At 55.4% G+C, this 57671-nt stretch carries 59 protein-coding genes and 1 tRNA gene (1 of these 60 running past the window's edge); 27 read left to right on the top strand and 33 right to left on the bottom strand.

Annotated features, from left to right (window positions below; genetic code table 11):
* The 6 genes from proC to R6U90_RS08860 all read left to right on the top strand — a co-directional run.
* On the top strand, window positions 1-187 hold the 3' portion of the coding sequence (gene proC, locus R6U90_RS08885; RefSeq protein ID WP_410352326.1) for a pyrroline-5-carboxylate reductase. 656 nt of this gene lie to the left of the window's left edge; the window shows 187 of its 843 coding nt (coding positions 657-843); the start codon falls outside the window, past its left edge; the stop codon is at window positions 185-187.
* Between the two features lie 2 nt (window positions 188-189).
* A complete protein-coding gene (locus R6U90_RS08880; protein ID WP_410352325.1) occupies window positions 190-798 on the top strand; it encodes a YggT family protein in 609 nt (202 codons plus the stop codon).
* A gap of 444 nt (window positions 799-1242) precedes the next feature.
* Entirely contained in the window at window positions 1243-3189 is a 1947-nt protein-coding gene (locus R6U90_RS08875) for a dynamin family protein (RefSeq protein WP_410352324.1), read from the top strand.
* A gap of 92 nt (window positions 3190-3281) precedes the next feature.
* A complete protein-coding gene (locus R6U90_RS08870) occupies window positions 3282-4430 on the top strand; it encodes a homoserine O-acetyltransferase (RefSeq protein ID WP_410352323.1) in 1149 nt (382 codons plus the stop codon).
* Complete coding sequence (gene metW / locus R6U90_RS08865; protein WP_410352322.1) at window positions 4427-5026, top strand: methionine biosynthesis protein MetW; 600 nt, start codon at window positions 4427-4429, stop codon at window positions 5024-5026. Before R6U90_RS08870 ends, metW begins: the two co-directional genes overlap by 4 nt.
* A gap of 137 nt (window positions 5027-5163) precedes the next feature.
* A complete protein-coding gene (locus tag R6U90_RS08860) occupies window positions 5164-5607 on the top strand; it encodes a DUF4426 domain-containing protein (RefSeq protein ID WP_410352321.1) in 444 nt (147 codons plus the stop codon).
* Window positions 5608-5673: 66 nt separating this feature from the next.
* On the opposite strand, the gene R6U90_RS08855 is transcribed toward R6U90_RS08860, so the two are convergent.
* Both R6U90_RS08855 and R6U90_RS08850 read right to left on the bottom strand, forming a co-directional pair.
* Entirely contained in the window at window positions 5674-6363 is a 690-nt protein-coding gene (locus R6U90_RS08855) for a sulfite exporter TauE/SafE family protein (protein ID WP_410352320.1), read from the bottom strand.
* 3 nt (window positions 6364-6366) lie between these two features.
* On the bottom strand, window positions 6367-7911 hold the full coding sequence (locus tag R6U90_RS08850) for an AmpG family muropeptide MFS transporter (protein ID WP_410352319.1): 1545 nt from the start codon (window positions 7909-7911) through the stop codon (window positions 6367-6369).
* Window positions 7912-8150: 239 nt separating this feature from the next.
* On the opposite strand from R6U90_RS08850, the gene R6U90_RS08845 reads away from it, so the two are divergent.
* Window positions 8151-8846, top strand: a complete 696-nt coding sequence (locus tag R6U90_RS08845) for a DUF2057 family protein (protein ID WP_410352318.1) — start codon at window positions 8151-8153, stop codon at window positions 8844-8846.
* A gap of 279 nt (window positions 8847-9125) precedes the next feature.
* Here the strand turns inward: R6U90_RS08845 and atzF are convergent, their stop codons facing one another.
* From atzF to R6U90_RS08795, 10 genes are all read right to left on the bottom strand, one after another.
* Window positions 9126-10928: an allophanate hydrolase gene (gene atzF, locus R6U90_RS08840; RefSeq protein WP_410352317.1), complete on the bottom strand. Its 1803-nt coding sequence runs from the start codon at window positions 10926-10928 to the stop codon at window positions 9126-9128.
* A gap of 2 nt (window positions 10929-10930) precedes the next feature.
* Window positions 10931-14521, bottom strand: coding sequence for an urea carboxylase (gene uca, locus R6U90_RS08835; protein ID WP_410352316.1), 3591 nt, complete (start codon window positions 14519-14521; stop codon window positions 10931-10933).
* An 82-nt stretch (window positions 14522-14603) separates the two neighbouring features.
* Window positions 14604-15242 carry an urea amidolyase associated protein UAAP2 gene (locus R6U90_RS08830; protein WP_410352315.1) on the bottom strand — a complete coding sequence of 213 codons (639 nt, stop codon included), beginning with the start codon at window positions 15240-15242 and terminating at the stop codon, window positions 14604-14606.
* Window positions 15239-15985 (bottom strand): urea amidolyase associated protein UAAP1, encoded by a 747-nt coding sequence (locus R6U90_RS08825; RefSeq protein WP_410352314.1) that lies wholly within the window; start codon window positions 15983-15985, stop codon window positions 15239-15241. The genes R6U90_RS08830 and R6U90_RS08825 overlap by 4 nt, the downstream gene beginning before the upstream one ends.
* Window positions 15986-16036: 51 nt before the next feature.
* A complete protein-coding gene (gene nikR, locus R6U90_RS08820) occupies window positions 16037-16486 on the bottom strand; it encodes a nickel-responsive transcriptional regulator NikR (RefSeq protein ID WP_410352312.1) in 450 nt (149 codons plus the stop codon).
* Between the two features lie 4 nt (window positions 16487-16490).
* The gene (glnT, locus tag R6U90_RS08815) at window positions 16491-17852 is read right to left on the bottom strand and encodes a type III glutamate--ammonia ligase (RefSeq protein WP_410352310.1); all 1362 of its coding nucleotides are present in this window, start codon (window positions 17850-17852) and stop codon (window positions 16491-16493) included.
* 21 nt (window positions 17853-17873) lie between these two features.
* Complete coding sequence (locus tag R6U90_RS08810; protein WP_410352308.1) at window positions 17874-18626, bottom strand: creatininase family protein; 753 nt, start codon at window positions 18624-18626, stop codon at window positions 17874-17876.
* 20 nt (window positions 18627-18646) lie between these two features.
* A complete protein-coding gene (locus R6U90_RS08805; RefSeq protein ID WP_410352307.1) occupies window positions 18647-19561 on the bottom strand; it encodes an ABC transporter ATP-binding protein in 915 nt (304 codons plus the stop codon).
* Window positions 19562-19571: 10 nt separating this feature from the next.
* Complete coding sequence (locus R6U90_RS08800; RefSeq protein ID WP_410352306.1) at window positions 19572-20516, bottom strand: ABC transporter permease; 945 nt, start codon at window positions 20514-20516, stop codon at window positions 19572-19574.
* Between the two features lie 54 nt (window positions 20517-20570).
* The gene (locus R6U90_RS08795) at window positions 20571-21548 is read right to left on the bottom strand and encodes an ABC transporter substrate-binding protein (RefSeq protein ID WP_410352305.1); all 978 of its coding nucleotides are present in this window, start codon (window positions 21546-21548) and stop codon (window positions 20571-20573) included.
* A gap of 357 nt (window positions 21549-21905) precedes the next feature.
* On the opposite strand from R6U90_RS08795, the gene R6U90_RS08790 reads away from it, so the two are divergent.
* Window positions 21906-22751, top strand: coding sequence for a sugar phosphate isomerase/epimerase family protein (locus R6U90_RS08790; protein ID WP_410352304.1), 846 nt, complete (start codon window positions 21906-21908; stop codon window positions 22749-22751).
* Between the two features lie 11 nt (window positions 22752-22762).
* Here R6U90_RS08790 and R6U90_RS08785 read toward each other — a convergent pair whose 3' ends face one another.
* Genes R6U90_RS08785 through R6U90_RS08765 form a run of 5 tightly spaced genes read right to left on the bottom strand, consistent with a single transcriptional unit; the run spans window position 22763 to window position 27091 of the window.
* Complete coding sequence (locus R6U90_RS08785) at window positions 22763-23650, bottom strand: DMT family transporter (RefSeq protein ID WP_410352303.1); 888 nt, start codon at window positions 23648-23650, stop codon at window positions 22763-22765.
* An 11-nt stretch (window positions 23651-23661) separates the two neighbouring features.
* Window positions 23662-24444, bottom strand: a complete 783-nt coding sequence (locus R6U90_RS08780; protein ID WP_410352302.1) for an N-acyl homoserine lactonase family protein — start codon at window positions 24442-24444, stop codon at window positions 23662-23664.
* Window positions 24441-25253, bottom strand: coding sequence for a creatininase (locus tag R6U90_RS08775; protein ID WP_410352301.1), 813 nt, complete (start codon window positions 25251-25253; stop codon window positions 24441-24443). The genes R6U90_RS08780 and R6U90_RS08775 overlap by 4 nt, the downstream gene beginning before the upstream one ends.
* Window positions 25254-25272: 19 nt before the next feature.
* Window positions 25273-26025, bottom strand: coding sequence for an SDR family NAD(P)-dependent oxidoreductase (locus R6U90_RS08770; RefSeq protein ID WP_410352300.1), 753 nt, complete (start codon window positions 26023-26025; stop codon window positions 25273-25275).
* Window positions 26026-26029: 4 nt separating this feature from the next.
* Window positions 26030-27091: a fatty acid desaturase family protein gene (locus tag R6U90_RS08765; RefSeq protein ID WP_410352299.1), complete on the bottom strand. Its 1062-nt coding sequence runs from the start codon at window positions 27089-27091 to the stop codon at window positions 26030-26032.
* Window positions 27092-27224: 133 nt separating this feature from the next.
* Between R6U90_RS08765 and R6U90_RS08760 the strand changes: the two genes are divergently transcribed.
* The gene (locus R6U90_RS08760; protein WP_410352298.1) at window positions 27225-27572 is read left to right on the top strand and encodes a MarR family transcriptional regulator; all 348 of its coding nucleotides are present in this window, start codon (window positions 27225-27227) and stop codon (window positions 27570-27572) included.
* Here R6U90_RS08760 and pyrE read toward each other — a convergent pair.
* Window positions 27569-28213: an orotate phosphoribosyltransferase gene (gene pyrE, locus R6U90_RS08755; protein ID WP_410352297.1), complete on the bottom strand. Its 645-nt coding sequence runs from the start codon at window positions 28211-28213 to the stop codon at window positions 27569-27571. The genes R6U90_RS08760 and pyrE overlap by 4 nt on opposite strands.
* An 81-nt stretch (window positions 28214-28294) precedes the next feature.
* Here pyrE and R6U90_RS08750 point away from each other — a divergent pair, with 81 nt between their 5' ends.
* From R6U90_RS08750 to R6U90_RS08735, 4 genes are all read left to right on the top strand, one after another.
* Window positions 28295-29074 carry an exodeoxyribonuclease III gene (locus tag R6U90_RS08750; RefSeq protein WP_410352296.1) on the top strand — a complete coding sequence of 260 codons (780 nt, stop codon included), beginning with the start codon at window positions 28295-28297 and terminating at the stop codon, window positions 29072-29074.
* Window positions 29075-29581: 507 nt separating this feature from the next.
* A complete protein-coding gene (aceA, locus tag R6U90_RS08745; protein ID WP_410352295.1) occupies window positions 29582-30898 on the top strand; it encodes an isocitrate lyase in 1317 nt (438 codons plus the stop codon).
* 19 nt (window positions 30899-30917) lie between these two features.
* Window positions 30918-32657 (top strand): bifunctional isocitrate dehydrogenase kinase/phosphatase, encoded by a 1740-nt coding sequence (gene aceK / locus R6U90_RS08740; protein ID WP_410352294.1) that lies wholly within the window; start codon window positions 30918-30920, stop codon window positions 32655-32657.
* 110 nt (window positions 32658-32767) lie between these two features.
* Window positions 32768-33040 carry a hypothetical protein gene (locus R6U90_RS08735; RefSeq protein WP_410352293.1) on the top strand — a complete coding sequence of 91 codons (273 nt, stop codon included), beginning with the start codon at window positions 32768-32770 and terminating at the stop codon, window positions 33038-33040.
* A gap of 24 nt (window positions 33041-33064) precedes the next feature.
* On the opposite strand, the gene R6U90_RS08730 is transcribed toward R6U90_RS08735, so the two are convergent.
* The gene (locus R6U90_RS08730) at window positions 33065-33814 is read right to left on the bottom strand and encodes a sulfite exporter TauE/SafE family protein (RefSeq protein WP_410352292.1); all 750 of its coding nucleotides are present in this window, start codon (window positions 33812-33814) and stop codon (window positions 33065-33067) included.
* Window positions 33815-33862: 48 nt separating this feature from the next.
* On the opposite strand from R6U90_RS08730, the gene R6U90_RS08725 reads away from it, so the two are divergent.
* Window positions 33863-34501, top strand: coding sequence for a hypothetical protein (locus R6U90_RS08725; RefSeq protein WP_410352291.1), 639 nt, complete (start codon window positions 33863-33865; stop codon window positions 34499-34501).
* 130 nt (window positions 34502-34631) lie between these two features.
* Here the strand turns inward: R6U90_RS08725 and slmA are convergent, their stop codons facing one another.
* From slmA to coaBC, 5 genes are all read right to left on the bottom strand, one after another.
* Window positions 34632-35246, bottom strand: a complete 615-nt coding sequence (gene slmA, locus R6U90_RS08720; protein ID WP_410352290.1) for a nucleoid occlusion factor SlmA — start codon at window positions 35244-35246, stop codon at window positions 34632-34634.
* 11 nt (window positions 35247-35257) lie between these two features.
* Window positions 35258-36154, bottom strand: coding sequence for an acetylglutamate kinase (argB, locus tag R6U90_RS08715; protein WP_410352289.1), 897 nt, complete (start codon window positions 36152-36154; stop codon window positions 35258-35260).
* 45 nt (window positions 36155-36199) lie between these two features.
* Window positions 36200-38806 carry a phosphomannomutase/phosphoglucomutase gene (locus R6U90_RS08710; protein ID WP_410352288.1) on the bottom strand — a complete coding sequence of 869 codons (2607 nt, stop codon included), beginning with the start codon at window positions 38804-38806 and terminating at the stop codon, window positions 36200-36202.
* A 33-nt stretch (window positions 38807-38839) separates the two neighbouring features.
* On the bottom strand, window positions 38840-39295 hold the full coding sequence (gene dut, locus R6U90_RS08705; RefSeq protein WP_410352287.1) for a dUTP diphosphatase: 456 nt from the start codon (window positions 39293-39295) through the stop codon (window positions 38840-38842).
* A gap of 75 nt (window positions 39296-39370) precedes the next feature.
* A complete protein-coding gene (coaBC, locus tag R6U90_RS08700) occupies window positions 39371-40630 on the bottom strand; it encodes a bifunctional phosphopantothenoylcysteine decarboxylase/phosphopantothenate--cysteine ligase CoaBC (protein WP_410352286.1) in 1260 nt (419 codons plus the stop codon).
* Between the two features lie 231 nt (window positions 40631-40861).
* Between coaBC and radC the strand changes: the two genes are divergently transcribed.
* From radC to R6U90_RS08650, 10 genes are all read left to right on the top strand, one after another.
* The gene (gene radC / locus R6U90_RS08695; protein WP_410352285.1) at window positions 40862-41536 is read left to right on the top strand and encodes a RadC family protein; all 675 of its coding nucleotides are present in this window, start codon (window positions 40862-40864) and stop codon (window positions 41534-41536) included.
* A gap of 130 nt (window positions 41537-41666) precedes the next feature.
* Entirely contained in the window at window positions 41667-41903 is a 237-nt protein-coding gene (gene rpmB / locus R6U90_RS08690; RefSeq protein WP_410352284.1) for a 50S ribosomal protein L28, read from the top strand.
* A gap of 11 nt (window positions 41904-41914) precedes the next feature.
* On the top strand, window positions 41915-42070 hold the full coding sequence (rpmG, locus tag R6U90_RS08685) for a 50S ribosomal protein L33 (protein WP_134080758.1): 156 nt from the start codon (window positions 41915-41917) through the stop codon (window positions 42068-42070).
* Window positions 42071-42183: 113 nt separating this feature from the next.
* Window positions 42184-43407 carry a multifunctional CCA addition/repair protein gene (locus R6U90_RS08680; protein ID WP_410352283.1) on the top strand — a complete coding sequence of 408 codons (1224 nt, stop codon included), beginning with the start codon at window positions 42184-42186 and terminating at the stop codon, window positions 43405-43407.
* A 2-nt stretch (window positions 43408-43409) separates the two neighbouring features.
* Window positions 43410-43631, top strand: coding sequence for a hypothetical protein (locus R6U90_RS08675; RefSeq protein ID WP_410352282.1), 222 nt, complete (start codon window positions 43410-43412; stop codon window positions 43629-43631).
* Window positions 43632-43643: 12 nt separating this feature from the next.
* Window positions 43644-43856, top strand: coding sequence for a class I SAM-dependent methyltransferase (locus tag R6U90_RS08670; protein WP_410352387.1), 213 nt, complete (start codon window positions 43644-43646; stop codon window positions 43854-43856).
* Window positions 43857-44105: 249 nt separating this feature from the next.
* Entirely contained in the window at window positions 44106-45446 is a 1341-nt protein-coding gene (gene rimO / locus R6U90_RS08665; RefSeq protein WP_410352281.1) for a 30S ribosomal protein S12 methylthiotransferase RimO, read from the top strand.
* A 170-nt stretch (window positions 45447-45616) separates the two neighbouring features.
* Window positions 45617-46660 (top strand): MBL fold metallo-hydrolase, encoded by a 1044-nt coding sequence (locus R6U90_RS08660; protein WP_410352280.1) that lies wholly within the window; start codon window positions 45617-45619, stop codon window positions 46658-46660.
* A gap of 160 nt (window positions 46661-46820) precedes the next feature.
* On the top strand, window positions 46821-47432 hold the full coding sequence (locus tag R6U90_RS08655) for a LysE family translocator (protein ID WP_410352279.1): 612 nt from the start codon (window positions 46821-46823) through the stop codon (window positions 47430-47432).
* A 75-nt stretch (window positions 47433-47507) separates the two neighbouring features.
* Window positions 47508-48437 carry an MBL fold metallo-hydrolase gene (locus R6U90_RS08650; RefSeq protein WP_410352278.1) on the top strand — a complete coding sequence of 310 codons (930 nt, stop codon included), beginning with the start codon at window positions 47508-47510 and terminating at the stop codon, window positions 48435-48437.
* Window positions 48438-48543: 106 nt separating this feature from the next.
* On the opposite strand, the gene R6U90_RS08645 is transcribed toward R6U90_RS08650, so the two are convergent.
* From R6U90_RS08645 to R6U90_RS08625, 5 genes are all read right to left on the bottom strand, one after another.
* Entirely contained in the window at window positions 48544-49134 is a 591-nt protein-coding gene (locus R6U90_RS08645; protein ID WP_410352277.1) for a cell wall hydrolase, read from the bottom strand.
* A 212-nt stretch (window positions 49135-49346) separates the two neighbouring features.
* Window positions 49347-50321, bottom strand: a complete 975-nt coding sequence (gene cmoB / locus R6U90_RS08640; protein ID WP_410352276.1) for a tRNA 5-methoxyuridine(34)/uridine 5-oxyacetic acid(34) synthase CmoB — start codon at window positions 50319-50321, stop codon at window positions 49347-49349.
* Window positions 50318-51052, bottom strand: coding sequence for a carboxy-S-adenosyl-L-methionine synthase CmoA (gene cmoA / locus R6U90_RS08635; protein WP_410352275.1), 735 nt, complete (start codon window positions 51050-51052; stop codon window positions 50318-50320). The genes cmoB and cmoA overlap by 4 nt, the downstream gene beginning before the upstream one ends.
* A gap of 6 nt (window positions 51053-51058) precedes the next feature.
* Window positions 51059-51853 (bottom strand): undecaprenyl-diphosphate phosphatase, encoded by a 795-nt coding sequence (locus R6U90_RS08630; protein WP_410352274.1) that lies wholly within the window; start codon window positions 51851-51853, stop codon window positions 51059-51061.
* Between the two features lie 12 nt (window positions 51854-51865).
* Window positions 51866-53107 carry a class I SAM-dependent methyltransferase gene (locus tag R6U90_RS08625; protein WP_410352273.1) on the bottom strand — a complete coding sequence of 414 codons (1242 nt, stop codon included), beginning with the start codon at window positions 53105-53107 and terminating at the stop codon, window positions 51866-51868.
* Between the two features lie 56 nt (window positions 53108-53163).
* Here R6U90_RS08625 and R6U90_RS08620 point away from each other — a divergent pair, with 56 nt between their 5' ends.
* Complete coding sequence (locus R6U90_RS08620; protein ID WP_410352272.1) at window positions 53164-53898, top strand: pteridine reductase; 735 nt, start codon at window positions 53164-53166, stop codon at window positions 53896-53898.
* A gap of 165 nt (window positions 53899-54063) precedes the next feature.
* Here the strand turns inward: R6U90_RS08620 and folK are convergent, their stop codons facing one another.
* The gene (folK, locus tag R6U90_RS08615) at window positions 54064-54555 is read right to left on the bottom strand and encodes a 2-amino-4-hydroxy-6-hydroxymethyldihydropteridine diphosphokinase (protein WP_410352271.1); all 492 of its coding nucleotides are present in this window, start codon (window positions 54553-54555) and stop codon (window positions 54064-54066) included.
* Between the two features lies 1 nt (window position 54556).
* Window positions 54557-54913: a dihydroneopterin aldolase gene (folB, locus tag R6U90_RS08610; protein WP_410352270.1), complete on the bottom strand. Its 357-nt coding sequence runs from the start codon at window positions 54911-54913 to the stop codon at window positions 54557-54559.
* A gap of 95 nt (window positions 54914-55008) precedes the next feature.
* On the opposite strand from folB, the gene plsY reads away from it, so the two are divergent.
* Window positions 55009-55605, top strand: a complete 597-nt coding sequence (gene plsY / locus R6U90_RS08605) for a glycerol-3-phosphate 1-O-acyltransferase PlsY (protein WP_410352269.1) — start codon at window positions 55009-55011, stop codon at window positions 55603-55605.
* Window positions 55606-55820: 215 nt separating this feature from the next.
* Here plsY and R6U90_RS08600 read toward each other — a convergent pair whose 3' ends face one another.
* Together R6U90_RS08600 and thiS are read right to left on the bottom strand one after the other, a co-directional pair.
* Window positions 55821-56615 carry a thiazole synthase gene (locus tag R6U90_RS08600; RefSeq protein ID WP_410352268.1) on the bottom strand — a complete coding sequence of 265 codons (795 nt, stop codon included), beginning with the start codon at window positions 56613-56615 and terminating at the stop codon, window positions 55821-55823.
* Window positions 56616-56676: 61 nt separating this feature from the next.
* Window positions 56677-56877, bottom strand: coding sequence for a sulfur carrier protein ThiS (thiS, locus tag R6U90_RS08595; protein WP_410352267.1), 201 nt, complete (start codon window positions 56875-56877; stop codon window positions 56677-56679).
* A gap of 651 nt (window positions 56878-57528) precedes the next feature.
* Here thiS and R6U90_RS08590 point away from each other — a divergent pair.
* A tRNA-Gly gene (locus R6U90_RS08590) sits at window positions 57529-57599 on the top strand.
* Window positions 57600-57671 lie beyond the last annotated feature (72 nt).

Here is a 57671-nt window from a genome sequence, read left to right as displayed (position 1 = left end):
CGCCAAACTGGCGCTGGAGATCGAGGAAGAGCCGGCGCAGCTGCGGCGCAATGTCACCTCGCCCGGCGGCACCACCGAACAGGCAATTCTGGCCCTGCAGGATCGCCAGCTGGAAGCTATCTTTGAACAGGCCTTGCAGGCCGCCCGCGACCGGGCCCGCGAGCTGGCTGACGAACTGGGACAGTAATCATGAACTACGTCAGTAACGCCGGAGTTTTCCTGATCCAGACGATTTTCGGGCTGTATGCTGTCGTAGTGATGCTGCGCCTGCTGCTGCAATGGGTACGGGCCGATTTTCACAATCCCATCTCCCAGTTTCTGGTCAAGGCCACCTCCGCTCCGCTGCGCCCTCTGCGCCGCTTCATCCCCGGCTATGCCGGTATCGACTTCGCCGCCGTGGTCTTGCTGCTGATTGTCAAACTGGTGGAAATCGGATTGATCAGCCTGTTTCCCGAATTCCCGCCGCTGGATATCACCGGCGTCATCGCGCTGGCCGTGGTCGAGCTGCTCAAGCTGCTGCTCAATGTCTTTATCTTCGGCATCATTATCATGGCGGTGCTCAGCTGGATCGCCCCGGGCACCTATAACCCGGTGGCCGCTCTGTTACACCAGCTCACCGAGCCCGTACTGCGCCCTTTCCGTCGCCTGCTGCCACCAATGGGCGGGCTGGACCTGACCCCGCTGATCGCCCTGGTGGCCCTGTGGCTGGTGATGCTGTTGATCATCGCCCCCCTGCAAGACGGTATCTGCAGCCTGAGCCTGTTCAACAATACCTATTGCCGTGCCCGGCTTTTATAGCGGCGGTCGCAGGAAACTGCACCTTCACGGCGATCCCTTCAAAATCCGCATTATCGCCACGCGGATGTAAGGTCCCGGCCAATTGCAAGTAGCAGGTGTTTGTGGCCGATCAGTTTGCTATGCCGCCGAACGAAGTCACTCCACAGGGCGGTCATGACCGTCGAATCAGGGCGGACCCCTCCTCCGTCCGCCGCGCTGGCCGATGCCAATCCCTCTCGGCGCAAACCGGACAAAATTCGGCATTTTCCCCGATTTCGCTATAGTTACGGGGAGTTGTTAAACTTATTCCTCGCCAGGCCGTTAAATCCTGACACGAGCTTGCCCGGCGGGGGCGACAAAGTGAGGCACAGGTCACAATTTGTCCATTGTGAGCGCGAAATGTGTCTCGCTATATTGCACAGTAAGTGACTTTTTTCTGACAGCAACCTGATAACCGGATTCAAGATGGCGACAGACCGTTTCACCGATCAGATGCAGGCCTACGGGCGCTGGCGCGGCGATCTCAATACCGCGATCGACAAATATCAGCAATGGCTGAACGCCAATAACATGAGCAACCCGGAGACCGAACTGCGGATCTTCGAGCTGCTTGAGGCGCTCAAGTCCGACCGGCTGACTATTGCCTTTGTGGCCGAATTCGCCCGCGGCAAGACCGAGCTGATCAATGCCATATTCTTCTCCGAATACGATCGGCGCCTGTTACCTTCCGAAGCCGGGCGCACCACTATGTGTCCCACCGAGCTGTTCTACGACTCGGGCGCTGACATGAGCTATATTCGCTTGCTGCCCATTGAGACCCGTCTGGAAGAAATGAGCATCCAGGAACACAAGAAAAACCCCATCAACTGGACCACCATCGAGCTGGACACCAACTCCTCGGAAAAAATGGCCGAGGCGTTCCGCGAAGTCATCCGCACCAAGCGCGTGCCGGCGCCGGTAGCCGAAAAACTGGGCCTGGTCGACCCGGACGTGCATGCCGAAACCGACATGGTGGAGATCCCCATGTGGCGCCATGGTCTGATCAGTTTCCCGCATCCACTGCTCAAGGAAGGTCTGACTATTCTGGACACACCGGGGCTCAATGCCATCGGCAATGAGCCGGAATTGACCATCAACATGCTGCCCAACTCCCAGGCAGTTGTCTTCGTTCTGGCCGCCGATACCGGTGTTACCAAGTCCGACATGCACATGTGGAATCATCACGTCAAACCGCTGGGCGGCGACGCCCGTCACGGGCGTATTATCGTGCTGAACAAGGTCGATACCCTGTGGGACGAACTCAAAAGCGATGAAGAAATCGATAACAGCGTTGCCCAGCAGTGCAAAAGCGCCGCCAAGATGCTGGAGATCGAGGCCATCAACGTCTTTCCGGTCTCGGCGCAAAAAGGGCTGCTGGCCAAGATCCGCACCGACGACGAACTGCTGCAGCGCAGCAACATCCTGGCCCTGGAATCGATCCTGGCCAGGGACATCCTGCCGCGCAAACAAGAACTGGTGCGCGAGAGCATTGTCGGGGAAATCGGTGGCATGGCGCAGCACTCCCGTGATCTGATTGCCTCGCGCCTGGCCGATACCAACAAACAACTGAACGAACTAAAAAGCCTCAGCGGCAAGAACGAAGATGTCATCATGCATCTGATGAAAAAGACCCGCGAGGAACAATCCACCTACCACAAGAGTGTGGAAAGCTTTCAGGCCAATCGCAAGACCTTTAACGACAAACACGCCGAGCTGCTCAACACCCTCAGCCTGACCCGGTTGGACAAACTGATGTCCAAAACTCGCAAGGAGATGACCGGCAGCAAGTTCACCATGACCCTGAAAGGTTCGATGAAAGAGTTTTTCGATATTATTCAGGAAACCATGGACACGGCTGGCAAGCAGACGGATCAGATCAACATGCTGCTGCAGACTATCTACCGCCAGTTCAACAAGGACCACGGTCTGACCGACGTCAAACCCCGGCTGATCAGCATGAGCAAATACAAACGCGAGCTGGACCGGCTGTATCACGAGGCAGAAGGGTATCGTAACAGTGCCAAACTGACCGTGACCGAACAGGCCTTCGTGGTGAAAAAGTTCTTTATTTCCATGGTCAGTCACGCCCGGAATATCCTTTTCCAGGCCCATCAGGATGTGGAAGCCTGGGGCAAAAATGCCATGGCCCCGCTGGTCGTGCGCATCAAAGAACATAAAAACCAGATGGAAAAACGGCTGGAAAGCCTGCGCAAGATCAACGAATCCCGTGATACCCTGCAAAACCGTATTCAGGAACTGGAAAAAACCGCCGAGTCGCTGAATGTCCAGCTGGCGGACATCAACCTGCTAATGGAAACCCTGAACCGCCCGCTGGAATCCTTTATGGAGCAGGACACCGCTCAGGTCGCCTGATAGCGGGCCTGTTCCGCCGCTTGCACCGATGGTGACCTGTCACTTAGACTTGCTGTCTTGTTGATCAATCAGGTCACGACGACAGTTAACCAATGCCCGAGACAATCCCCGCCGATTCCGTCGGCCTGGTCACCCCGCAAAAGCTGGTCTACGACGCCCGCATCGATCTCGATTGCGGTCGTTCGCTGCCGGGCTTTGAAATGGTGTATGAGACCTACGGGCAGCTCAACGCGCAGAAGAACAATGCCATTCTAATCTGCCATGCCCTGAGCGGCGATCACCATGCTGCCGGTTATCACAGCATGGAAGATCGCAAACCGGGCTGGTGGGACACCTGCATCGGCCCTGGCAAGCCCATCGATACCAATCGATTCTTCGTAGTCGCCCCCAACAACCTTGGCGGCTGCAAGGGCACCACCGGTCCCATGAACATCAATCCGGAAACCGGCAAGGCCTATGGTCCCGATTTTCCGATTGTGACCGTCAGCGACTGGGTCCGCAGCCAGGCCCTGCTGGCCGATCACCTAGGTATTCAGCAATGGGCGGCGGTGGCCGGCGGCAGTCTGGGCGGTATGCAGGCCCTGCAATGGGCCATCGACTTTCCCAATCGTCTGCGTCACAGTATTGTGATTGCCGGCGCGCCCAAGCTGTCGGCCCAGAATATCGGCTTTAACGAAATTGCCCGCCAGGCCATCATGTCCGATCCTGACTTTCATGAAGGACGATATTACGACTACAACACCATTCCGCGTCGCGGATTGATGATTGCGCGCATGCTCGGCCATATTACCTATTTGTCCGATCTGTCCATGCGCGCCAAGTTTGGCCGTGAGTTGCGCGAGGGGAATATCAACTTCGGTTTCGATGTCGAGTTTCAGGTGGAAAGCTACCTGCGTTATCAGGGTAAATCGTTTGTCGAGAAGTTCGACGCCAATACCTACCTGCTAATGACCAAGGTGCTCGATTATTTTGACCCGGCCAAGGATTATGGCGATGACCTGGCCACTGCACTGTCCGACAGCAAGGCGGAGTTTTTTATTGCTTCCTTTACCGGCGACTGGCGCTTCGCACCGGAGCGCTCGCGTGAAATCGTCAAGGCGCTGGTCAAGGGCCGTAAGAACGTCAGTTATTCGGAGATCACCGCTCATCACGGTCATGATGCCTTTTTGATGCCTATCGATGACTATATGGATGCTTTGCGCACCTATATGAACCGGGTGGAGCAGGGAAACGACCAATGACGCCTTTACGTTCCGAGCTTCGCATGATCGCCGACTGGATCCGTCCTGGTTCCCACGTACTGGATCTCGGTTGCGGCGACGGGACCCTGTTGCGTTATTTGCATGAACAACGCCAGGCGACCGGTTATGGCCTGGAAATCGCCCAGAACAAGATTGTCAAGGCCATCGCCAACAATATAAATGTTATACAGACCGACCTGGATGCAGGCCTTTCCGAGATCGAATCCGACTCCTTCGATTATGTTGTAATGAGCGAAACCCTGCAGGCGGTACGCTATCCGGACAAACTGATCGACGAGATGCTGCGCATCGGTTCCGAGGCCATCATCACTTTCCCCAACTTCGGACACTGGCGCTGCCGGATGGAGCTGTTCTATGGGCGCATGCCGGTTACACCTTCATTGCCGGATACCTGGTACAACACACCGAATATTCATATGTGCACCATTCATGATTTTGAACAGTTGTGCCAGGACATGAATCTACGGGTGGTCCAGCGAATCGTCGTCGACCGGGATCACGAGCCCAGCATCACTGCCAGACTCCTGCCCAACCTCATGGGCGAAGTGGCGCTTTATCGGTTACAAAATCGCTGATATCAGCCGCCCTTTGCGTAACAATTACCTCGTTCTGAATCTGTAACTGCTGAAAATAGCTTATCAAGACAGTGACAACCCGTTTTCTCGTCTATAGTTAGAGACAGAAAAACGATTCAACAATAAGGAGGTACACAATGGGAGCTTTGCTGAAATGGTCACTCACATCACTGCTGCTCGCATGCAGTTTTCACCCGGCAACGGCCAGTGCTGAACAGGCCAAACACTTCGGTGACTATGTCGTCCATTACAATACCCTGAGTACCGATATACTTGAACCCGGTGTAGCAAAGGAATATGACATCCAGCGCAGCCGCAGCCGGGCAATGATCACTATTACCGTCATCCATCAAGGTGATGGCAAAGCGGTTCCCGCCGAACTCAAAGTCACCAGTGGTATGTTAACCGGCCACAAGCAGAGTCTGGAAATGCACGAAATCCGGGAAGGTGATGCGATATACTATATCAGTGATTTTCCGGTCGCCCATCGCGATACGCTCAACTTTGCTGTCCGTGTCAAACCCGAAGGCAGCCAGCAAAGTCATACATTTGAATTCGAAAAACAGTTTTTCACCGAATAGTTCGAACGGGACGCCGATTAGCCACCTGGCTCATCACAGGGCGGTGATCATCAGACTGACAAATGCTCAGGCCGGTAGCGGCTGCCAGGCAAGGTACAGGTTCGTCAACCCAAACGCCATGACCAGTGCACCCGCCAGATAGCGGACCAGCGGATAGCGCACAAAACGTTGCAGGCTCGCCGCGAACATGCCCATTAGTAGCAGATTAGGCAGCGTGCCCAGACCAAAACTCAGCATCAGCAGTCCTCCCTCCACGGCACTGCCGGTCGAAATGGACCAGATCAGGACGCTGTAGACCAGCCCGCAGGGCAGCCAGCCCCACAACATTCCCAGCAGCAGGGCCTGACCGGGCCGGGTTACCGGCATCAGGCGCCGTCCCAGCGGCTCGATATAGCGCCATACCACCCGTCCACCGCTTTCAAGATAACGCAGTCCGGTCCACCAGCCTGCGATATACAGGCCCATTGCCAGCATGAACAGGCCGGCGACCACCTGCAGGATGGTCTGATACTGGTGAATCACCAGCAGATTATCAGCCAGCGCGCTGAGTCCGCCCAGCAGTGCGCCACCCAGGGTATAACTGGCAATGCGTCCGAGATTGTAGCTCAGCAAAAAGCCGAACAGCCGGCCGCGTGACTGGGGCTGTGGCAGGCCGAAAGTGAGCGCGCCGACAATACCGCCGCACATCCCGACGCAGTGCACGCCACCCATCAGTCCCACGATAAATGCCGCCACCAGGGAAAGTTCCGCGCCCATGCTCTAGCCATCCACCCGCGTGGCTTCACGCCGCATCAGGTATAGAATTAACAGTATCACTGGCACCCCTAGCAGGGCAGTGAACAGGAAGAAACCGGGATATCCCAACTGTTCCACCATGCCACCGGAGTAACCACCCAGTACCTTTGGGAACAGGGTCATCAGCGAACTGAAGATCGCATACTGGACAGCGGTAAAAGAGATACTGGTCAGGCTCGACAGATAGGCGATAAACGCCGCGCTGGCCAGCCCGGCACACAGATTGTCGGCCGCGATCACCAGCGCCAGCATCGGCACGTTCGGCTCCATGGTCGCCAGCAACATAAACAGCAGGTTGGTTCCGGCCGCCAGAATTGCGCCGCTCAGCAACATACGCATGATACCGAAACGAGTTGTGAGCAAGCCACCAACAAACCCTCCCAGCAGCGCCATAAGCAAACCCAGTACCTTGTTGATTGAGGCGATCTCTTCCTTGGAATATCCCATGTCGAAATAAAACACGTTTGAGATCACGCCCAGCACGATATCCGATATGCGGTAAAACCCGACCAGTAACAGGATCCACAATGCCAGCTTGGCGTAGCGCCGAAAAAAATCGACGACCGGTTCCACATAAGTCGAGCGAACCATCTCGCGATTCACCGCGCGCACCAGTACCAGTCCCCGGGCTGTGGCGACAGCCAACAGCAGCGCCACGGCTATCTGGACAGTCTGGCCGATGAATGCCGCCAGTACTCCGTTAAACCCGAGATTCGCGCGTAGCGCGATTTTTACCGTTTCCGCGACCCCGAGTTGCAAAAAAGCCAGAAGAAAGACGCCGGTAACCGCCATAAAAAGCACCACAAATCGGAAGTAATCGAAACTGCTATGCAGATAGGCCTCTCGTTGCCGGTTAGGGACCGGTTCACGGATCAGCAGCGTCGTCATAAGACCCACCAGCATCAGCATGGCCATGCACAGATAGGTCAGACGCCAGGCCTGATAACTGTATGTCTCATCGCTACCAAACCAGGTTGCCAGATACAACGCTCCGGCACCGGAGGCAAGCATGCCCACCCGGTAACCGGCGATATACATGGCAGCCAGCGCCGCCTGAAGCCTGTCACCGGCCGACTCGATACGATAGGCGTCGATAACGATATCCTGGGTAGCCGCCGACAGACCAAGCAGAACCGTGGCCAACGCCATCATCGACAGACTGTCCACGGGGTCGGTCATGCCCATCAGAATGATGGAGCTTATAATCATCAGCTGCGCCACCAGCAACCAGCTGCGTCGCCGACCCAGCAGCGTATACAGGCCGGGCAGCGGCAACTTGTCGATCAGCGGCGCCCAGACGAACTTGAACGAGTAGGCCAGCGCCGCCCAGCTGAAATAGGTCACCGCGCCGCGTTCCACTCCGGCCTCGCGCAACCATAGCGAAAGTGACGAAAAAATCAGCAACAGCGGCAACCCGGCGGAGAAGCCGAGAAACAGCATCGCAATCGCCTGAGGTTGGCGATACACCTCAAGTGCCTTGCGCCAGCTCGCCAGAAAAGGTAGGGACAAATCGTATTCCGTCTTGTGGTGGCCAGAATCAGACCCGGTTACTCTAGCATGATCAGCTCGTGCGCGGTGAACGCCGCCGGCGCATGCGCTTCTGATGCCGATCCGGCCTATCTGGTTAGACAAAACTGTCGGGCCGAGCTATCTGCAGTGTCGTAATTCTGTCAGAATTGGACGCTAGCGTATGCCGGGAGTGTGAGCCGTTGCCTCACACTGTCTGGATACAACCGATGAGGAACTTCATGAACTGGCGAACACGATTATCTTTGCTCCTGGCGGCCTCCCTGTTACTGACGGCCTGTGCGCCAACCGGGCCGGTCAAGTTTTATAATGGCCCCGAGAAACCCTTGAGTGAAATTGCGCTGGTCAAGGTCCCCGGCCCGATTACCACACTCGCTATCGACGGCCGCGATATCCGCGCTCCCTCCAGGGAAGAAGGCTTTTACGAACTGCACCTCTCCCCCGGCCAGCATACCCTGCACTTCAAGTACGAACTCTACTGGGGCTCGCCCGACGCCGGCATGCTGATCAAATCCCGTCCCACCGAGGTTCAGGCCCATTTCAAGGCCGGGCAGGTGTATGAATTGCGCTACGACGAGCCGGAGTCGGAAGACGAGGCCTTCACCATGGCCAGCGATTTTCAGGCCACGCTGGTGGAACGGGACAGTGGCAAGCGCATCGCCGCAACCCCATCGGATGAATACCCCTCGGGCATCACCAATACCCAACCGGTGGTTCCCGAAACACCGGCTCCCGCTCCGGTCCCGACCCGAAACCAGAACCTGACCAGCGGCGTGCTACCCGACGCCGACCAGGCCGTTAACGAAGATGCCGTCAAACGACTCAAGTTCTGGTGGCTGATGGCGGATGACGCCGAACGCGAGGCCTTCCGCAAGTGGATGCAACAGAACATGCCGAGCTTCAACTCAACAGAATAAAGACTCACCACCAAGACACAAAGACACCAGGAAAGATTATTTTTTGTAATACTGGCTCAAAATAACCGGGAGACCTGTGTGTTCAGTTCGGCAACACCCTATAAGAACTGCCACATAATCAGAAACTAACGCGACTTTGATTAATCAATAAATTATTCTTCGTGCCTTGGCGTCTTGGTGGTTGAGCTTTTTGACTATTTCACTCGATGCCGTACTGCGCGTGATTGGTCTTGACCGCTTCGAACCTGTCTTTTAGAGCCGAAGACTGGCCCGGCAGGTTCATTGACAACTTGCCAGATAGTGCCGCCAACTTCCATGTTCTGTGATGTCGGTGGCCCCTTCGGTGGCATAGCCTTCACAGATAAAGCCGGGTAGCCAGCGACCGTCCTCCAGCTCGACCTTGCCGATGCCCAGTGGCGCCGGAATCCCGGCCACAAAACCGCCGAATTCGGCTTTGGGTACTGACCAGACTTCCACATCAATACCCTGACCCGACTCTTCGTCGCGTATCAGACCGGGGCGGTATGGCGGTCCGCCCGGCAGGGCAAGCATGCGATAGGCTGCGGCGGTTCGTGTCTGTGTCTGCAATATCGCGCTACGTTCGGTCAATTGCCAGTTGAGAGGCAATCCTCGCAGGTGAGCCCCGCAGACCACAACCGGGATCGTCTCGTCCAGATTGACCGGCGTAGTGTTGGCCGCCGGAGCCTGTTGCATTGCCCCCGGGGGTAACTCTAGCGCCTGTTGCCAGCGGTTGGCATAGGACAACAATTTACGATCCCTCATGGCCGGTGCCACCAGCGTCATCCCCCAGGGCAGGCCGTTCTCCAGAAGGCCCACCGGCACAGCGACGGCACTGCAATCGAGCAGATTCATGTAATTGGTATAGTAACCCAGGTTGCTGTTGAGTTTGATCGGATCGGCCTGCACTTCATCGATGGTATAGATGGTTCCGGTCGTGGGGGTAAGCAGAAAATCGACCTGCTCCAGCAAAGGCATGCTCTGTTTGTAATAATGTTGCAGGCGATACCGGGCCTTGAAGGCTTCAACCGCGGTCTTGCCTTCAGCCCCGCCGATAATGGTCCTGATTACCGGTAACAACGCCTCGGGCTGTTCGTTCATCATCGCCTCGATGGCCGCATAGCGCTCCGCCACCCAGGGTCCTTCATACAATAACCGGGCCGCTTTGAGAAACGGGGTAAAATCGATCGTCTGTTTGCAACCACCCAGAGCCTCGAGTTTTTCCACTGCCTGATCAAACAGTTCTGCCGCCGACTCATCACCGAAAAACTCGAGTTGTTCACTCTGCGGTACAGCAAACATGAATTCGCCCTGCGGCAGACCATAATGGCGGTTGTTATTGGCAAACGGATTTGGCCTGGCATAATCATCATCGGCGTCATAGGCCGCAGCCTGTTCGAATACCGCATCGGCATCATCCGTGGTCAGTGTAAAGATACTCACGCAGTCCAGACTGCGGCAGGCCGGCACCACCCCGCTCATGCTCAACAATCCGCGCGAGGGTTTCAATCCGACCAGATTATTGAACGCTGCCGGGACCCGACCGGAACCGGCGGTATCCGTGCCAAGAGAAAAGCTCGCCAGTCCCAGCGCCACAGCCACGGCGGAACCGGCACTGGAGCCGCCGGAAATATAGTCGGGATCGAAGGCATTGCTGCAGGGACCCCATGGCTCGGGAGAACGGGTCCCTACCAGACCGGTGGCGAACTGGTCCATGTTGGTCTTGCCAATTGGAATGGCTCCGGCCTGGATCAATTGTTCAACCACAAATGCCGACCTGCCGGGCACGTAACTGAATTCGGCACACGCTGCCGTGGTAGGAATGCCGGCCAGATCGATGTTGTCCTTGATGGCAAATGGGATGCCGTATAGCGGCAACTCTTCGATCGATTTGTCTGCCAGGCTTGCCAGATAGGGAGCGATCTGTTCCCGGCTCAAGCGGTTGATCCAGATGCTCGATTCTCTATGTTTATCGCATGCTATCAAGATATGCTCGATGACCTGTTCGGGCGTCAGCTTTTTCTCACGATAGGCGGTTTGCAAACCGGCAATTGTCATATCCATGCTCAATCCTCCTGCAACACCAGCAGCGGCTGACCGGCGTTCACCTGGTTGCCTTCACTACGGATAATGGCGTAGACCGTGCCGGCGTGCGGGGCCGTCACCTCGATCTCCATTTTCATCGATTCGAGAATCATCAATGTCTGACCGGTTTCGACCCGATCGCCCTGATTGACCAGAACCTCCCAGACACTGCCGGCCACATTACTCTCGACTGCCACACAGTTTGCAGGCAGGGCTTCTTCCTCGCCGATGTCGCCGGCAAGATCCTGTTCGGATTCGAAGTTAATCTGTCCCGATTCATTCCAGCGCTGCAGCTCTTTGGCAAAAGCCTGCTGACGTTGCCGGGTGAATTCGGCGATACCTTCGGCATGTTGATCGACGAAGGCCTGGTATTCCCTGAGATTGAACGTTGTCTCCTCAATCTTCAGCGGATAACGGCCACGCGGGAAATCGCGCCGGATTTGCTTCAGCTCCGCGGCACTGACTTCATAGAAACGGATCTGATCGAAAAATCGCAGCAGCCATGGTTGGGTAAACTCCCGGGTATGGCGATAACGGTTCCACATCTGCAGCGTACGCCCGACAAACTGATAGCCGCCAGGACCTTCCATCCCGTAAACACATAAATAGGAACCGCCAATACCGACCGAGTTTTCCGCTGTCCAGGTTCGTGCCGGGTTGTACTTGGTCGTCACCAGTCGCTGACGGGGATCCAGCGGGGTCGCCACCGGTGCGCCGAGATAAACATCCCCCAGCCCCATGACCAGGTAAATCGCATCGAACACGATTTGCTTGACCTGTTCGACGCTCTCCAGCCCGTTGATGCGGCGAATGAATTCGATATTGCTCGGACACCAGGGTGCATCCTTGCGCACCGATTGCATGTATTTTTTGATCGCCAGTTGCGTGGCCTCATCATCCCAGCTCAATGGCAGATGCACGATACGCGCCGGCACTTCCGGTTCGCCCATCTTCTGCAAGGCCTTCTCGCCCTGCTCCAGCAAATCCAGCAGTTCCCCCAGGAACAGAATCTGACTCTCGTAATGGATCTGCAGGGAACGAATCCCCGGCGTCATCTCCAGGACCCCTGGCGGCAAATGGTCCTGTAACCACATCAGCAGGGCATGAACCCGAAAACGCAGCTCGATATCCAGTACCTGCGGACCGTATTCCACCAGCAGATACTTGTCACCGGAAGGCCGATAGACGACCTGTACGCCATGGTCTTCGGCATCGATCGTCCTGAGAACCGGGGTGGCGGGCAGATGCGGTTCGTACTCCTGTTCTATCAGCGTAAGATCCGCGATCGAGTCACACTGGGCCCGTTCGATAGTTACAGCATCGGGGATAGAGACCGGCACAAAGCGTATCTTGTCGCCGGCCTTGAGTTGACCCAGCTTCCAGAGATCGGCGGCGATCACCGTGGCCGGACAGACAAAGCCGCCCAGCGAGGGACCGTCGGGACCCAGGATAACCGGCATGTCACCAGTGAAGTCGACGGTTCCAATGGCATAGGCATTGTCATGAATATTGGACGGATGCATACCCGCTTCGCCGCCGTCGCTGCGCGCCCACTGCGGCCTGGGGCCGACCAGGCGAATCCCGGTACGGCTGGAGTTGTAATGCACTTCCCAGTCGGTCGCAAAGAAAGTCTCAATGTCCTGATCGGTAAAGAAATCCGGGGCACCATGCGGCCCGTAGATCACCCGCAGGTGCCAGTGATCGCTGATCCCGGGAAGCAGGGATTCGGGTAATTGTGCCTTACTGCCCGCCCCGCTTACGGCGCTGAAATGCAGCACATCGCCGGAGCGCAGGGCTCGTCCGGCATGGCCGCCGAATTGCCCCAGGGTAAAGGTTGCGCGCGAATCCAGATAGGCGGGACAGTCTATACCACCCTCGATACACAGATAGGCCCGCGCACCGGCGCCGTCGATCTTGCCCAGTTTCAGCGTTTGTCCGGCTGATACTTCAACCACCTGCCAGAAGGGCAGGCTCTGTTCATCCAGGCTGGCCTGCATTTCGGCTCCGGCCAGCACAATCCGAGAGGCATGGTTGAAGCGCAGTGTTGGGCCATTCAGTGTCAGCTCCAGCCCGGCGGCCGATTCGTCATTACCGAGCAGGCTGTTGGCCAGACGGAATGAATAACTGTCGAAGGGACCGGAAGGTGGCACGCCCACGTCCCAGTAACCGACACGTCCGGGATAGTCCTGAATCGTGGTCATGGTACCCGCACTTATCACATCAATCGTTAACGGTCGGGTAATAAAGTCATTCAGATAACGGGTATAGATATTCCCCTGTTGGAAAATATCGGTGACCAGTACTTCGCGCACATAGGGTATGTTGGTTTCGATGCCATAGATACGGGTCTCGGCCAGTGCCTGATCCAGCAGGCCGATCGCTACGTCACGGCTCTTTGCTGTGGCGATCACCTTGGCCAGCATGGGATCGAAATAGGGTGAAATATCGATACCGCTTTCGATCCAGTGATCGATACGCAGTCCGTCATGCTGCGGGAAACAGACTTCGCTTAACAAGCCTGCGGCAGGCTGGAAATTTTTGTTGGGATCCTCGGCATAGACTCTGGCCTGAATCGCATGGCCTCTGGGCGTAAAATTGTCCGCTAACGATGGCGGATCGCCCGCTGCCAGACTGATCATCCACTCGACCAGGTCGATACCGAACACCTGTTCTGTCACCCCGTGCTCGACCTGCAGGCGGGTATTGACCTCAAGAAAATAAAACTCCCCGGTTTTCTGATCGTAAACAAATTCGACGGTACCGGCGCTGCGGTAATTGACCGCCTGCATTAGCCGTACTGCAGTATCATGCAGTGCTGCGCGAACAGTATCATCGAGATTCGGGGCCGGGGTCTCTTCAATGACCTTCTGGTTGCGCCGCTGGCTGGAACAGTCCCGTTCGCCAATGGCCACAGCATTGCCAAAACCGTCGCCGAAGATCTGTACCTCGATGTGCCGGGCATACTCAATGAATTTTTCCAGAAAAACACCGCTGTTGGAAAAATTGTTTTCACCTAAACGCCGGACCGAATCGTAGGCTCCGGCCAGCTCCTCGCTCGTCCTGCACAGTTGCATGCCAATACCGCCCCCGCCTGCCGTACTCTTGAGCATCAGCGGATAACCGATCGAATCGGCAACTTCCAGTGCCTGTGTCAACGACTCCAGTAGACCGCTACCGGGCAGTAACGGTACGCCGCTGTCCTGTGCCAGTTGTCGCGCAGTATGTTTGAGCCCGAAGGACTGTAATTGCCCGGCGGTGGGGCCGATAAAGGCAATATCTGCCCGCTCACAACGCTCAACGAAATCCGCATTCTCACTCAGAAACCCGTAACCGGGATGCACGGCTTGCGCTCCGCTGCGTTCTATGATTTCGAACAGCTTGTCCTGATCGAGATAGGTCTCTGCGGCACGGCCTTGACCCAGCGACCAGGCCTCATCAGCCTGGATGACATGCAGAGAATCGGCATCCGCTTCGTTATAGACAGCGACCGACTGCACTCCCATCTGTTTCAGGGTACGTATAATCCGGGTGGCAATAGCACCTCGATTGGTAATAAGTACTTTGTTAAACATGGATAGTTTCTGCGTACCTGGGGCAGGCCGTCCTGCCATAAACATAATTCTGCCAGGTCGTCCCGGCAGTGCTAGTCATGGCTCAATCCCAGATGATGACTTCAACCGGCGTCGGGTTATAGCCGTTGCAGGGATTATTTAACTGTGGACAATTGGAGATTAAAACGATCACATCCATCGCCGCTTTCAACTCTACATATTTGCCTGGGGCCGAGATACCGTCCTGAAAGGTTAATCCACCATCTGCTGTAATGGGCACATTCATGAAAAAGTTTATGTTATGAGTAATATCTCGCTTACTCATACCAAACTCCTCATGCTCGGCCACGGCCAGCATCCAGCTGTCCCGGCAGGCGTGCATGCATTTTTTGTCCAGAGCATAACGGACCGTGTTGCTCTCGGTCGCACAGGCGCCTCCAAGGGTATCGTGTCGCCCGCAGGTATCCGCCACGATCTCGAGCATGACATTGCCTTCATTGGAGAGTAGCCTGCTACCCGCAGTCAGGTAGACATTTCCCTGCTCCCGAACTGTGTCCATTGCACTGTAACGCTCCGCGGGGTCGGCTGCGCTGTAGAACAGGGTATCGGCGGCCTGATTGCCTTGCATATCCAGGATCCGGAACGTCTGTCCGGCCTTGACCTCCTTCATAAAATACTCGCCGGCCGGTACCACCTCACGGTAGACCGCAGCCTCGGGTTGTAATTCGCTTGCCTTGATCATGACCCCCCTCCCAGACCCAGATGATAAAGCTCGGTATTTTTGAATCCTCGCTGATTCTCCGGTCGGTAGTTCCTGCAATAGTCATCTTCGCGAACCGGTTCAGCTTCACGGATCTGATAAGTCACAGGTTTTCTTGGATACTCTTCGGCCGGATTGAGTGGGTGCGGGCAAGTGTGCATGAGAACCAGTGCATCCATCTCGAAGCGCAACTCGATATAATCTCCGGCCTTGCTGTTATCGGCACCGTATTGAAGGTTTCCCTCATCATCCACTTCTACCCTGCTGAACAGGTTCAGGTTAGATGCCATATCTCTCTTGCCGAGACCGTACTTGGCCAATTCCACCAGGAAACTGTTATAACCGTTCTGGTTCCAGTCATTGAGGTAGTCCTGATAGCTGTGTTCGCCCCATTTTCGCCTGACAATTTCCCGCGTGGTGTTGCCGGAAACGGATTCGTGCCAGCCCACGCTGTCTTCCACAATGGAACAGAATATCCGCCCCATATCTGAGTACAGGCAGTTACCCCGGGTCAGCTTGAAAGTATGCTGGCACTTCAGTGTATCCGGAGCGTTGTATCTTTCCAGCAAGTTTTCAGGATTGTAAAACAGCATACCGACATTTGCCCCGCCTTCTGTATCGATTAAACGCAGAGACGTACCTTTACGCATACGCAATGACCAATGACAGGCAGGCGCCAGAGCGGCCTCGTATAGTATGTCTGTACTGGTAGCTTCACTTGACATATTAAACCTCGAATATTTTTTATCAAAAACCGAGAAACTTTCAGATTGCTATTATTCCGACAGAGGATGTATAGGTGGAATTATTGCCGTTGACATCAACAACCGCCCTGATAAAACACCCTTGCATGAAATCATTTTATCCGCAATCATCTTGAGCTTTCTCGCGGGCCCCTGAACAAGCACAACCTGTAGCGTTTGCATCTGCACAAGGTTGATATTCAGTGAACTGATAATTTCATCAATATAAATATGCTGAAGATGATTCAATCGGCTTTGCAGACCGGGCACTGAATGGTCATAGACCAGATTGATGGTCCCGGCCATGACTTTCTCGCCCATCTCCTGTTGATGGTCAGCCAGCTGATTATTTATCATTTCGGCCATGGCCTGAGAGCGACTTTCGAAACCCCGCTCGCAAACCATGTTATCGAATTGATCGAGAAGCGTCTCCGGTAATGAGATACTGATTCTGCTGACCTTGTTTCTGGTAACGATATTCATTTCTTCAGAAAAGGTGACTATATTTTTCGATTTCCCAGCTGGAGACTGTCTGATGATAGGCCTCCCATTCCTGCGATTTATAACGGATGAACTCATCACGTAGTTCCTCCCCCAATACCTGTTCTACAAACGGGTCTTCTGCAAATGCCTCTATAGCCTCGCTCAAGTTCTTGGGAAGAAACTCTATACCACGTTTGCTACGTTCCTCCTCGCCCAGTTCATACAGGTTGTCATCCTGGGGGCTACCTGGATCGATCTTTTCACGAATTCCCTCCAACCCCGCCGCCAGTGCCAGCGTCGCGGCCAGATAGGGATTGAGAGCACCGTCAGCGTTACGCGATTCGCAACGCCCGCCATTCATCGGCACACGAATCGAGTTGGTCCGGTTATTCGAACCGAAAGAATTGAAAACCGGCGCCCAGGAAAAATAGGCCATATCCCCCTGACGCACCAGACGTTTATAACTGTTTACCGTAGGAGAGAAAACAGCACATAGCGCACGTCCATGCTTTATCAGCCCCCCGATAAAGTAATATCCCAGCTCGGTCAGGCCAAGTCCGCGCGCATCCTCTTCCGGGTTGCATACGAACAGATTATCACCGCTGTCCAAATCGTACAGCGACATATTGAAATGCGCTCCGTTGCCCGTCTTGTCCGAGAAAGGTTTTGGCATAAATGTCGCCAACAGCCCCTCTTCTTTAGCGTAATGTTTAGTCATATAGCGAAAGAATATAAATCTATCACAGGTAGTCAGAGCATCGCTGTACATGAAATCGAATTCATACTGCCCGTTGGCATCCTCGTGATCGAATGAGTAGAGGTCCCAGCCCAGCTCATTTATGCAACTTGCCACCTTATCCAGCCAATCGAACTGATCCATAAACCCGCGTACGTCATAGCAGGGTTTAACCAACCGATCATCCGGGTTCGGCACCTGCAATGTACCATCTTCGTGCTGTTTCAAAACAAACAGTTCACCTTCGATACCGAGGTTGAATCCGAATCCCATATCTGCAGCCTGACCCAGGACTTTTTTCAATGCTACCCTGGTGCTTATCTCGTAGGGTTTCCCTTTATAGGTATTATCAGCAGGCATCCAGGCCACTTCCGGTTGCCAGGGCAACTGGATTATGTGACCCAAATCCGGGACAGATGCTATTTCATCATCGTTCGGCATCTGACCCAGACCATCGAGCGCATATCCAGTGTACAACTCCGAGCCTTCTGCCATATGTGTCAGATGATCGATTGGTACAAACTTTCCCTTGGGAATACCATGAATATCAACGTAAGCTCCAAGGCAGTATTTCACGCCCTTACTCTTCAAATCCTGCTGTATTGCCTTGATCTCTTCGCTATTTTTCACGCCAAATCCTTTAATAAACTTCTAAACAAATTCGATTTTTTCATCATACGAAAACGACAAAGGAGGCCGCTCTTGCATTCCGCGTCTGACAATTTCACTCAGGTCTTCCACCATCCACTGAAACAACTCCTCGCCCTGTTCGACACTGGCCAGACTTGGCTTTCCAGTAACCCCGTTTTTGCTGGTACGGTTCACCGGATGCGAGAAAACGCACTGTTTCGTGCGATCCTCATCGTCACTTTGTGCAACATTCTCTTCTCTGACCATTTGCGGGCTCACAGCCAGCATCAAAGCTGTTTCCGCCTCATTGGCGTGCCAGTCATCAGCATCGCTGAAATGTCTCTGCCTGACTCTTTCACTCAGCGATCCACTATTGATGACCGCAAGCATCATGTCATCATAATCCGCACGTAGCATTTCAAGCGCACAGCGTAGCGGAGCGTAATTTGTTACATGGCTATTGACGATAAAAAGCCGCCTGATCCCTGAGGCGTATGCCCAGTCGCCAAGTTCTTTCACGACGTCGATCATTGTCTTGGGCTGTAACGACAGCGTTCCCGGCCAGCGTCTGGAATGACCAACTGAACAGCCGAAGGGCATTAATGGCATCAACAGCGCCCCGGTTATCTCGCTGACTGCATGGCACAGCCTGTCGGCAATTTCTGCGTCCATACCACAACCCAGATGCGGTCCATGCTGTTCCGTTGCGCCAATCGGGAAAATAGCACTGTCCATCCCACTATTAATCAGTTTCCCGATTTCTTCCCAGGTCATTTGATGCCAATCATTCATTATCAAAACACGCTCTCTACTTCGTCATCTACAGGCACCATACGTACCATATTCAGATGGTCGCTGTTGATAGTCTGCTCTTCTTTGACCGGATGAATCAGTTCCTCGAGACGTTTCTTGGTCGCAAGAAATTCTGGACTGAGGAACTGATCATCGGAACGCGGCTGCGGAACAGGCACCTCGATCACCTCCTGCACTTCCCCGGGATGAGCCTTGAGAACCAGAATGCGGTCAGCCAGATAAATCGCCTCCTCAAGGTCATGGGTAATAAACAATATAGTTACATCAATATTCTTCCAGATCTCCATCAAATAGGCCTGCATTTTGGCGCGGGTCTGGGCATCGAGTGCGCCGAACGGCTCATCCATTAGAAGTATTCGAGGCTGATTAGCCAACGCTCTTGCAATTGCAACGCGCTGCTTCATGCCTCCGGATAACTGATGAGGATAACTATTGACGAATTTAGACAGTCCTATAAGCTCGATCCACTGCAGAGCTTCTCCCTCTGCAGCGACGTTTCCCGCTCCTGTCATTTGTAATCCAAACATGACATTCTCTTTCACTGTCAACCATGGGAACAGGGTATACCCCTGAAACACCATGCCACGATCATGTCCTGGTCCACTTACCGCCCTGTCATCTAATAGCACCTTTCCACTGCTGGCGCTCTCCAGGCCTGCCAGAATTCTTATCAACGTTGACTTTCCGCAACCTGAAGGACCGATAACGCAGACAAATTCACGCTTGTGCACCTTGAAATTGATATCTTTTAACGCAGTTACCTTTCCTTGAGATGTCTCAAAGACTTTACCTAGATTCTTGATTTCAAGAGTTACAGGCCGTTGCTTAATACGTCTGAAACGATCCCTGACCACGTCGGATTGTTCAAGATAACTCGGCAAATTCAAATTTGTCATTTTTTCTCACTCATCCAGTCGATGATTGCTGCCAACGAAACATTCTTTTACCCAACCTGGCGAGGATCATATCCGTCGCCAGACCGATAATTCCTATCATTAGGATAGCTGCATACACATTTTCAAAGTTCTTGTAACGTGCCTGCTGGGTAATAAACCAGGTAATACCAGAGCTCGATCCGATCAGTTCTGCCACAATAAGATATGTCCATGCCCATCCAAGAAGAATACGCAAATCACGATAGACATTAGGCAAGATACCGGGAATAACAACTCTGTATAGCAACCTGGAGCCTTTTCCACCTAACGTCTGCGCTGCTTCCACCAAAGAGTGATCGAGTTTGCGTGTGGTATTGGAGATAATCAGCACCTGCTGGAAGAAAGTGCCGATAAATATAATGGCTATCTTGGGTGCCGCGTGGATTCCCAGTATCGCCACTGCCAGTGCTCCGAAAGCCGGTGCCGGCAGGTAACGGAAAAACTCGACAAACGGCTCTGTTAATCGGGATATCGTACTGTAGGTGCCTGCCAGTATTCCCAGTGGTACACCTATAAGCGAGGAAATGAAAAACCCCCAGAAAATAACCTGGATACTGTCCCACAGGCTTTCATGTAACCACTTCTCATTACGGCGCTTGGGCTCAGTGGTAAACGCGGTATAAAATGCCATCGCCACTTCATGCGGCGCCGGCAAATAAATTGGATTGGCCGGCTCCCCTCTGGGAACAGCCTTTTCTTCCTCTTTTGCTGACTTCAGTTCTCTATCAAAGATTTCCCGATCCAGCAGCATGCCCTGCTTGAGATATGACACGCTGCCCGGATCGGTAATCTCGACTTTCGGGTGCCAGATAAAAGGCACATAACTTACCAGGCTCCACAGCAGAAGCGGAATCAGGAAACTCATTACCGCAAACGTTATACGTTTCTGATACTGCAGATTTTGAAATACAGCCATTTCTGGTTCTACCTTCAGCTGACTTTATTGCATGAAGCCAATATAACGAAGTATTTACATTCCCAGAGTCATAGAGGTGTCGATATAATCATCAATATCCTGTGGTTCTTTGTAGACTTCGTTGTCAACATTAAACTCATCAGATATCTTCGAGGAACCATAAATCGAATCGAACCCGTCACCCTTGACCATGCGCTCCTTTGCTTCTTCAAGTGTCAGGATCCTGGTTCCATCGATAAACCCTTCATACTCTTCCGGTGAAATGCCAACACGGGAAGCCATTATCTCGACAGCATCGTCATGTGTTCCGGCGTTCTTGAGGTAATCCACAATTCGATACCATACTTTCATGACTTTTTTGTACTCGTCACGTCGGTTAGTCCAGCTTTGCGGTGAAGCGGCGAGAACGTCATAAATCAGTCCTGGCTTGTCCGCACTGGTATAGATTGCCTTCGAACCGGGAACCAGCTGCAATGCCTGACCTGAGCTCGGCTGCCATGCCACAATTGCGTCAACCTGACCTGAAGCCAACACCTGCGGTGTTTCATTAGTTGGCACATTGACCAGTTCCACGTCCGCTTCGGTCATGCCATGGTCTTCCAGTGCATTCAATAACAGAAGATGACCCACAAAACCGATTTCTACCCCGACCTTTTTGCCTTCCAGGTCTTTCACCGACTTGATGCCCGGTGCTCCGATGAGCATGTCATTACCGTTGCTGTAATCATTCAACAAAAACATGACACTCTTGGCACCGGTCGCACCGGTCACCAGCGCATCACCGTTAGTCATCCCAACTGCATCCAGTTTGCCCGCGGCGAAAGCATCCATTGAGGCGACATAGTCAAACCACTCAAACTCGACCTCTACGCCTTCTTCCTTGAACCAGCCTTTTTCAATCCCGACCTCCCAGGCTACCCAGCCCGGCCAGTCGCTATAGCCGATCTTCAATGGTTCCGCTGCCTGCGCCGAAGCGCTCACCAGCAAACCGACCAGTACCGCCTGTATTGTTTTCTTTAACCAACTCTTCATAGCATCGTCCCCTAGTATTACGATTTCTGTTTGAAGTAATACGGGACAAGAGCAAGCGCTATGCCAATCCATCATTGCCAATGCTATTCCATATTTATCAATCACTTAAAAAACTAAGTAAATAACCCTGCTTTACCTGCGATCGCACTATATTGGTGCCTGTATTCGGGCAGAGTCTCAACATCGGGCATTTCACTGTGCCCGATATGTTCGCCCGGCTGGGTTCGTCCCCCTGTTATACGGCGTTATCACAAGACATACCGCGGCTGGTCGTCCTGTATTGATCTCACGTCTCCCCGACACCTCAACTGGCATCCACCTTGCACTTCTTTCCAAACTTACTGTGGAGGGAATACCGTGCAATTGAAGCTGTTCAAAACACTCTGGGGATTCGATGGGAACTACACTTCTTCGCTGGAGCAGGCTTTATCAGACGGGTTCGACGGGATCGAGGGACCGGCACCCGGGGCTCAGCGCACCGCAGATCGGTTTCAGCAACAACTTGCAGAGCATCAGCTGGACTATATTGCCGAGATCACAACCGCCGGCAGTTATGTCCCGGATCGCCACGCCACCCTGGAACAGCACCTGGACTCGCTGATCCATAAGCTATCACTCTCCCGCCCTCTCGATCCGCTGTTTGTTACCTGTCTCGGTGGCTGCGATGCCTGGCCTGAATCCCTGAACATCGAATTCTTTGGCCGCGCCATGGAGATAGCCAAACAATTCGAGGTTACCATCAGTTTTGAAACACACCGCGGCAGGGCGCTGTTTAACCCGTGGTTGACGCATAGCATCGTGCAACAACTTCCGGATATGCTACTGACCTGTGATTTCAGTCACTGGTGTGTCGTCTGTGAAAGGCTGGTGGATACCGAGTTCGACATCATTCGTGAACTTGCTCCGCATGCGCATCATATCCATGCGCGGGTCGGCTACGACCAGGGCCCCCAGGTACCGCATCCCGCCGCCCCCGAATACGCCGAGGCTCTTGTCTCCCACCAGGCATGGTGGGAACTGATCTGGAAAAATCAGAAAGACCGGCGTTATGCATTGAGCACCATGACCCCGGAATTTGGCCCGGATGGCTATCTGCACGAGGCACCTTTTACACGGGAACCGGTAGCTGAGCTGCGTGATTTGAATAACTGGATGGCAAGTACCGAACGCGAACATTTCGAAACCTTTTCCAGCTGCCAGTGAAGATGTCTTACTCAGGCAGCTTTGACTTCCGGCGTCTCCTCACGTCCACCCTCAATGATCGCCGCTGTCACTACCAGCACGCCACCGACAATCTCGATCAGAGAAAGCCAGTCTGCGGCATACAAAGCTGCTGACAATACCGCAACGACCAGCTCCATAACAATAATAATGGCAGCCCGTCCGGCCTCGATCTGTGTCACACCCCACTGGGTACCGAAGGTAATCAGAGTCAGCCATACCAACCCATAAAGGGCACTATATAGTGTGACATCAAGGCCATAATCTCCACCCGGCAGATTTGCTACAAACAGGAATCCGCCGATCATCAAACTGCAGCCGACAAACATGGCCGTCACCTTGCTGGTCAATGGCACCCCCGGCGATGCCCGAAATAACAGATTATTCATGGCGAACGCAAAACCGGCGCCAATTGCCATCAAATCGGTCCAGTGCGGCAGTTGCTCGAATACAGCCATAGCTCCCAGGATCAAAAAGGCACCGCCCAGTGAAAACACCACAGTGACGACGCGTTTGGTATCGATCACTTCCCCGAAAAATACCTTGCCACCAATCACACTCCATACCGGTAATAAATAGAACAGGATCATCACCCGAATCACATCGCCATAATACAAAGCAGTTTGAAAGGCTACGTTGGCAAACCCGCCAAACAGTGTAATCAATAGCATCAATGACAGATGTTTGCGCCACTGTCGATGCTGCATCAGGGCAAATGGCAGCATCACCAGGGCACCGGCAAGGAATGCAATGAAAACCAGCGCCGGTCCGCTAATGCCCATGCCATTGAGTAATTTGATTGGTATCCAGGTCAATCCCCAGCCGACAGAGCTTATAAACAGGATGGAAACCGGATAGGAAAGACCCGTCGTCGAACGCATCAGCATCGCTCCTAGCTGTAGAATTCCGGGAATTGTTTACAGGCCCGGAAAAACTGCATGTCATGGTTTGGCCAGATGACCGCCCCGGTGCGCCGGGCAATCTGTTTCAGCTTGCGGATACTGTCGATGGCCATTTGATCCTGATCGTGCCAGCACAGGCCAGGAGCGATTTCCTCACTGAGATTCTCTTCCAGGTCTGCCGCATCCCCGGCCAGCAGAATAGGCGGCCCCTTGGGTAACTCAATCCACATCGACATATGGCCGGCGGTATGCCCCGGCGTCTCGATCGCCCGCACACCCTGACAAAGATCGTATTCGGCCTGTTGCAACTGCCAGCGATAATTACCGTTCAGATCTTCCTGGAAATAGGCGCCATCGGCGGGCTCGCGCGCCGCCTGTAACTCTTTTTCATGGACATGCACTTCCGCGTGGCCCATCTCGCACAGGCCACCGGCATGATCGAAATGCAGGTGGCCACAGAACACCACATCGATATCCTGTGGTTGCAAATCGAGGCGCTGTAACAGGTTCGGCATTCGCTGTTCTTCGCTCATATCCGGCGGTCCAAACGGAAACTCTTCATTTTCATAAAAATGCTGCCGCTGATCAGGCTGGTTAATCTTTCTGTAGTCGCAACCGACGTCGTAGAGGATCCGGCCGTTTTTCGTCTCGATGAGATAAGCGAGGATCGGTGCCTCGATGATCTCATCTTTACCCCGGCCACGGGTGGACAGGGTCTTCTCGTAAAGGTGGGTTCCGGTTAAAAGCGGCCAGAAACGTTGTACCTGTGTCATGCCGGTTCTCCTGCTTGTCTGCCCTGCGGCATTGGCTTTTCCAGCTCAAAGGTCTCGTGCAATTGTGCGGCGATGGCCTGTACCGTCGCATTGATGATCATTGCACCTTTTTCCGCGCTGGCGCCGCTTACCGGAGCCAGCACGCCCGAGCCAGGCACACCGCGACCGTCCTGCGGAAAAACGTCGCATGCACTGAAGGTCGCTGTTGCATCGGGCGGAAACTTCTCTATGGCCACCCGTTCCGGGTGCCAGTGAAGCATCATCGAGGTTTCGATCAGCGCCGCATGTTCCAGGTCAAAACCCGGGAAATCACCGTTGAAGACTTCGTCGAGCACGGCACGGGGACAAAAATCCCAGTACTCTGTGCGTACGATACGCATGCTCCGGTTTTGCGATACCATCTCACGCAATGCCAGTTCGATCGCCTCGGTCAAAAACCACTGGTTTTCATAATGACCATCAAGGACCAGCAGACGCTGCACACCGTGGCGGGCCAGTTCTCGGATGATGTCCTGCACCAGTGCGATCATCGTCTTGCCGTCCAGGCTGGTAGTGCCGGGAAACGTCTGCCCCCCGCCGCAACGGGCCTGTGATTTGTAGCCGTAATTGATCGGCGGCAGTACCAGGGCGTTAATCACCCCGGCCACGGCTTCGCTCATACGACTGGCAAAAATCGCATCGGTCCCCATTGGCAGATGCGGGCCGTGTTGCTCCAGGGCTCCGACCGGCAAAATTACCACTGCTCCGCCACGCACGGCTTCGGCGTAATCCGGCCAGCTCATCAAATCCACACGTCGTTGTTGCATCATTCTGGTTTCCGTTTTGCAGTCAGCGCATCAACGCGCCGCCGTTGGGACTCAACACTTCACCGCAGTAATAACCGGCCTGTTCTGATGCGAGGAACACGGCTGTAGCCGCGATCTCCTCGGGCTTGCCAGCTCGTTTCATTGGTATGTCCATCTCCTGCTCCCATTCATCCGGGTTACTGATCTCCGACTCCAGCATCGGGGTCAGTACCGGTCCGGGGGCAATAGCATTGATGCGAATGTTCGGCGCGAACTCACGGGCCAGCGAGCGGGTCAGGGTAATCACACCGCCCTTGGACGCGGTATAGGGGGCAAAGCGGGCCCGGCCCAGGTAACCGAGTTCCGAGGCGATATTGATAATCACCCCCTCACCTTTGTCCAGCATGCCGGGCAGGATCGCCTGGCAACAATGAAAGACAGATTTCAGATTGGTATCCAGGATGCGATCCCACTCCGCCTCGGCGATCTCAAGAAAAGGTTTCACTATACTAATGCCGGCGTTGTTGACCAGCACGTCGATTCCGCCGAACGTCGCCTGCCCCTGTTCCACCATGGCCCTCACCTCATCACGCCGGCCGACATCGGCCTCGATGGCGAGAGCACCGGTACCCCGGGCCCTGAGTTCATCCACCAGCTGCTCGGCCAGCGGCGCCTGCCGGTAATGGTTGATCACCACGTTGGCACCGGCCTGCGCAAATGCCAGTATCATCGCCCTGCCGATCCCGGTGGCCGCCCCGGTCACCAGTACGGTCTGATTCTCCAGACGAATATCCATGCCGTCAGACGATGCTCAAAAATGAAACGCCGTGCGCGCCGATAAATCCGTCGGCGCGCCCCGGTCCCTGGCCAACATCGCCGTAATCATCTGTTTCGATCCGGCGCAGACGATTGCGATGCAGGGTTTGCCACAGTTCATGATACGGCAGAATCTGCGGATGCCCATTCTCGCCATACAGTTCCCGGTGCAGCTGCGGCAAACGATACCAGGGCGTGGCAACCTGTTCGTGATGTGCGGTGTGATAGCCAAAATTCAGATTAAGCAGGTTCAGCCACGGGAAACGCGTGGAGATTAAATTGGAATAGGTATGGGCTACATCATAGGCCCGGTCCCGGCCCTCCTGCGGCACAGGTTGATCCGCTTGCGCCACCAGGTAACTCTCATAGGTATGGGCAAAGGCATCGGCAATGAACAACGCCTGAATGAACAGCATATAGGCGAGGGCGTAACCCACCAGAGCCCAGGGTGAATAACTGAACAGCAGAGCGAACAGTGCGAGTCGTGTAGCCAGGATGATTAACACGCGTGCCCGATGCTGTTTCAGATGTGGAACGACAAAGGGTCGCACCAGCACCTGATAATGCATGATCAATTCCACGGCCGGGATGTAAACTCTTTCCAGCCCATATACGAGTCCCACCACCCAGCGCGGTGAAAGTTGCAAAAAGGTTTGATAGTCAAAACAGGCCACGTCGGCGCGGTCCCGGTGATGGCGGATGTGCAAATGCCGCACCCGCGCAAACGACGCATAGGCGGCGCCGGTGAGCCAGAGCAGAATTTCGCCGACTCCCCTGTTGAGCCGTTGTGACCTGAAAAGAGTCATGTGTGCCGCTTCGTGCACCAGGTAGGCGCATATCACCAGGGTATGGAACGTCAACAACAGACCCGCGATCCCGCTCAGGATGCCCGGCTTAACCAGCAGGATAAGGCCAAACAGATGCCCGAAAACCGCATAACCCAGCGCCAGGACGTTGGGTACTGCCCCCTCGGGCTCGCGCCACAGCGCTCTCCAGATTGGCAAGTCTTGCTTCATGTCGACATAACCGTGGTTGAAACCTGCCATTCAGGCTGCAAGACTAGTGCCAAATTTAATATTAAATTTACCACTAGATTTGCCAGTAATTAATCAGTAGGCTTGCAATGAAAAGTCCGAACACAATCAGCCAATGACTCAGCGCGACAGGAAACAGCAGGACGTGGAACGACGTCGTTTTGTGGTGGCCCTCAAGGCCATGGATGCTTACTGGCTGCAGTTTTTCAGGGAGCAGGAATTTTACGACCTGAATTATTCAGATCTGTTTACCGAACTCTGGCTACGCGACACACCTGTCCCCAAGACCCGGGCCTGTCATTTCATCAGGCATCTGGGTATACAGACAGCCAAAAAATATATCGATCGGGCGGTAGAGATGGGCTATCTGCTGGAATCGCCCAATCCGCAGGACGGGCGTTCCCGGTTGATCGAGTTATCCCCGCAAATACGCCAGGGGATGGCGAAGTTTTTCGATTATGCGATTAAACAGTTCCGCAACGCACTGGACTAACCCGTACCGTATTGTGCGCGATACTGCTTGACGGCTTCGAGCCGGTCTTCCATGCCGGGCCGGGTTGACAGATATTCGATTAACAATTCAAGCCGAATGATGCTGTGCACCGGGATAGCGTAATTGTTCTCGACTTCCTGAATAGCCGAAAGCTCACCCTTGCCTTTTTCCTGTCGATCCAGGGCGATGACCACGCCCGCGGGCGTCGCGTCGTTGGCCTCGATAATCGCCATTGCCTCACCGATGGCGGTACCAGCGGTAATCACGTCATCAATGATCAGCACCTTGCCCTGCAGAGGGGCGCCGACGATGTCGCCGCCTTCGCCGTGGACCTTGGCTTCCTTGCGATTGAAGGCGTAGGGCACATCCCGATCGTGCTGCTCGGCCAGGGCCACGGCCGTCGCCGCGGCCAACGGTATGCCCTTGTAGGCGGGGCCGAACAGGACGTCGAACTGCACGCCGGAATCCACAATGGTTTGCGCGTAATAGCGCCCTAGCCGCGCCAGAGCCTTGCCACTGTTGAAAAGTCCCGCATTGAAAAAATAAGGACTGACTCGACCTGACTTGAGCGTAAATTCGCCAAAGCGCAATACCTCGCGTTGCAGGGCAAACTCGATAAATTCCTGTTGATAATCACGCATGCGATAAATTCCGGATTATGTGGCTGGGGATTTCGTTCTTCAGGTTGTGTATCATACACCTTTGGTCGTAACCGGTTAAGTATGATGTTCAGAGTGATTACCGCCAACCTCAACGGCATTCGCGCCGCCCAGCGCAAGGGTTTTTTCGAATGGATGAAACGCCAGAAGGCCGATGTCATCTGCATTCAGGAAACCAAGGCGCAGGAACACCAGCTGGACAACAATATTTTTTATCCGCAGGGCTACCACACCTATTATTTCGATGCCCAGAAAAAGGGCTACAGCGGCGTGGCGATCATGAGCCGCCACCGCCCGGACAAGGTCTCCATAGGGCTTGGCTGGGATCATGTCGACAGCGAGGGGCGCTGGATCGAAATCGAGATCGGCAAACTGACCGTCGCCTCACTCTATCTGCCCTCCGGTGCCTCCAGCGAGGAGCGTCACAACAACAAGCTGATCTTCATGGATCGCTTTGCCGAAGACCTGAAGGCCATGCGCCGCCGGCGACGTAATTACATCATCTGCGGCGACTTCAACACCGTGCACAAGGAAATCGACATTAAGAACTGGAAGTCCAATCAGAAAACTTCCGGTGTGACACCAGTGGAACGCGCCTGGCTGGACAACCTGTTCGACAATATCGGCTTTATCGATGCGTTTCGCGAGGTTAATCAAAAACCCGATCAGTATACCTGGTGGTCCAATCGCGGTAATGCCCGCGAGAACAACGTCGGGTGGCGTATCGATTACCAGATCATCACCCCGGGCCTGAAGGGCACCGTCAAAAAAGCCTCGGTGTATAAAAACAAGTGGTTCTCCGACCACGCGCCCTTGACCATCGATTACGACATCGAGATCTGACTTTTTACGGACAGCTCCGGGCAGACAGAACCCTGCGAAATAATTCTCTCGCAAAGGCGCAGAGTCGCAGTAAAACATGCATTTTATTTCTACGTCTTCGCGTCGTGGCGAGAATTATTATTAATCCAGAATATCATCAGTGGACTCTCGCAAAGACGCAGAGCCCGCTAAATCAATAATATTATTGTTTTCTCCGCGCCTCGGCGTCTCTGCGAGAGGAATGGTTTTTTAACTTTTTTCGCTTCACCGCTTATTGCCGGACAGTACCATGTGCTGCTTCGTCCTGAACGCCCAATCCATCAGTCAGGATGACTGAACTGCACTCTCTGAGCACACATTTTATCTCCCCTGTGGTTGTGGCAGCTTCGCCAACCATCATCTATCTTTAATACAGCACATAAAAACAAGTTACCCCTGTAAAGGGTGAACATTTTTGGGGTTATGGCCAAAGAGCCCGCCCGATCGCGGAGCCATCATCCATGCCACAATCCGCAGGAGGAGAGCAGCATGAAGTCACGCGAGGAGCAGGTTACGGAACTCGAGCAGGAATGGGCGCAAAGCCCCCGCTGGCGCGACGTCAACCGGGGCTATTCAGCTGCTGATGTGGTTCGCCTGCGGGGCTCACTGCAGCCGGAATTTACCCTGGCCCGTCAGGGTGCCGAAAAGCTCTGGGCGCTGGTACACGGCGAAGCCAGCAAGGGCTATGTCAACGCTATGGGCGCCATTACCGGCGGCCAGGCCCTGCAACAGGCCAAGGCCGGTATCGAGGCGATCTATCTCTCTGGCTGGCAGGTGGCGGCCGACGGCAACACCTCGGAAACCATGTACCCCGATCAGTCGCTATACGCCTATGATTCGGTCCCGGCAATGGTGCGACGCATCAATAACACCTTCAAACGCGCCGACGAGATCCAGTGGGCACGCGGCGATAATCCCGGTGACGAGGACTATGTCGATTATTTTCTGCCGATCGTAGCCGATGCCGAGGCCGGCTTTGGAGGTGTACTCAATGCGTTTGAATTGATGAAAAACATGATTGCTGCCGGTGCCGCCGGGGTGCATTACGAGGATCAGCTGGCAGCGGTCAAAAAATGTGGTCACATGGGCGGCAAGGTCCTGGTGCCGACCCAGGAGGCAGTGCACAAACTGATTGCCGCGCGTCTGGCTTCTGATGTCTGCAATGTCCCGACCCTGTTACTGGCGCGTACCGACGCCGAGGCAGCCAATCTGTTGACCTCCGATTTTGATCCGAACGACACACCGTTTTTGACCGGCGAGCGCACGAATGAAGGCTTTTACCGGGTAAAAAACGGGCTGGAGCAGGCGATTTCCCGTGGCATCGCCTATGCCCCCTACGCCGATCTGGTCTGGTGCGAAACCGGCACACCGGATCTTGGCTTCGCTCGCGAGTTCGCCGAAGCGGTGCTGGAAAAAAATCCGAACAAGCTGCTGGCCTATAACTGTTCGCCCTCATTTAACTGGAAGAAAAATCTCGATAACAAAACCATCGCCCGCTTTCAGGATGATCTGGCCGAACTCGGTTACAAATATCAGTTCATTACCCTCGCCGGTATTCACAGCATGTGGTTTAACATGTTTGACCTCGCCTATGATTATGCGCGTGGCGAGGGCATGAAACATTATGTGGAAAAAGTGCAGCAACCCGAATTTTCCGCCCGCGAAAAGGGCTATACCTTCGTCTCCCATCAACAGGAGGTCGGGGCCGGTTATTTTGATGATGTCACCTCCACTATCCAGGGCGGCTTCTCTTCGGTGACCGCCCTGACCGGCTCCACCGAAGAAGGGCAGTTCGACGAAACATAAACGATCCGCAGGTAAAGGCATGAGTGTCGACTCCGGTCAGCCATCCAGCTTGCCCGCTTTCTCGCCGGACCCGTCAAAACAGGGGATGGTCGGCGGGCTGGCCGCCATGATCCTGGCCGGCTTTAGTCGACACTTTGCGTTGTTTCGCGAAATAACCCGCGAAGCGCATGACAATTTTATCCGCGGCGACTGGGTCGCCAGTCGCCAGGCGGCCATCCGGCGCATTAGCCTGTACGATCAGCGGGTCCGCGAAACCATCCAGGAATTGCGCGAGCGCTTCGACCCCCAAACACTGCATGCTGCTCCCTGGCAACAGGTCAAATTTCAATACATGGGCCTGCTGTACCGTCATCGCCAGCCTGAACTGGCTGAAACGTTTTATAACTCGGTATTCGTCGGACTGTTCGAACGTCACTTCTACAACAATGATTTTATTTTCGTGCGGCCTTCTATCTCCACCGAGCGGCTGGACAGTGACGATCCGGTCTATCGAAGCTATTACCCCTTGCGCGAGGGTTGGCGTGCCACACTGGAGAAAATCCTCTCCACTTCGGATATTGGCCTGTCTTTCGGCAATCGGCGCCATGATGTGCGCTGTATTACCGAAGCTATCCGCCGACATACCAACCTGCCACGTCGGCTGGCCCAGCACTTCCAGATCCAGATGCTACGCCAGCCTTTTTACCGTAATCGATCGGCTTATCTGGTGGGGCGGGTTATCAACGGTCCGGACCGCTATCCTTTTATTCTGCGTATTCGCCGCAACCAGGACGGCAGCGCCTGTGTGGACAGACTGATCAGCGAGCGTAATGATGTTGCTAACTTGTTCACTTCCGCGCGTGCCTACTTTCTGGTTGATACCGAGATCCCCTCCGCGGTAATCCGCTTCCTGCTGGATTTCCTGCCGGAGAAAACCGCGGCAGACCTGTATACCCAGATCGGTTTTCACAAGCAGGGCAAGGCGGAATTTTATCGCGATTTTCTCGATCATCTGCAGCGCTCATCAGACGCTATTGAAACAGCCCCGGGAAGCAAGGGGATGGTGATGGTGGTTTTTACCCTGCCCTCCTATCCCTATGTTTTCAAATTGATCCGTGACCGGTTTCCACCGCCGAAGAACACTACGCGTCAGAAAGTTATCGATCGCTATCATATGGTCAAGCAGCACGATAGGGTCGGGCGCCTGTCAGACGCCTGGGAATTTTCCTACACCGCATTTCCCGTGGGTCGGTTTACCAAAGACCTGCTTGAGGAACTGCAAACCGAAGCTGCTTCGCAAGTCTCGTTCGAGGGCAACCAGCTGATCATCAAACATCTGTTTATTGAGCGGCGTCTCGAGCCGCTGAATCTGTACCTTGAGCGAACAGATGAAGACGGTACACGTCACGCTCTGCAGGATTACGGGCATGCCATTCATGATATTGCCGTTGCGGGACTATTTCCGGGCGATCTGCTGACCAAGAACTTTGGTATTACCAGTTATGGCCGGGTAATCTTTTACGATTATGACGAAATCATGCCAATGGACGAATGTCATTTTCGGCATATCCCGCCACCGCGCCATCCCGAGGATGAACTGGCGGCCGAACCATGGTATTCCGTTGGTCCCAATGACATTTTCCCCGAGGAATTTGCCATATTCCTGTTCACCGATCCCCGTCAACGTGAATTGTTCACCCGCCTGCATCCGGAACTGCTCGATGCGGATTACTGGCAACAATTGCAGGAACAACTGGCCGAGGGTCAGTTACCGGAATAATTCGTCTTAATTTTTGCTGTTAAATCGTGTACTTGCCGGTTTGCTGATTCAGCCGCAGCTTTGGTGTTACAATGAACCGGTAAAATGTCGAGAATCGAAGCGAGTGCCCTGTGTCGGACCCGGATAAATTAACCAAACAGCATGACAAACTCGTGCACAGCGATAATGTCAAAGTCACATCTCATGTACAGCGAGAGGAAGGTGAATGGTTTATCAACACCGTCATGATCGAGGGAGTAGAGATTCCTTTTCGCTACAAACGCAAGAAAAAATACAGGGATCTCACCGGCGCTCGCGTCAATCTGACCTATTATCCCGATAATCTGAATGTCGCCGGCATGAAAATGGAAATCATGACAGTCGTCCGTATCCGCGTGGCATAAAGACTCATCTCAGCGTCGAGCCTCTCAGCCGACAATCAGTTTCAGCCCTACCAGAACGGTTACAAACTCGAACGCCCGCTTGATCGTTCGATTCCCCTTGATGATCGAATAGTGAGCACCGATATAGCCACCCAGCAACGAGCCCAGCAACAATACCGGCAACCAGTCCCAGCGAATCGAGCCTAGCAATCCCAATGTCAGGGCGCCACTGCCATTCCAGAACAGCCCCACCATCACCAGGGTGTGAGCGACGGCGCGCCGATAATCGAGCCCGAACCAGCGGATCAACCACAGCGTGACAAACAGACCGGTACCGGAGGTCAGCGAACCATTCAGAAAACCGATACCAAACAATACTGCTCCCCCGATTACCAGTCCACGGCGATCCCGGTGCGTCCGGGTATCCACCTGCCCGAGAGCGGGAGATCCCCAGGAATAGAGTCCCAGGCTCATGGTCAGTATCCCCAACGCCAGTTCCGCCCAGCGGTCCGGCACGTTCAGAATGACACTGGCGCCCAGAATGACGCCGGGCACGCCGGCCAGCAACATGATTAGCGCAAATTGCCCCTCCAGGTTCTTTTCTCTAAAGTGACGGGCAGAGGCGCCGATACCCAAAGCAACACTGGCCAGCTTGTGGGTTGCCAGCGCCACACTGAAGGGCAGGCCGAGGAAAATCAGGGCCGGCAACTGCAATAAACCGGCCCCACCGCCGGCAAAGGCGGAAAAGGCATTGGCCAGCAGGGAAATAAAAAATAACAGGATGTATTCCAACATGGGTCAAAAATTACCTACAATTGAGTTCCTGAAGCCTGGGGCTCTGTAATGATAACCGGATACCGTTTACCAGTTAGCCTTTGTTTCGCGGCACTGATTCTCGCGCAGGCCAATCCTGCCACGGCGGCACGCTACAAGTGCTGGACCAATGATCAAGGCGTGCGGGAGTGTGGCCAGAGTGTTCCCCCCGAATACTCCCAACAGCGGATTGAAATCCTTAACGAGCAGGGTGTCGTCATCGAAGTCGAGGAGCCGGCCAGGACTCCCGAACAGCTTGAAGCGGAAAAACAGGCCGCCGAGCAACGCCGTGTGGAAGAACAACAAAAGGCGGAACAACAACGCCGCGATCGGGTGCTCTTGAATACATTTACGACCGAGCGGGACCTGAAGCTTTTTTACCAGGATAGAACCGACGCCATTCAAAGCCGGATAAACTTAACCCGTGCCAGTAACGACGCGCTGCGGGAAAAACTTCGCGATCTGCAGAAACAGGCCGCCAATCAGGAACGTCGGGGCCAGGCACTTTCCGAGAATCTTCTCGACCAGATGGAACAGGTCAAGCGCCAGATTGCAAACAATAAGAAGCTCATGGCCGAGAAGGCGCAGGAACTGGAGACGCTTGAGCAACAATTCGAGGCGGAACTGGAGCGTTTTCGTAAATTAAAGTCGTCCCGGTCCTCACGCTGAACAAGCATTTCGTATACCTGTCCTGAAAGACTGCTTCGTCACCTTGTGACTCTCAATGACACCACAATCTCAGGTTATTGCGAGCGAAAAGACGTAACCTTTTAACAAAGTGACCGGGTATTCGGGACGTTTATTCAGGTGCTCCGCCGCGAGCCTTTAGCAACTCCTCCAGCAGGCTCCATTGATCTTCCCATGACTCCTGCGGTAAACGTCGAAAACCGCTGCGCACGTACTGATTGATGCGCCCTTCCATGATCGACAGCAGCAGATTCGCGCTCGGTCCCACCGGCAACCCCGGTGACAACTCGCCGTTCATCTCGCCTTCACGAAGTACCTGCCTGAGCTGTGTTTCCAGTCTGTCATAGAACTGATCAATACGACTGCGTAGCCGCTCGGTTTCCCCGACCAGTACATCGCCGGCCAGCAGACGCGTAATGCCGGCATTCTTGGCCGCGAAACCGAGCACCAGAGTCATGATGTATTCGCTGCGTCGAATGGCGGATGTCTGATCTTCTAGTATCCGGTTAATCAGTCCGAAGATGGACTCCTCGATGAACTCGATCAGCCCTTCGAACATGCGCGCCTTGCTCGGGAAATGGCGATACAGCGCCGCCTCGGAAACCCCCACAGCCCGGGCCAGACCGGCGGTGGTGATCCGCTCGCCAGGGCAGTTCTCCAGTTCACTGGCCAGTACTTCGAGTATCTGCTGGCGGCGTGACGGCTTGTCCGATTGCTTCTGGTTCATAGCGCCTGTCTTCAGTTTCTGATAAGGGTGCCGACACCTTCGTCGGTCAGTACTTCCAGCAGAACTGCGTGCTCGACCCGACCATCGATGATCTGCGCAGTACCGACACCGGAATGAACGGCATCCAGGGCACAGCGGATCTTGGGCAACATACCACCGTGGATCGTGCCCTCGTCGATCAAGCCTTCCACTTCCTTTGCCTTGAGACCGGTCAAGAGTTCTCCGTTATTATCCAGCACACCGGGAGTATTGGTTAACAGAATCAGTTTCTCCGCAGCGAGGGTAATAGCCAGCTTGCCGGCAACCAGATCAGCATTGATATTATAGGATTGGCCATCCTCGCCAACCCCGATAGGGGCGATGACCGGAATAAAATCGCCTTGTTTGATCAGCATATTAACCACGGAAGGGTCGATGCTCTGCACCTCCCCCACATGACCGATATCGATAATTTCGGGCGTATTCATTTGTGGGTTGTGACGTTCGAAAGTCATCTTACGTGCCCGGATCAATCCGCCATCCTTGCCGGTCAGTCCGACAGCATGGCCGCCGGCCTGATTGATCAGATTGACGATCTCCTTGTTAACCAGGCCGCCGAGTACCATTAACACTACATCCATGGTTTCGGAATCAGTCACCCGCATACCTTCAATAAATTTGCTTTCCTTACCAATCTGTTTCAGCATATCTCCAATTTGCGGGCCGCCACCGTGCACAACGACCGGGTTCATCCCCACCAGTTTCATCAGCACGATGTCGCGCGCGAAACCCTGTTTGAGATTCTCATCGACCATGGCGTTGCCGCCATATTTGATCACTATCGTCTTGCCCTGAAAGCGCTGTATATAGGGCAGCGCTTCGGTCAGGACCTTGGCAATATTCAGGGCGGATTTGGCGTTAATGCTCATACAGGTATTTTGTTTTCCGGTTAAGACACGAGGAAATGTACCTGCCTAGAAAGGCAGGGCCAGATCAGGTTTGACCGATTGCAATAACTCGCGGAATTGTTGCTGAATGCGCTGCAAGGCTTCCTTGTCTTTGGCTTCAAAACGCATAATCAGACTCGGTGTCGTGTTGGATGCCCGCACCAGTCCCCAGCCGTCCTCGAAATCAGCCCGTACGCCATCGATCATGATGACATTGGCATTGTCAAACTCGGCCCGGTTCATCAGCTCATCCATAAACTGGTGCTGCTCGCCCTCTGCCAGGTCGATGCGCAATTCGGGCGTGTTAACCATATCCGGCAGGCTGGCAAAAATTTGCTGCGGTTTGCGCTTGTCGTTGGCCAGAATTTCCAGCAGGCGCGCGGCCGCATACAGGGCATCGTCAAAACCGAACCAGCGTTCCTGGAAGAAGATATGGCCACTCATTTCACCCGCCAGCAAGGCCCCGGACTGTTTCATCTTGGCTTTAATCAGCGAATGACCGGTCTTCCACATGATCGGCTCGCCGCCTTTTTCCCAGATTACCCGGGTCAGATTACTGGAGCATTTGATATCGTAAATAATCTGGGCACCATGGTTACGTGACAGGATATCGGTGGCGTACAACATCATCAGTCGATCCGGCCAGATTATAGTGCCATCGGGACTGACTACACCGATTCGATCGCCGTCGCCATCGAAGGCAACCCCCAGATCGGCATTCTGCGCCCGCACCAGTTCGATGATATCGCGCAGGTTTTCCGGCTGGCTGGGATCGGGATGATGGTTGGGGAAATTCCCATCCACTTCGCTATAGATATCAATCAACTCGACCCCGAGGCCGCGGAACAACGCCGGTGCCACCACTCCAGCGACACCGTTGCCGCAGTCGACCACAACCTTGAGCGGACGCGGTAGCTTGATATCGGAAACAATCTGTTTGATATAATCATCAATAATGCTACGGGTGCCATAGCTGCCCTGACCCTGGGCAAAATCCCTGTTCTCGATGCGCTGGCGCAACGCCTGGACCGCGTCGCCTGATAACGTCTCGCCTCCCAGTACCATCTTGAAACCGTTGTAATCCGGCGGATTGTGGCTTCCGGTCAGCATCACGCCCGAGCCATCCGCCAACTGATGCGCGGCATAATAAAGCACCGGGGTCGGGACCATACCCACATCGATGACCTGCAGGCCGGCGGCCTGCAGCCCGCGTACCAGCGCACCCCCGAGTTCCGGACCGGATTTGCGTCCGTCGCGTCCGAAAGCGATTTTCGTCAGTCCGCGCTGGCGGGCTTCACTGCCCAGCGCCTGTCCGATCAACAACGCATGCTGGGGCGTCAGGGTGCGCCCGACGATGCCGCGAATGTCATAGGCTTTGAATATCTCGGCCGGAGGCATGGCCGGCGGTGCCGGCACATTACTGGCCGGGGCAACCGGAGGGGCTTCAGGCTTTTTTGGCGGTTCGGGCTCCCGGCTTTGAAAACGAGCCCGATCCTCGTCGCTGTCCAGCTCTTCCACCGACATGGCGCTGCTGTCCATAAAAATCCGATCAGACGAGCCATCCAGGCTGGCCATATTGAGCGAATTGTCCTCGTCATCGTGCTCGCGTTGCATGACCGACGCAGTCGGTAAATCCTGCAAGCGTTTGGCCATTTCCCTGAATTCTTTCATCTTGAGGAAATACTCATGGCGCTTGTTACCGCGCAATATACTCGCTTCCAGCAACATGAAGTTTTCCAGATCCGCCGTGATAGAACGGCTCATCGCCTGGTAGAGCAGCAGCGTCACAATGCCGACCAGCACAAGTCCGATGCCAAGAATCGTCAACAGGTTCATGTTAAAGGCCGAAACCCGCTCCACCTGCGGCATCCAGGCTGACAGGCGCCAGGCGGTGTTGGGAATATCCACATGGGTCGAGTCGGCCAATGACTGATGACGTACTTCACCTGCTTTGCCCAGCAAGATGCTACTCTGATCAGTAATCTTCTGGTTGAGTTCGACATAACCGCGGCCAGCCGCCTCGCTCAGCCAGCGTTCCAGTAATCCGACATCCAGCGCCAGCTGCACATGGCCGATCACCTTCTCGCCGCTGCGATCCAGCACCGGCTCGACAATCCCGATATGTTCCTGCGGGGTATCCAGGGCGTGTACTTCCACCGGTGGCCGTGCTTTGAGTTCTTCCGCCTGACGCTGCAGATCCAGACAGGCAAACCCGAGATGTGGCTCACTGGTTTTATCGGGGGAATAAATCTTTGGCTGCAGCAGGCGCACCCGCAGGGCATTATCGAACATGGTCAGTAGTTCACTTTCACGTTCGGCGATCGCCGAACGGCTGCCACTTCTCAGCAATTCCCGGGTTTGCGGATCCCGCGCGATACTGTGCAATCCCTGGGCGTAATCGGCGACCGCGCTGCTGATGCCGGCCGCAGTGCGTCGCGCCTCGTTTTCAAGAACCGCGTTCTCCTGGGTTTGCAGGGCATTCAGGGGCGTCATCTGGCCGATGAATACGGAAACCACGAGAATGGCACTGAACAGTAAAAAGGCGATCAGGCTGACCGCGGAGAGGGTCATTCCGCTGGAACGGATCTGCTGTTGTTGCTGGCTTTTGCTTTTACGTTTGCGACGACGGGCCACTCTGCCTCTCCCTGTTATTCGGATTATGACGGGTTATGCACGACCGGTATGCCCAAAGCCGCCTTCGGCCCGCGAACTCGCTGCAAACTCTTCCACGAGATCGAACTGTGCCTGGACCACTGGCACAAACACCAGCTGGGCAATACGTTCACCAATATTGATAGTAAAAGAATCACTGCCGCGATTCCAACAGGAAACGAACAACTGTCCCTGGTAGTCCGAATCGATCAGCCCCACCAGATTACCCAGCACGATGCCATGCTTATGACCCAGCCCCGAACGTGGCAGAATCACCGCCGCCAGTGAAGGATCACCGATATGAATAGAGAGGCCGGTCGGGAGCAGTTCTGTCTGACCAGGATTGAGTACCAGCGTCTCATCCAGACAGGCGCGCAGATCGAGCCCGGCGGAGCCGTCGGTGGCGTAATCGGGCAGGGGGATCTCTTCACCGAGACGGGGATCGAGCAGTTTCAGTTGAATGCGGGCCATAATGAAGGAAGTCCCTGTGTTGGATAAACGTTGTTGTTCTGTTTTTATGCCTGACGCAGCCCGTGAAGAGGCGGATCAGTTTTTTTTCAATTCTACAACGTTAGCCCCGCTGGCGGCAGCCCGGGATCCTGTTTCATAGCGACTGACAATCAGGGGAATCAGCTGGCGCGCCAGCTGCGCCTTGCCGGCCAGCGCTAACTCGATTTCACCGCCCGGCCAGAACACCTGCAAGGCATTGGTATCGCTGCCGAAGGTTCCCCGGGTTTCGACCGCAGCCGGACCCACAGGGTTGGCCACCACCATCTCCAGCCGCTTTTCCTGCAACTTGGCGCGGGCATAGTGGGCCAGATCCGCCGTCTCGGCAGCAAAACCGACACAGAACAGCCGCGGATGCCGCTGCTTCACGCTGGCGAGAATATCCGGGGTTTTTTCCAGTGCCAGATTAAGATGTGCCTGATCTTTCTTGATCTTCTCGGTCGGCGCGCGGGTCGGGCGGTAATCGGCCACCGCCGCGGTGGCAATAAAGATATCCGCCTGCTCCGTACGCTCCATTACCGCGGTATACATCTGTTCGGCACTGACCACATCAATCCGCTCCAGATGGGCGGGCGTGGGCAAACTTACCGGCCCGCTGACCAGAATCACCCGGGCACCGGCTTCGGCCGCCGCCTCGGCCAGGGCATAGCCCATCTTGCCGGAGCTGTGGTTGGAGAGATAACGCACCGGATCGATTGCCTCGCGGGTCGGCCCGGCGGTAATCAGTACCGTCTTGCCGGTAAGACTGCCGGTAGCGAACAGCTCGCTCAATTGCGCCAGGATCGCGGCCGGCTCACTCATGCGCCCCGCACCCACTTCGCCACAGGCCTGTTCGCCACGGTCGGGGCCGATCAACAACACTCCGCGCTTTTGAAGATTGCGGGCATTTTCGGCCGTGGCCGGATTGGCCCACATCGCGGCATTCATCGCCGGGGCCACGGCCAGCGGGACAGCCGAGGCCAGGCAGACCGTGGAGAGCAGATCATCGGCCCGGCCCTGGACCAGCCGGGCCAGAAAGTTGGCGCTGGCCGGCGCGACGAGAATCGCATCGGCCCAGCGGGCCAGCTCAATATGCCCCATGGCTGCCTCGGCCCCGGCATCCAGCAGGTGACGGTGCACCGGCTGTCCGGAGACCGCCTGGAAGGTCATCGGCGTGACAAACTCACAGGCACCGTCGGTCATCACCACCCGCACCTCGGCCCCCGCCTCGCGCAGCCGACGTACCAGGTCCGCCGCCTTGTAGGCGGCAATGCTGCCGGTCACCCCAAGCAGGATGTGTTTGTTAGCCAGTTGTGTCATACCTATAAAGTGTATCAGAGTTTCCGGGCCCTTCGGAGTAAACTCCGAAGGGCAGGGCCGAGGGACGAGTTACAAGTGACGAGGGGGCTACGGTGTCACCGCTGCTGATTTTCCTAGTTACTCGTCCCTCGTCACTCGGCCCTGTTCCTGGCTATAATTGAACGCAAATCCGGCAGGCAGGAACCACTGGCCGGTTTGCTAAATCTTCTGAATAAGCGACAGGGAGGTCGTATGCCCATTACCGACTGGCCGCAGGCGGAGCGCCCGCGGGAGAAACTTCTGGCCCGGGGCTGCGATGCCCTGTCTGACGCCGAGTTGCTGGCGATTTTTCTGCGTACCGGCACGCGCGGCAAATCCGCCGTAGATCTGGCCCGCGAGGTGCTGCACCGGTTCGACGGCCTGCGCGGGCTGCTCACTGCCAGCGAGGCGGATTTCTGTGCAATGCATGGCCTGGGCCAGGCCAAGTACGTGCAACTGCAGGCTGTCATGGCGCTGGCCCAGCGTCACCTGGGCGAGACCCTGCAGCGCGAGAGCAGCCTGAACAGTCCACAGGATACCAGGCGCTATCTGCAAAGCCGCTTGCGGGATTTGCCCCACGAAGTATTCGCCTGTCTGTTTCTCGACAGCCAGCACCGGGTCATTCGCTACGAGGAGCTGTTTCGCGGCACCCTCAACGGCGCCAGTGTGCATCCGCGCGAGGTAGTTAAAAAGACTCTGCAGCACAACGCCGCCGCGCTGATTTTCGCCCACAATCACCCCTCCGGTATCGCCGAACCGAGCCAGGCCGACCGTCACCTGACCCGGCGCCTGGTGGAGGCGCTGGAGCTGGTGGAGGTGCGGGTGCTGGACCATATCGTGGTCGGCGACGGGGAGTGCGTGGCTTTTTCGGAGCGTGGCTGGCTATAAAATCAGATTCTAGGGGCTAGTTTCTAGGTACCAGGCTCTAAATCGCAGGATTGGGCTTGTAAGGCTGGCGGGAAATCCGTAAAATTCGCGCTCTTTGACGCATTGTGCAGCCGATTTTTGGAGAATAACCATGGCCAGAGTCTGTCAAGTGACTGGCAAACGTCCGATGAGCGGGAACAACGTTTCCCACGCCCATAACAAGACCCGTCGCCGTTTTCTACCCAACCTGCATACTCACCGTTTCTGGGTGGAGTCGCAGAGCCGCTGGGTCAAATTGCGTATTAGCAGCAAAGGTATGCGCATCATAGATAAAAAAGGTATCGAGTCTGTACTCGAGGACCTGCGTCGTCGCGGCGAAAAGGTGTAAGGAGTTTTATCATGCGTGACAAAATCAAACTCGTTTCCAGTGCCGGTACCGGTCACTTCTACACCACGACCAAAAACAAGCGCAACATGCCGGAAAAAATGGAAGTGAAAAAATACGACCCGGTAGTCCGCAAGCACGTGGCCTACAAGGAAGCCAAGATCAAATAAACCGGCTTTTTGTACCGGACGCAAAAAACCCGCCCTGGTCATCGGCGGGTTTTTTTATGCCTGTCCCTTGCGGCGATTCGAATTCGTCGCAACAAACGATTATCATCAAAGATATGGAACGTTATCAGGTAGGCGGCTGCGTCCGCGACAAACTGCTCGGGCTGCCGGTCAAGGACCACGACTGGGTGGTGGTTGGCGCCGCGCCACAGCAGATGCACGACGCCGGCTATCGGCCGGTGGGCAAGGACTTTCCCGTCTTTTTACACCCCGAGACCCATGAAGAATATGCCCTGGCCCGCACCGAGCGCAAGACCGGCCCCGGCTATACCGGCTTCACCTTTCACGCCGCTCCCGATGTGACCCTGGAGCAGGATCTGGCCCGCCGCGATCTGACCATCAATGCCATGGCCGAAACCGACAGCGGCGAGATTATCGATCCTTACAACGGCCAGCAGGATCTCAAGGATCGTCTGCTACGCCATGTCTCGCCGGCCTTTGTTGAGGATCCGGTACGCATCCTGCGCGTGGCCCGCTTCGCCGCACGCTTTGCCGGGTTCGGCTTTCGCGTGGCCGACGAAACCCAAACGCTGATGCAGCAAATGGTCGACAACGGCGAGGTCGATGCGCTGGTGCCCGAACGGGTCTGGCAGGAAACCCTGCGCGCCCTGCAGGAAAACCACCCGGAAACCTTCTTTGAAGTGCTGCGCGGGTGTGGCGCGCTGGCCCGGCTGTTCCCCGAAGTCGATCGCCTGTATGGCGTGCCGCAACCCGAACAACATCATCCGGAAATCGACACCGGCGTGCACACCATGCTGGTGCTGCAGCAGGCGGTCAAACTCGCCGATGATCCGGTGGTGCGCTTCGCCGCCCTGGTCCACGATCTGGGCAAGGGCATCACGCCGGCTAAAGAGCTGCCCTCGCACATCAATCACGAAGAGCGCGGCGTACCGCTGGTCGAGGCGTTATGCGATCGCTACAAAATTCCCAACGAGTTTCGCGAACTGGCAGTGATGGTGACCCGCTATCACCTGCACTACCACCGTGCTGGTGAGCTCAAGGACACTACCCTGCTAAAAACCCTGGAAGCGCTGGATGCCTTTCGCCGGCCCGAACGCTACGAACAATTCCTGCTGGCCTGCGAGGCCGACTCGCGCGGGCGTCCCGGTTATGAGGATCGGGTCTTCGATCAACCGCGCATCATGCGCGAGGCCTTCGCCGCCGCCAGCGCCGTCGAAGCCGGACCGTTCGTCGAACAGGGCCTGCAGGGCAAGGCCATCGCCGAGGCCATGCACAAGGCAAGGCTAACCGCAATTAAACAGGTACGCCGCGCGGCCTGAGCATGACCTTCGCCGATCACTTCTCCCCACAGGCGGCGAACTACACCCGCTACCGGCCCCACTATCCGCCCGAACTGTTTGCTTATCTCGCCTCGCTCTGTCCACAGTATGAGCAGGCGCTGGATGTGGCTACCGGCAACGGCCAGGCCGCTGTGGCGTTGGGCAATCATTTTGAACAGGTGATCGGTTGCGAACCGGGTCTTGCCCAACTGCACAATGCATAGCAGAAACACACCATCGATTATCTTTGTAGTACCGCCGAGCAATTGCCGTTTACTGATAGCACGTTTGATCTAATCAGCGTGGCGCAAGCCGCACACTGGTTCGATCATGCGCGCTTCAATCGCGAGGCCACCCGTCTGCTCAAACCCGGCGGCGTGCTGGCAATCCGGGGCTACGGCCTGTTCTCGATATCGCCCGCGATCGATGCGCTGATTAACGACTATTAGGCCAACACACTGAACGCTTACGAGCCCCGGAACGCTGCTGGTTCGAACGGGCCTATGCCGGTCTGCCCCTGAAACTGTCAGCATGGATTCCGGCCTGCGCCGGAATGACGGTCAAAGACAGAACTTTTTCCTTCGTGTCTTCGAGGCTTCGTGGTTCGGTTTTTTACTCGTCCCTCGTAACTCGTCCCTCGGCCCTGGGTAATAAATGGTATGATCCCGCCCCTCGCAACCACAGCCCCGAATACCCCTATGTCAAACCCCGTACCCAAAGTCGGTTTTATCAGCCTCGGCTGCCCCAAGGCGCTGGTGGACTCGGAGCAGATCCTCACCCGCCTGCGCGCCGAGGGCTATGACATCGTCTCCAGCTACGACGACGCGCAACTGGTCGTGGTCAATACCTGCGGCTTCATCGACAGCGCGGTGGAAGAATCGCTGGACACCATCGGCGAGGCGCTGGATGAAAACGGCAAGGTGATCGTCACCGGATGTCTCGGCGCCAAGAGTGATATCGTCCAGCAGACCCATCCGCAGGTACTGGCGGTCACCGGCCCGCACGCCCTGCAGGAAGTAATGGATCATGTTCATCAGCAGCTGCCCAAACCGCACGATCCCTATACCGATCTGATCCCGGCCGAGGGCCTGAAGTTAACGCCGCAGCATTATGCCTATTTAAAGATCTCCGAGGGCTGCAACCACCGCTGCAGCTTCTGCATCATTCCTTCCATGCGCGGGGATCTGGTCAGCCGTCCCGTCGGCGAGGTGATGCAGGAGGCGGAAAACCTGTTCAAATCGGGGGTGAAGGAACTGCTGGTCATCTCCCAGGATACCAGTGCCTACGGCGTGGATATCAAATACCGCACCGACTTCTGGGGCGGGCGGCCGCTAAAAACACGTATGACCGAACTGGCCGGGGCGCTGGGCAAGCTGGCCCGTGAGTATGGCGCGTGGGTGCGATTGCATTATGTCTATCCCTATCCGCACGTGGACGAAGTCATCCCGCTGATGGCCGAAGGATTGATCCTGCCCTACCTGGACGTGCCGTTTCAGCACGCCTCACCGCGCATTCTCAAATTAATGAAACGCCCCGGCAACATCGAAAAAACCCTCCGGCGTATCGAAGACTGGCGCGCGATCTGCCCGGACATCACTCTGCGCTCTACCTTCATCGTCGGCTTCCCTGGCGAGAGCGAACAGGAGTTCGAAGAGCTGCTGGAATTTTTAGATGAAGCCCGGCTGGATCGGGTCGGCGCCTTCGCCTATTCCCCGGTGGAAGGCGCCAGCGCCAATGAGCTACCCGACCCGGTCCCCGAAGAAGTGCAGCAGGAACGCCTTGAACGCTTTATGCAGTTGCAAAGCGAAATCAGTGCCGAAAAGCTACAACAGAAGGTCGGTCAACGGATGCAGGTCATCGTCGATGGTTTCAGCGAAGACAACCTCCTGCTCGGCCGCTCCAGTGCCGATGCCCCCGAGATCGACGGCGCCGTGATCCTCGACCAGGTTGAAGACGAGGTACAGCCGGGACAGTTTATGGAAGTCGACATCGTCGCCGCCACCGAACACGATCTGATCGGCGTCCCTGTCGACAAATAACGGCTTTCACCCTCTAACTATATAAGACATAAAGCTCTCAAAAAGAGCTGTCATAACGGCAGATGCTAATCAATATCCTTAAAAATACTCAGCTTTATTTCGACAAATCAACCGATCGGTGAATAACGACCTTGTGACATAATCCTTCTATGAAAGGATTAGGTATCAGCTTGTTGATCACAGCCGGGTTACTGAGTGCCTGTGGGAGCAACCCTCATTACGATAAGGCAAAACCACACCATACAGAATCCGGTTTCACTAATGTCTATTATGAGAACGACAAGGGTTTCTGGTCGTTTATGAAGTGGCGCTGGCAGCGCTGGTTTAAAAATATACCCGAAGCCGGGGATTATGATTTTGAACTGGTAAACCAGGATTATACTCACTTGAAGCACAATCCTCAGATCCCCAGCCTGACCTGGATTGGCCATGCTACATTCCTTGTTCAGTTTGCTGATCTCAATATTCTGACCGACCCGCAATTTTCCGATCGGTCCTCACCGCTCTCCTGGGCCGGCCCCAAACGGGTCATCCCGCCTGCCTTAACGATTGCGGAGTTACCGGAGATCGATGTAGTGATTATCTCCCATGATCACTATGACTCCCTGGATGTCGAGTCGGTAAAACAGCTTGCCCGGCATAATCGCGAACGCACACTGACCTTCATCGTTCCCCTGGGAATGAAAGCCTGGTTCGACGATCTGGAGCTGGCCTCAGTTCAGGTGGTTGAGCTCGACTGGGGACAGACTCATGCAGTAGGGGATGTAATCTTTACGGCCGAACCGAGCCAGCACTGGAGCAAGCGCAGCCTGTTCGATGCCTATGACAGACTGTGGGCTTCCTGGGTAATTGAGCACAAAGATAACCGGATATTTTTCGGTGGCGATACCGGCTATGCCAGGCACTTTAAGGAAATCGGCAACAAGTATGGTGACTTCGAACTCGCCTTGTTACCCATCGGGGCATATGAACCCAGATGGTTTATGAAACCGTATCATGTCAATCCGGAGGAAGCGGTCAAAATTCACCAGGATATTAACGCCAGGCATTCGGTTGCCATGCACTGGGGCACCTTCATCCTGACCGATGAGCCGCTGGATGAGCCGCCGGTAAAACTTGCCGAAGCTCTGGAGAAATACCAGATTCCTGATAAAGAATTCGAAGTTTACCAGCACGGCGAGAGCCGCCATATCGATCACCTGTTCGCTAACTGAATCGATATAACAGGCTTATCAGTAATAAACAGAAAAAAGCTATGGCTTGGGGAGAGATTCGCCTCTACAGCAACTGAATGATATCGCGTTTTTTTCTTGCTCGCGCTACTGATGGCGGGTTCAATCAGAAAATCATCAACTATTGCATAAGCTTTTTTTCATGACTCCCACCGACATGACCGCCCTGTTCATTGCCCTGCTGATTCTGGCGGCGATACCGGGGCTCAGTGTGCTGGCAGTGACGGTGCGTGCTGTTACCCATGGATTCCGGCATGCTTCGGCAACCACGCTGGGGATTGTCGTTGCTGATGTTATCTTTCTCGTGCTGGCGATTTTCGGGCTGGCACTGCTGGCCGAGCAACTCGGAGATCGGTTTTTTCTCATCAAGTATCTCGGCGTGGCCTGTTTGTTCTGGCTGGGATTCATATTGTGGCGAAGCCGTAACCGGTTCGCCGCTGGAGAACCGACCGGTAAAGACTCCCTGGTCTCCAGCTTCCTGGCAGGCCTGTTGCTGACCCTGGGCGATCAAAAGGCGATCCTGTTTTATCTCGGTTTTCTCCCGGCCTTCGTGGATCCTGGTTCAATCTCGCTGACGGAAGTATTTCAGATTATGGCAATCACCGTCGTTGCTGTCGGCGGAGTTAAACTCGCCTATGCCTTTGTGGCTGCGAAAGCAGGTGTCTGGCTCGGTTCACATGCGACCCGGTTTATGAACATGCTGGCAGCCGGTGTACTTATCGCCATTGGTTTGTTTTTGCTGGTGACGGCCTGACCCGGGGGCCCACGGCTAGATTCACTCCGTAATCTGCTATTCTACAATTCTCCTTCTCCGCCATGAGGTTCTGTTATGTCTTTTTTATCACGTGTCCTTGCCTCCCTTCTTGTGTTTGCCGGTGTTGCTTTGCCGGCTTCGGCTTCAGACAGTCTCGAGCTGATCGAACTCACTGATAACGTCTATGCCATCGTCGGTGAACTGGGTAACCGCAGTACGGAAAATCTGGGTAACAATGCCACCTTCGGTTTTGTCGTCACTCGCCAAGGGGTTGTTCTGATCGATTCGGGTGCGGGTTATCAGGGTGCCAGGGCGCTGCACCAGGTAATTCGTTCCGTCACCGATAAACCGATCAGCCATGTCATCAATACCGGCGGGCAGGATCACCGCTGGATGGGCAATGATTACTTTAAACAACAGGGCACCACGATCATTGCCAGCGCCCGGGCGGTCGAGGATCAAAAAGCCCGCACCCGGGACCAGTTCTCCCGCCTGGCCAGCCTGATGGGCAGCGAGGCGATCGAGGCCATCCGGCCGGTATACGCGGATAAGACCTTCGATCGGGAACTGACACTGAGCGTGGGTGACACGACCTTTGAACTGCGCCATCCCGGGCAGGCCCACACCCCCGGCGACAGCTTTGTCTGGCTTCCTGCAGAGAAGATCATGTTCACCGGCGATATTGTCTATACCGAGCGCATGCTGAGTATTGGCAATTACTCCGGCAGTAAAAGCTGGGTGGAGAGTTTCCGCGCCATGGCCGCTTACGAACCCACAGTGGTGGTTCCCGGCCACGGTGCGCCAACCACGCTGGACAAGGCACGGGCCGATACCCTGGACTATCTGGTTTTTCTGCGCGAGACCATTCGCGAGTTCATGGATAACGGTGGCGATATTACCCGTATCGGCAGCATTGACCAGTCACGGTTTGATTACCTCGAAAATTTCGAGGACCTGGCCGGACGTAACGCCCAGCGGGTTTATTCCGAGCTCGAGTGGGAATAATCCCGGGAAACAGGTGTCAGGCAGCGCGTTGCCTGAACAGGAGTTCCTGCACTTTATCAACCAGTAGTCCGGGTGCAGGCACTGAGTATCCCTCCGACTCGCGGCACTACTTGTAAAAAATGTGCCGGCCAATCGTGGCCACTTTTTGTTTGCTTCGCGCCCAGCTGGGACGGATGTAACTGGCATGATAAAACAGGGCACCTTCCACCCGGGGTTCACTCCGTCGGTAATAGACATCCGCGGCAACCCGGTGGGCGGTTTCGTAGGCCACATTGCTCACATCGGCGGTAACGTCTAGCTCGGTCCATGAAAACGCACCAACCTGGCGTTTGCGTATTCTGTCCCAGCGTTGCTCATGCACCACTTCGCACAGGGTGTCAGGAAATCGTTTTGATGCCACGCGATTCAGGGTTACATCTGCCACGGCATACTGACCAGCTACCGACTCGCCACGCGCTTCGTGATAAACATTCAATGTCAGACAACGTAAATCGCGAGTGGCCTGCCGGCTCTGTTGTGCCTGACTGAACAGGGCGTAAATACCCGGCGGGATGGCCAGTAACAGTGCGAAGATGCCGGCGGTAACCGCCAGCCGGGATTTGTTCCGGGTATACCACCAGGATTGCAGACCCAGGCGCCAGCCATACCAGGTGGAAGGCCAGGCCAGCTCACGCAATTTTTCCCATACTCGATACATACATTAATTATAACGCCGCCGGTGAGATAAACAGGCGGGTAACCGGTCAATTTGTGTCACAGAACACATCCCGGCCCGGAACCGGCCTTCTGACTTTTGTCTCACAGGTGCCTGATTTGCTCATGTACCGCAGTGGATTTTGACGCCACAGGAAAGCACGAGAACACACCGATAAGAAAACACTCTTCATCTCTGCGGCTTTGCGAGAGTATTCAGGCTTTTTCCGCAATAATGATCGCCCGCCTGGGGGCCGGATAGCCTTCGATCGACTTGCTGTGATCGTCGGAGTCGAGAAAGTCGGCCAGGGACTGGAAGGTCATCCAGTCGGTCGCCCGCTGTTCTTCTATCGTGGTCGTTGTGACATCGACCGTGCGAATATTGATGAACCGGCAACGCCGCAGCCAGCGTTCGAGCATGGGCACCGAGGGCAGGAACCAGACATTGCCCATGCGGGCATAGCGATCTTCGGGAAACAATGCCGTGTTTTCATCACCGTCGACGATCAGGGTTTCCAGCACCAGCTCACCCCCGGCAGCCAGGCAATCACGTAATTGCAATAAATGATCGACAGGCGAGCGACGGTGATATAACACGCCCATGGAGAACACCGTGTCGAAGGCCTCCAGTTTTCCCGGCACATCGTCGATTCCCAGCGGCAGCACATACACCCCCTGATCGCCGGCATAGCGATGCATTATCTCGTATTGCAGGGTAAACAGCGGGGTGGGGTCGACACCGATGACCAGTTCGGCACCGGCGCCTTTCATCCGCCAGCAGTGATAGCCGTTGCCGCAGCCGACGTCCAGCACCGTGCGCCCGGCCAGAGTCGCGATATAATCTTTTAACCGATCCCACTTCAAGTCGGAGCGCCATTCGGTATCGATATATATACCAAACAACTCGAACGGCCCCTTGCGCCAGGGATGTAGTTGTTTTAGCTGCTGCTTTAACGACTCCCGCTGCTCATCATTCAGCTCGCTGCCATCGCCGATGCGCACAGCGTCTTGAGTGAAGTCGCAACTGACCGGATGCACCATTGACATGGCATCGACCGCGGCCTGCCATTTGGGCAGATCACCGTAACGTTTTGCATCCAGGCCTTTTTCGACCTGTGCCGGAAGCTGTTCCGCCCAGTCAGCCAGCGGAGTATTCGCCATGCGCTGATACAGCCCGGAATAATCAATCATTTGACGGCCAGCAGGGAAGCAAAGTTAAAACATTGAAACCACTGATACGTTTCTGCGAACCCTGCCTGTTGCAAACGCCGGTGGTGGGTGCCGAAGCTGTCGGGAATCAGCACCTTTTCCAGCGCGGTGCGCTTCTGGCTGATCTCAAGTTCACTGTAGCCATTGGCTTTTTTAAACGCCAGGTGCATGTCGGTCTGAAACTGCTGTTCGCTATTCTTCTCGAACGCAAGTTTTTCCGACAATACCAGTGCCCCGCCGGGCAACAGACCGGCGTAAATATGATCCAGCAGCGCCTGACGCTCATCGGCCGGAATAAACTGTAGGGTAAAATTGAGCACCACCAGCGAGGCCCGTTCCACCTTGATGTCGCGAATATCGGCGCAGATCACATCCACTTCAACCGGGGAGCGATCCTGAGCGAGAATCTGCCGGCAACGTTCGGTCATGGCCGTGGAGTTGTCCACCGCGATAATCCGGCAACTGTCATACGCGACCCGGTTACGCATGGAGAGCGTAGCCGCGCCCAGGGAACTGCCAAAATCATAGATCCGACTGTCGGGTTGTGCGTAACGTTCCGCCAACAGGCCAAGCAAAGAAATGACCGTCTCGTAGCCGGGCACCGAACGTCGGATCATATCCGGAAACACCCCGGCCACCTTCTCATCGAAGGCGAAGTCCACAATCATCGATTGCGGCGTGGCGTAGATATTATCGCGGGGTTTGTCGCTCATAATCGTTTACATAAAGACGTATAACAGACCGGCGCCCAGCAATAACCGGTAGATAACAAAGGGCAGCATGCCAATGCGATCCAGCAGCTTCAAAAACCAGTGGATGCACAGGTAGGCGGTGAGTGCCGAGATCACCGCACCGAGTAACAGCGGCAACCATTCCACGCTGCCCTGCTCGATCAGCTTCAGGGTCTTGTAGGCCCCGGCCATGAGTATGGCCGGGATGGACAACAAAAAAGAGAACCGCGCCGCCGCGGTACGGGTCAGGCCCATCAACAAGCCGGCGGTCATGGTGATCCCCGAGCGCGAGGTGCCGGGGATCAGGGCCACGGCCTGGGCAAAGCCGATCACCACAATATCTTTCCAGCCGAGACGGTGTTCGTCGCGCACCTGGCGGCTGATCACATCGGCCAGCCACAACAGCAAGCCGAAGCCGATGGTCGCCCAGGCGATGATTAGCGGTGAGCGCAACGTGGTATCCACCAGATCGTGCAATAACAAACCGAATACCGCCACCGGAATACTGCCCAGGATCACCGCCCAGGCCAGGCGGCTCTCGCCCGTCTGCTGGCGCTGTACGCAGGAACTGCCCCAGTCACGCGCCATGGTGATCACCTCGCAACGAAAATACCAGACTACAGCAGAAAGTGTGCCGACATGTACCGCCACATCAAAGGCCAGCCCCTGATCGGGCCAGTCGCTCAGTTGCGGCACCAGGATCAGATGCGCGGAACTGGAGATAGGCAGAAACTCGGTCAGCCCCTGGATAATCGCCAGAATAATAATCTGAATCAGCAGCATGCGTGGTTCTCGTTATAATTGATGACGCAGATCGCGCCCGCTGAAGCCTTTCGGCAATACTTCGCTGCCCTTGTTGAGCAACATCACCTTGAAGATCTCGCCCATTTCCTGCGGCAGGGTCAGGCGCTTGACCTCGCCGGCCCGTTGCAGATAGTCGGCTTCGTCACCGCCGTGCTGTTCGAGACGCTGCATCAGGCCGGCATCCAGTAGAAAGTGGGCCTGAGTAGTATAACCGGCCACGCCAAATCCGGCGGCCAGGGCGCTGTCCGCCACATGGGTAAAATCCACATGCGCGGTGATATCCTGCAATCCCGGATAGACAAAGGGATCGTCGTGGGCACGATGGCGATAGTGACACATGAGCGTGCCGCGCTGACGCTGGGGATGGTAATACTCGTGGCGCGGATAGCCGTAATCGAGCAACAACACGATGCCCTGTTGCATCTGTTCACCGAGCGACTCGATCCACCGCCCCGCATCAAGATTGATTTCGCTCAGATAATCATCGGGTAGCGGCTGCGGCTGTTCGATCGCCGCCAGCTGGCGTTGCAATGCCTCGTTGATCAACGCCTGTTCGCCGGTAACAAAACCATCCTGTTCGAACCCGACCGTCTGCTCGTACCACTGGCCCGCATGTTTGTGAACCCGGTGCACGGGCATCGCGTCCAGCAACTCGTTGGCCAGCACGATGCCGTTAAAATCCGTCGGCCAGCCTTGCAGCCACTGCACCCGGGGCAACAGTTCGGGACAATGTTGTTCGAGCTGTTGTCGCTGGCGCTCGCGCAGATCGCCGCTCAGCTCCAGTATATAGTAGTGTCGCGGCAGACAATCCTGTGCCTGCCAGTCCTGTAACAACTGCGCGGCCAGGATGCCACTGCCGGCCCCCGCTTCCAGCAGATCCCAGTCAGGCCGGCTGTTCAATACCGGCGACAGGGCCTCGGCGAGACATTCAGCAAACAAAGACGAAATCTCCGGCGCGGTGACAAAATCGCCGGCGGCGCCGAACTTGCTGCTGCCGGCAGCGTAGTAACCGAGTCCCGGTGTATACAGGGCCGCCTGCATGTAGTCATGGAAGGTAATCGCGCCGTCGGCCGCGATCTGTTCACGGATCGCCTCGATCAGGCGCAGGCTGTGTTGCTGCGCAACCGCATCGGGCTGGGGCCAGTCGGCCAGATCCGCCTGACGCTGACGTAACCGCCGGGGAAAGCGCTCGAGCGGCGCACCGCGCCCGGAATGGGGATCCGCTGTATTCATCGTCTGATTACGTTTAAAGTGTACGGCTGGTGGCGAAAACCGAAGGATAACACAGCATGTCTGAGCACAAGGTGGTTTTGATTACCGGCGCGGCCCACCGGATCGGCGCCACGACCGCGCGTCTGCTGCACGAGCAGGGCATGAATATCGTGCTGCATTACCGCCACTCGCGCGAGGCCGCGGAACAACTGCAACTGGAACTGGAACACCAACGCGCCGATTCGGTGGTACTGGTGCAGGCCGATCTGCATCACACCCACGAGCTGCGGCAACTGGCCAAACAGGCCGCGCAGGTCTGGGGGCGACTGGATGTATTGATCAACAATGCCTCGACCTTCTACCCGACCCCCATCGAATCCGCCGATGTAGCACAATGGGACGACCTGATGGGGTCCAACGTCAAGGCACCGTTTTTTCTGAGCCAGGCGGCGGCGCCTTATCTGAAAGAACAGCAAGGCTGCATCGTCAACATCGTCGACATCCACGCCGAGCGACCGCTGCGCAACTTTCCCATCTACAGTATGGCCAAGGCGTCACTGGGTATGATGACCAAGGCCCTGGCTGCCGAGCTCGGCCCGGAGATCCGCGTCAACGGCGTCGCGCCCGGCGCCATCCTGTGGCCGGAAAACCTGAAAGACGACGACAAGGAAAAGATCATCTCCCGGACTTTCCTCAAACGTCGTGGCGATCCTGAGGATATCGCCAGAGCGATTTTGTATCTGGTTCGCGACGCCGGCTATATGACCGGCCAGATCCTCGCGGTCGATGGCGGGCGTTCGCTGAACGCATAAAATGATTCACCACGAAGGCACGAAGACTCGAAGAAAAACAAAAGCTTTTTCAAAAAATTGTTCTTCAGCATGGATGTTACGCAGGCTAACGCCAGCGTGACCTGCAAAACTAATAATTATTCTTTGTATTTGCTTCGTGTCTTGGTGTCTTCGTGGTTAAGGTCTTCATTTCCACTCGAAGGGAATCGCCCAGAGTGACTGGCTGGCCTTGTCGAATTGTTGCCACAGTTCGGCCATGCTGATCTGTTGCTGGGGGTGTTTAAGATCGGGGGCGATCTCGGCCAGGGGTTGCAGGACAAAGGCGTTGTGGGTGATCTCCTCACGCGGGAGGTCGATGTTCTGATCCTGTAAATCCAGATCGTCGTACAACAGCAGATCCAGATCCAGGGTTCTGGATGAAAAACGCGGGCCGGTGCGTTTGCGCCCGTAGTGATTTTCTATATCGTGCAATGTATCAAGGACCTGTTGTACGGGCTGATCCGTTTTCAACCCGACGACCAGGTTGAGAAAGTTGTCGCCCTCGAAGCCGACCGAGGCACTTTCATAGACGCTGGAGAGGGTCAGTTCGCCGTACTGCTCACCCAGCGCATGGACCGCGCCGCGAATGTTGTGTTCCGCGTCGATATTGCTGCCGATGCTGATATAGATCTGTGCCATATCAGGCCTGCGTGCCGCGCTCGATGATCACGCCCACATCGCGCGCACCGCGTACCGCGCCCTGCTTGTTGAGCCGGACCCGCACCCAGGGCACATTGAATTCGGTCAGAATGATTTCAGCGACTTTTTCCGCCAGAGTCTCCACCAGCTGGTATTCACTCTCTTCCACAAAGCCGATGATGCGCTTGGCCACTGCCTTGTAATTGAGCGTGTCGTCGATGTGATCACTGGCGGCGGCCTGACGGATATCGGCGCCCATTTCCAGATCCAGCACCACGGTCTGCTTGATGCGCCGCTCCCAGTCATAAATACCGATCACGGTATCGATGCGCAGGTCACTGAGGTAAATAATATCCATACTCACTATAACTTCGTATCATCAACTGGCGCCCAACTATACACGGCTTGTGCCAATCCCTCTATAATCCGGCCTCGGATGGGGAGGAATTGTGCATGGATATTCTTGATTACAGCCTGATAGCGGGCGCTTATCTGCTCGGTTCGCTGTCATCGGCGATCATCGTCTGCAAGCTGGCAGGGCTGCCTGATCCGCGCGGCACGGGCTCGGGCAACCCCGGGGCCACCAATGTATTGCGTCTGGGCAGTAAAAAGGCCGCTGCCATCACCCTGCTGGGCGACATGCTCAAGGGCCTGCTGCCGGTCTTGCTGGCTGTCACGCTGCAGGTTAACCCGCTGGTGCTGGGGCTGGTTGGCTTCGCGGCCTTCGTCGGCCATCTGTACCCGGTATTTTTCCAGTTCAGGGGTGGCAAGGGTGTGGCGACATTGCTGGGGGCGCTGTTCGGATTTAATCTCTGGGCCGGTCTGGCTACTGCCGCCACCTGGCTATTTATTGCCAAGGGACTGAAAATTTCCTCCCTGTCGGCGCTGGTGGCCATGGCGTTGGCGCCGATCTTTGTCTGGCTGTTTATGGGTCAACAGTGGGCACTGATCCTCGCGACCGTCGCCATGGTAGTGCTCTCCTTCTGGCGCCATCGCAGCAATATCGCCCGGCTGGTCAAAGGGGAAGAGAGCCTGATCGGGAAAAGCTGACATTGCCTCTCGCAGAGGCGCAGAGCCGCAAAGGGAATTCAAGTTCTTTTTCTGTAATCTCTGTGAGAAGTTATGCTGTCATATGACTTCTGCGCCAAATCACAAAAATCGGCGAACGCCCGTATCTATTCCAATCCAATTACTTCGTTGAAAGCGCCGATACAATGAGATATTTCTTTGCGGGCTCTGCGCCTCTGCGAGAGATTAATTAGCCTTTAGAAAAAAGTCCCGTCCAGCGGCGATGAGGCACTGGCGTATTGCTTGCGGGGTACACGCCCGGCCAGGTAGGCCTCGCGGCCGGCCTCGATGGCTTTTTTCATGGCCGAGGCCATCAGCACCGGATCCTGCGCGCCGGCGATGGCGGTGTTCATCAGCACCCCGTCACAGCCCAGCTCCATGGCCACCGCCGCATCGGAAGCCGTGCCAACCCCGGCATCCACCAGCACCGGGACACTCAGCTCCTCGATGATGAAGCGGATGTTATAGGGATTACGGATCCCCAGCCCCGAGCCGATCGGCGCCGCCAGCGGCATGACCGCCACGCAACCCATCGCCTCCAGCTCTTTGGCAATGATCAGATCGTCGGTGGTGTAGACCATCACCTTGAAGCCGTCCTGGATCAGGGTTTCGGCTGCTTTGAGGGTCTGCAGCACATCGGGGAACAGGGTCTTCTCGTCACCCAGTACTTCCAGCTTGACCAGGTCATGACCGTCCAGCAATTCGCGGGCCAGGCGACAGGTACGCACGGCATCCTCGGCGGTATAGCAGCCGGCGGTGTTGGGCAGGATGGTGTATTTGTCCGTCGGGATGGCCTCGAGCAGGTTGGGCTCGTCCGAATTCTGGCCAATGTTGCTGCGACGTACCGCGACTGTGACGATTTCGGCACCGGAGGCCTCGGTGGCCAGACGGGTCTCTTCCAGATCTTTATATTTACCGCTGCCAACCAGCAGACGGGAATGGTATTGCTTGCCGGCAATCGTCAACGGGGTATCTTGTTTACTGCTGCTCATGGTCCATCCTGAAATCGGGCGGGTGAAAAAATGATTATACCCTGTCGGGCCGTGTGGCAGATCAACCCCCGCCCACGGCGTGGACGATTTCGACCCGATCGCCGTCGGCAAAGGTATGTTCGGCATAATGGCTGCGCGGCAGAATCTCCCGATTTACCTCCATGGCGATACGCCGCCCCCCGAGCCCCATCTGCTCGACCAGTGCCGCCGCGGTCAGCCCCGGCTCGATCTGCTTGTCTTCGCCATTGACGACAATCTGCATCCTTCCATCCACCCGAATATCACGTAATAACAGGGAGTCGGCCGTGCAGGCCGTTTGCGAGATGACTATATTACCAGTTGCGGGCTTACTGCGTCAGGATCAAGGGGGTAAGTGCTGAGTGCTGAGTGCTGAGTGCTGAGTGCTGAGTGCTGAGTGCTGAGTGCTGGCAATTATTTCACCATCAAAATTTTCAGGCATCTAGCCTTCCTGCTCCCGGGACCAGTCAGCAAGGACTCGTGCAAAGGCGTGTGGCGGCGGCTTCCCTGCCCCTGTTCATCGCGCTTGTAAAGCGCTCCCACAAGGACAAATCGGAAACAACAAGCCCGGACCCGGATTTTCCTGGCACTTGGTACCTCACCCTGCTCGCCATGAGTGTCTAGATACTAGGGACCAGGGGCCAGGAATTTGCACGGGGCAGATTTTCCTCGTACCTAGCCCCTAGTACCTCGTACCTGCCCGGGATAGAATATCCTGGGCGCCGCGGGTGTAGTTCAATGGTAGAACATCAGCTTCCCAAAGTCATGATCGAGGTAAGGTCTTGACGGGATTGCTCAGGAAGCCAAGGTGTACCCCGACTATGCCTTCTCAGAAATCACAGGACGCTTTCTCAGGACTCTTCCGATACAGAGAATAGGTTTGCCCAACCCCAGTGCCGGTGTAGCTTAATGGTAAAGCTTCTGGTTCCCAACCAGACGACGAGGGTTCGATTCCCTTCACCGGCTCATTATCTGCAATTTGAAGTATGGTTAAAGGTTGCTCATTGACATAATATAATTATGGTTAATGTGCATGAC

The organism is Thiohalophilus sp., assembly GCF_046483665.1.
Lineage (GTDB): Bacteria > Pseudomonadota > Gammaproteobacteria > UBA6429 > Thiohalophilaceae > Thiohalophilus.
The sequence above is the reverse complement of the archived record's forward strand: the minus strand, read 5'-3'. Positions and strand labels throughout refer to the sequence as shown.

Coding starts and splice junctions, on each gene's coding strand:
- radC (WP_410352285.1), top strand. CDS start 40,862: ATGCCCATTACCGACTGGCCGCAGGCGGAGCGCCCGCGGGAGAAACTT.
- rpmB (WP_410352284.1), top strand. CDS start 41,667: ATGGCCAGAGTCTGTCAAGTGACTGGCAAACGTCCGATGAGCGGGAAC.
- R6U90_RS08655 (WP_410352279.1), top strand. CDS start 46,821: ATGACTCCCACCGACATGACCGCCCTGTTCATTGCCCTGCTGATTCTG.
- plsY (WP_410352269.1), top strand. CDS start 55,009: ATGGATATTCTTGATTACAGCCTGATAGCGGGCGCTTATCTGCTCGGT.
- R6U90_RS08645 (WP_410352277.1), bottom strand. CDS start 49,134: ATGTATCGAGTATGGGAAAAATTGCGTGAGCTGGCCTGGCCTTCCACC.
- R6U90_RS08810 (WP_410352308.1), bottom strand. CDS start 18,626: ATGACCTGGGAAGAAATCGGGAAACTGATTAATAGTGGGATGGACAGT.
- nikR (WP_410352312.1), bottom strand. CDS start 16,486: ATGAATATCGTTACCAGAAACAAGGTCAGCAGAATCAGTATCTCATTA.
- cmoA (WP_410352275.1), bottom strand. CDS start 51,052: ATGAGCGACAAACCCCGCGATAATATCTACGCCACGCCGCAATCGATG.
- R6U90_RS08785 (WP_410352303.1), bottom strand. CDS start 23,650: ATGCGTTCGACGACGGGTCTTTCCTATCCGGTTTCCATCCTGTTTATA.
- folK (WP_410352271.1), bottom strand. CDS start 54,555: ATGGCACAGATCTATATCAGCATCGGCAGCAATATCGACGCGGAACAC.
- coaBC (WP_410352286.1), bottom strand. CDS start 40,630: ATGACACAACTGGCTAACAAACACATCCTGCTTGGGGTGACCGGCAGC.
- rimO (WP_410352281.1), top strand. CDS start 44,106: ATGTCAAACCCCGTACCCAAAGTCGGTTTTATCAGCCTCGGCTGCCCC.
- R6U90_RS08750 (WP_410352296.1), top strand. CDS start 28,295: ATGATGTTCAGAGTGATTACCGCCAACCTCAACGGCATTCGCGCCGCC.
- R6U90_RS08775 (WP_410352301.1), bottom strand. CDS start 25,253: ATGATGCAACAACGACGTGTGGATTTGATGAGCTGGCCGGATTACGCC.
- pyrE (WP_410352297.1), bottom strand. CDS start 28,213: ATGCGTGATTATCAACAGGAATTTATCGAGTTTGCCCTGCAACGCGAG.
- slmA (WP_410352290.1), bottom strand. CDS start 35,246: ATGAACCAGAAGCAATCGGACAAGCCGTCACGCCGCCAGCAGATACTC.
- R6U90_RS08620 (WP_410352272.1), top strand. CDS start 53,164: ATGTCTGAGCACAAGGTGGTTTTGATTACCGGCGCGGCCCACCGGATC.
- R6U90_RS08805 (WP_410352307.1), bottom strand. CDS start 19,561: ATGACAAATTTGAATTTGCCGAGTTATCTTGAACAATCCGACGTGGTC.
- R6U90_RS08725 (WP_410352291.1), top strand. CDS start 33,863: ATGATAACCGGATACCGTTTACCAGTTAGCCTTTGTTTCGCGGCACTG.
- R6U90_RS08675 (WP_410352282.1), top strand. CDS start 43,410: ATGACCTTCGCCGATCACTTCTCCCCACAGGCGGCGAACTACACCCGC.
- dut (WP_410352287.1), bottom strand. CDS start 39,295: ATGGCCCGCATTCAACTGAAACTGCTCGATCCCCGTCTCGGTGAAGAG.
- metW (WP_410352322.1), top strand. CDS start 4,427: ATGACGCCTTTACGTTCCGAGCTTCGCATGATCGCCGACTGGATCCGT.
- rpmG (WP_134080758.1), top strand. CDS start 41,915: ATGCGTGACAAAATCAAACTCGTTTCCAGTGCCGGTACCGGTCACTTC.
- R6U90_RS08730 (WP_410352292.1), bottom strand. CDS start 33,814: ATGTTGGAATACATCCTGTTATTTTTTATTTCCCTGCTGGCCAATGCC.
- R6U90_RS08600 (WP_410352268.1), bottom strand. CDS start 56,615: ATGAGCAGCAGTAAACAAGATACCCCGTTGACGATTGCCGGCAAGCAA.
- aceK (WP_410352294.1), top strand. CDS start 30,918: ATGAGTGTCGACTCCGGTCAGCCATCCAGCTTGCCCGCTTTCTCGCCG.
- R6U90_RS08880 (WP_410352325.1), top strand. CDS start 190: ATGAACTACGTCAGTAACGCCGGAGTTTTCCTGATCCAGACGATTTTC.
- R6U90_RS08860 (WP_410352321.1), top strand. CDS start 5,164: ATGGGAGCTTTGCTGAAATGGTCACTCACATCACTGCTGCTCGCATGC.
- R6U90_RS08800 (WP_410352306.1), bottom strand. CDS start 20,516: ATGGCTGTATTTCAAAATCTGCAGTATCAGAAACGTATAACGTTTGCG.
- R6U90_RS08765 (WP_410352299.1), bottom strand. CDS start 27,091: ATGGCAGGTTTCAACCACGGTTATGTCGACATGAAGCAAGACTTGCCA.
- folB (WP_410352270.1), bottom strand. CDS start 54,913: ATGGATATTATTTACCTCAGTGACCTGCGCATCGATACCGTGATCGGT.
- R6U90_RS08650 (WP_410352278.1), top strand. CDS start 47,508: ATGTCTTTTTTATCACGTGTCCTTGCCTCCCTTCTTGTGTTTGCCGGT.
- R6U90_RS08680 (WP_410352283.1), top strand. CDS start 42,184: ATGGAACGTTATCAGGTAGGCGGCTGCGTCCGCGACAAACTGCTCGGG.
- atzF (WP_410352317.1), bottom strand. CDS start 10,928: ATGGATATGACAATTGCCGGTTTGCAAACCGCCTATCGTGAGAAAAAG.
- R6U90_RS08845 (WP_410352318.1), top strand. CDS start 8,151: ATGAACTGGCGAACACGATTATCTTTGCTCCTGGCGGCCTCCCTGTTA.
- R6U90_RS08625 (WP_410352273.1), bottom strand. CDS start 53,107: ATGAATACAGCGGATCCCCATTCCGGGCGCGGTGCGCCGCTCGAGCGC.
- aceA (WP_410352295.1), top strand. CDS start 29,582: ATGAAGTCACGCGAGGAGCAGGTTACGGAACTCGAGCAGGAATGGGCG.
- R6U90_RS08825 (WP_410352314.1), bottom strand. CDS start 15,985: ATGTCAAGTGAAGCTACCAGTACAGACATACTATACGAGGCCGCTCTG.
- argB (WP_410352289.1), bottom strand. CDS start 36,154: ATGAGCATTAACGCCAAATCCGCCCTGAATATTGCCAAGGTCCTGACC.
- R6U90_RS08630 (WP_410352274.1), bottom strand. CDS start 51,853: ATGCTGCTGATTCAGATTATTATTCTGGCGATTATCCAGGGGCTGACC.
- R6U90_RS08795 (WP_410352305.1), bottom strand. CDS start 21,548: ATGAAGAGTTGGTTAAAGAAAACAATACAGGCGGTACTGGTCGGTTTG.
- R6U90_RS08855 (WP_410352320.1), bottom strand. CDS start 6,363: ATGGGCGCGGAACTTTCCCTGGTGGCGGCATTTATCGTGGGACTGATG.
- R6U90_RS08870 (WP_410352323.1), top strand. CDS start 3,282: ATGCCCGAGACAATCCCCGCCGATTCCGTCGGCCTGGTCACCCCGCAA.
- uca (WP_410352316.1), bottom strand. CDS start 14,521: ATGTTTAACAAAGTACTTATTACCAATCGAGGTGCTATTGCCACCCGG.
- R6U90_RS08780 (WP_410352302.1), bottom strand. CDS start 24,444: ATGACACAGGTACAACGTTTCTGGCCGCTTTTAACCGGAACCCACCTT.
- R6U90_RS08830 (WP_410352315.1), bottom strand. CDS start 15,242: ATGATCAAGGCAAGCGAATTACAACCCGAGGCTGCGGTCTACCGTGAG.
- R6U90_RS08875 (WP_410352324.1), top strand. CDS start 1,243: ATGGCGACAGACCGTTTCACCGATCAGATGCAGGCCTACGGGCGCTGG.
- thiS (WP_410352267.1), bottom strand. CDS start 56,877: ATGCAGATTGTCGTCAATGGCGAAGACAAGCAGATCGAGCCGGGGCTG.
- cmoB (WP_410352276.1), bottom strand. CDS start 50,321: ATGATTGATTATTCCGGGCTGTATCAGCGCATGGCGAATACTCCGCTG.
- R6U90_RS08770 (WP_410352300.1), bottom strand. CDS start 26,025: ATGGATATTCGTCTGGAGAATCAGACCGTACTGGTGACCGGGGCGGCC.